The 56,987-nt window shown below is 54.4% G+C and carries 50 protein-coding genes, 1 tRNA gene and 3 rRNA genes (1 of these 54 running past the window's edge); 26 read left to right on the top strand and 28 right to left on the bottom strand.

The features are described from left to right. The first annotated feature begins 496 nt into the window (after positions 1-496). The 9 genes from rpmH (at position 497) to FOY96_RS22175 (ending at position 8,016) form a co-directional block, all read left to right on the top strand. Positions 497-637, top strand: a complete 141-nt coding sequence (rpmH, locus tag FOY96_RS22215) for a 50S ribosomal protein L34 (RefSeq protein WP_000831330.1) — start codon at positions 497-499, stop codon at positions 635-637. A 16-nt stretch (positions 638-653) separates the two neighbouring features. Continuing rightward, a complete protein-coding gene (gene rnpA, locus FOY96_RS22210) occupies positions 654-1,013 on the top strand; it encodes a ribonuclease P protein component (RefSeq protein ID WP_032640303.1) in 360 nt (119 codons plus the stop codon). Then, on the top strand, positions 977-1,234 hold the full coding sequence (gene yidD / locus FOY96_RS22205; RefSeq protein ID WP_001307474.1) for a membrane protein insertion efficiency factor YidD: 258 nt from the start codon (positions 977-979) through the stop codon (positions 1,232-1,234). The genes rnpA and yidD overlap by 37 nt, the downstream gene beginning before the upstream one ends. 2 nt (positions 1,235-1,236) lie before the next feature. Then, positions 1,237-2,880: a membrane protein insertase YidC gene (gene yidC, locus FOY96_RS22200; RefSeq protein ID WP_033144356.1), complete on the top strand. Its 1,644-nt coding sequence runs from the start codon at positions 1,237-1,239 to the stop codon at positions 2,878-2,880. Positions 2,881-2,952: 72 nt separating this feature from the next. Further along, positions 2,953-4,317 carry a tRNA uridine-5-carboxymethylaminomethyl(34) synthesis GTPase MnmE gene (gene mnmE, locus FOY96_RS22195; RefSeq protein WP_023333930.1) on the top strand — a complete coding sequence of 455 codons (1,365 nt, stop codon included), beginning with the start codon at positions 2,953-2,955 and terminating at the stop codon, positions 4,315-4,317. A 111-nt stretch (positions 4,318-4,428) separates the two neighbouring features. Continuing rightward, the gene (locus FOY96_RS22190) at positions 4,429-5,604 is read left to right on the top strand and encodes an MFS transporter (protein WP_143347738.1); all 1,176 of its coding nucleotides are present in this window, start codon (positions 4,429-4,431) and stop codon (positions 5,602-5,604) included. Beyond that, positions 5,573-6,544 carry an HTH-type transcriptional regulator YidZ gene (yidZ, locus tag FOY96_RS22185; protein WP_143347737.1) on the top strand — a complete coding sequence of 324 codons (972 nt, stop codon included), beginning with the start codon at positions 5,573-5,575 and terminating at the stop codon, positions 6,542-6,544. The genes FOY96_RS22190 and yidZ overlap by 32 nt, the downstream gene beginning before the upstream one ends. A 122-nt stretch (positions 6,545-6,666) precedes the next feature. Next, positions 6,667-7,413 carry a 4'-phosphopantetheinyl transferase family protein gene (locus FOY96_RS22180; RefSeq protein WP_143347736.1) on the top strand — a complete coding sequence of 249 codons (747 nt, stop codon included), beginning with the start codon at positions 6,667-6,669 and terminating at the stop codon, positions 7,411-7,413. Positions 7,414-7,449: 36 nt separating this feature from the next. After that, the gene (locus FOY96_RS22175) at positions 7,450-8,016 is read left to right on the top strand and encodes an NADPH-dependent FMN reductase (RefSeq protein WP_143347735.1); all 567 of its coding nucleotides are present in this window, start codon (positions 7,450-7,452) and stop codon (positions 8,014-8,016) included. 92 nt (positions 8,017-8,108) lie between these two features. On the opposite strand, the gene adeP is transcribed toward FOY96_RS22175, so the two are convergent. Further along, the gene (gene adeP / locus FOY96_RS22170; protein WP_023309797.1) at positions 8,109-9,446 is read right to left on the bottom strand and encodes an adenine permease AdeP; all 1,338 of its coding nucleotides are present in this window, start codon (positions 9,444-9,446) and stop codon (positions 8,109-8,111) included. A gap of 164 nt (positions 9,447-9,610) precedes the next feature. Here adeP and yieH point away from each other — a divergent pair, with 164 nt between their 5' ends. Continuing rightward, positions 9,611-10,276, top strand: coding sequence for a 6-phosphogluconate phosphatase (gene yieH, locus FOY96_RS22165; protein ID WP_045888256.1), 666 nt, complete (start codon positions 9,611-9,613; stop codon positions 10,274-10,276). A 93-nt stretch (positions 10,277-10,369) separates the two neighbouring features. On the opposite strand, the gene phoU is transcribed toward yieH, so the two are convergent. The 20 genes from phoU to asnC form a co-directional block, all read right to left on the bottom strand. Next, complete coding sequence (phoU, locus tag FOY96_RS22160) at positions 10,370-11,095, bottom strand: phosphate signaling complex protein PhoU (RefSeq protein ID WP_008500182.1); 726 nt, start codon at positions 11,093-11,095, stop codon at positions 10,370-10,372. A gap of 26 nt (positions 11,096-11,121) precedes the next feature. Then, positions 11,122-11,895 carry a phosphate ABC transporter ATP-binding protein PstB gene (gene pstB, locus FOY96_RS22155; protein WP_010426574.1) on the bottom strand — a complete coding sequence of 258 codons (774 nt, stop codon included), beginning with the start codon at positions 11,893-11,895 and terminating at the stop codon, positions 11,122-11,124. A 47-nt stretch (positions 11,896-11,942) separates the two neighbouring features. Next, a complete protein-coding gene (gene pstA / locus FOY96_RS22150; protein WP_023309794.1) occupies positions 11,943-12,833 on the bottom strand; it encodes a phosphate ABC transporter permease PstA in 891 nt (296 codons plus the stop codon). Beyond that, positions 12,833-13,792 (bottom strand): phosphate ABC transporter permease PstC, encoded by a 960-nt coding sequence (gene pstC, locus FOY96_RS22145; protein WP_023309793.1) that lies wholly within the window; start codon positions 13,790-13,792, stop codon positions 12,833-12,835. Before pstC ends, pstA begins: the two co-directional genes overlap by 1 nt. A 128-nt stretch (positions 13,793-13,920) precedes the next feature. Beyond that, entirely contained in the window at positions 13,921-14,961 is a 1,041-nt protein-coding gene (gene pstS, locus FOY96_RS22140) for a phosphate ABC transporter substrate-binding protein PstS (protein ID WP_008500186.1), read from the bottom strand. A gap of 321 nt (positions 14,962-15,282) precedes the next feature. Continuing rightward, the gene (gene glmS, locus FOY96_RS22135; RefSeq protein ID WP_023309792.1) at positions 15,283-17,112 is read right to left on the bottom strand and encodes a glutamine--fructose-6-phosphate transaminase (isomerizing); all 1,830 of its coding nucleotides are present in this window, start codon (positions 17,110-17,112) and stop codon (positions 15,283-15,285) included. Positions 17,113-17,474: 362 nt separating this feature from the next. Continuing rightward, complete coding sequence (glmU, locus tag FOY96_RS22130; protein ID WP_143347734.1) at positions 17,475-18,845, bottom strand: bifunctional UDP-N-acetylglucosamine diphosphorylase/glucosamine-1-phosphate N-acetyltransferase GlmU; 1,371 nt, start codon at positions 18,843-18,845, stop codon at positions 17,475-17,477. A gap of 138 nt (positions 18,846-18,983) precedes the next feature. Continuing rightward, positions 18,984-19,403 carry a F0F1 ATP synthase subunit epsilon gene (locus FOY96_RS22125; RefSeq protein ID WP_006177560.1) on the bottom strand — a complete coding sequence of 140 codons (420 nt, stop codon included), beginning with the start codon at positions 19,401-19,403 and terminating at the stop codon, positions 18,984-18,986. A 20-nt stretch (positions 19,404-19,423) separates the two neighbouring features. Continuing rightward, on the bottom strand, positions 19,424-20,806 hold the full coding sequence (atpD, locus tag FOY96_RS22120; RefSeq protein WP_006177559.1) for a F0F1 ATP synthase subunit beta: 1,383 nt from the start codon (positions 20,804-20,806) through the stop codon (positions 19,424-19,426). A gap of 31 nt (positions 20,807-20,837) precedes the next feature. After that, positions 20,838-21,701 (bottom strand): F0F1 ATP synthase subunit gamma, encoded by an 864-nt coding sequence (gene atpG / locus FOY96_RS22115; protein WP_008500191.1) that lies wholly within the window; start codon positions 21,699-21,701, stop codon positions 20,838-20,840. A 51-nt stretch (positions 21,702-21,752) separates the two neighbouring features. Beyond that, positions 21,753-23,294 carry a F0F1 ATP synthase subunit alpha gene (atpA, locus tag FOY96_RS22110; protein WP_006808751.1) on the bottom strand — a complete coding sequence of 514 codons (1,542 nt, stop codon included), beginning with the start codon at positions 23,292-23,294 and terminating at the stop codon, positions 21,753-21,755. A gap of 12 nt (positions 23,295-23,306) precedes the next feature. Next, entirely contained in the window at positions 23,307-23,840 is a 534-nt protein-coding gene (gene atpH / locus FOY96_RS22105; protein WP_023309790.1) for a F0F1 ATP synthase subunit delta, read from the bottom strand. A 14-nt stretch (positions 23,841-23,854) separates the two neighbouring features. Further along, a complete protein-coding gene (gene atpF, locus FOY96_RS22100) occupies positions 23,855-24,325 on the bottom strand; it encodes a F0F1 ATP synthase subunit B (RefSeq protein ID WP_014072436.1) in 471 nt (156 codons plus the stop codon). Positions 24,326-24,373: 48 nt separating this feature from the next. After that, positions 24,374-24,613, bottom strand: a complete 240-nt coding sequence (gene atpE, locus FOY96_RS22095; RefSeq protein ID WP_000429386.1) for a F0F1 ATP synthase subunit C — start codon at positions 24,611-24,613, stop codon at positions 24,374-24,376. 49 nt (positions 24,614-24,662) lie between these two features. Further along, positions 24,663-25,478, bottom strand: coding sequence for a F0F1 ATP synthase subunit A (gene atpB, locus FOY96_RS22090; protein ID WP_023309789.1), 816 nt, complete (start codon positions 25,476-25,478; stop codon positions 24,663-24,665). An 8-nt stretch (positions 25,479-25,486) separates the two neighbouring features. Then, positions 25,487-25,867, bottom strand: coding sequence for a F0F1 ATP synthase subunit I (gene atpI, locus FOY96_RS22085; protein ID WP_023333920.1), 381 nt, complete (start codon positions 25,865-25,867; stop codon positions 25,487-25,489). Between the two features lie 616 nt (positions 25,868-26,483). Next, a complete protein-coding gene (gene rsmG / locus FOY96_RS22080; RefSeq protein ID WP_143347733.1) occupies positions 26,484-27,107 on the bottom strand; it encodes a 16S rRNA (guanine(527)-N(7))-methyltransferase RsmG in 624 nt (207 codons plus the stop codon). Between the two features lie 106 nt (positions 27,108-27,213). Next, positions 27,214-29,103: a tRNA uridine-5-carboxymethylaminomethyl(34) synthesis enzyme MnmG gene (gene mnmG, locus FOY96_RS22075; RefSeq protein WP_143347732.1), complete on the bottom strand. Its 1,890-nt coding sequence runs from the start codon at positions 29,101-29,103 to the stop codon at positions 27,214-27,216. A gap of 374 nt (positions 29,104-29,477) precedes the next feature. Then, positions 29,478-29,927, bottom strand: a complete 450-nt coding sequence (gene mioC / locus FOY96_RS22070) for an FMN-binding protein MioC (RefSeq protein WP_023309786.1) — start codon at positions 29,925-29,927, stop codon at positions 29,478-29,480. Between the two features lie 90 nt (positions 29,928-30,017). Continuing rightward, on the bottom strand, positions 30,018-30,476 hold the full coding sequence (gene asnC / locus FOY96_RS22065) for a transcriptional regulator AsnC (protein WP_023333916.1): 459 nt from the start codon (positions 30,474-30,476) through the stop codon (positions 30,018-30,020). Between the two features lie 151 nt (positions 30,477-30,627). On the opposite strand from asnC, the gene asnA reads away from it, so the two are divergent. Next, positions 30,628-31,620: an aspartate--ammonia ligase gene (gene asnA / locus FOY96_RS22060; RefSeq protein WP_047646767.1), complete on the top strand. Its 993-nt coding sequence runs from the start codon at positions 30,628-30,630 to the stop codon at positions 31,618-31,620. On the opposite strand, the gene viaA is transcribed toward asnA, so the two are convergent. Then, entirely contained in the window at positions 31,621-33,072 is a 1,452-nt protein-coding gene (viaA, locus tag FOY96_RS22055; RefSeq protein WP_143347731.1) for an ATPase RavA stimulator ViaA, read from the bottom strand. After that, positions 33,066-34,562, bottom strand: a complete 1,497-nt coding sequence (ravA, locus tag FOY96_RS22050) for an ATPase RavA (RefSeq protein ID WP_023309782.1) — start codon at positions 34,560-34,562, stop codon at positions 33,066-33,068. Before ravA ends, viaA begins: the two co-directional genes overlap by 7 nt. 222 nt (positions 34,563-34,784) lie before the next feature. Between ravA and kup the strand changes: the two genes are divergently transcribed. From kup to rbsR, 7 genes are all read left to right on the top strand, one after another. Continuing rightward, complete coding sequence (gene kup, locus FOY96_RS22045; RefSeq protein WP_023309781.1) at positions 34,785-36,653, top strand: low affinity potassium transporter Kup; 1,869 nt, start codon at positions 34,785-34,787, stop codon at positions 36,651-36,653. A gap of 197 nt (positions 36,654-36,850) precedes the next feature. Then, complete coding sequence (rbsD, locus tag FOY96_RS22040) at positions 36,851-37,270, top strand: D-ribose pyranase (RefSeq protein WP_032662094.1); 420 nt, start codon at positions 36,851-36,853, stop codon at positions 37,268-37,270. A gap of 7 nt (positions 37,271-37,277) precedes the next feature. Further along, complete coding sequence (rbsA, locus tag FOY96_RS22035; RefSeq protein WP_023309779.1) at positions 37,278-38,783, top strand: ribose ABC transporter ATP-binding protein RbsA; 1,506 nt, start codon at positions 37,278-37,280, stop codon at positions 38,781-38,783. A 4-nt stretch (positions 38,784-38,787) separates the two neighbouring features. Beyond that, positions 38,788-39,753, top strand: coding sequence for a ribose ABC transporter permease (gene rbsC / locus FOY96_RS22030; protein ID WP_006808742.1), 966 nt, complete (start codon positions 38,788-38,790; stop codon positions 39,751-39,753). A gap of 27 nt (positions 39,754-39,780) precedes the next feature. Next, the gene (gene rbsB / locus FOY96_RS22025; RefSeq protein WP_010426610.1) at positions 39,781-40,671 is read left to right on the top strand and encodes a ribose ABC transporter substrate-binding protein RbsB; all 891 of its coding nucleotides are present in this window, start codon (positions 39,781-39,783) and stop codon (positions 40,669-40,671) included. A gap of 106 nt (positions 40,672-40,777) precedes the next feature. Beyond that, positions 40,778-41,707, top strand: a complete 930-nt coding sequence (gene rbsK / locus FOY96_RS22020; protein ID WP_033146468.1) for a ribokinase — start codon at positions 40,778-40,780, stop codon at positions 41,705-41,707. Positions 41,708-41,710: 3 nt separating this feature from the next. Then, positions 41,711-42,703 carry a ribose operon transcriptional repressor RbsR gene (gene rbsR, locus FOY96_RS22015; RefSeq protein WP_073001901.1) on the top strand — a complete coding sequence of 331 codons (993 nt, stop codon included), beginning with the start codon at positions 41,711-41,713 and terminating at the stop codon, positions 42,701-42,703. On the opposite strand, the gene mdtD is transcribed toward rbsR, so the two are convergent. Further along, positions 42,669-44,102, bottom strand: a complete 1,434-nt coding sequence (gene mdtD / locus FOY96_RS22010; RefSeq protein WP_143347730.1) for a multidrug transporter subunit MdtD — start codon at positions 44,100-44,102, stop codon at positions 42,669-42,671. The genes rbsR and mdtD overlap by 35 nt on opposite strands. After that, positions 44,099-44,806: a FadR/GntR family transcriptional regulator gene (locus FOY96_RS22005; protein WP_143347729.1), complete on the bottom strand. Its 708-nt coding sequence runs from the start codon at positions 44,804-44,806 to the stop codon at positions 44,099-44,101. Before FOY96_RS22005 ends, mdtD begins: the two co-directional genes overlap by 4 nt. A 454-nt stretch (positions 44,807-45,260) precedes the next feature. Between FOY96_RS22005 and FOY96_RS22000 the strand changes: the two genes are divergently transcribed. The 4 genes from FOY96_RS22000 to rrf all read left to right on the top strand — a co-directional run bounded on the left by FOY96_RS22000 (position 45,261) and on the right by rrf (position 50,237). Further along, positions 45,261-46,802: ribosomal RNA gene (locus FOY96_RS22000) — 16S ribosomal RNA — on the top strand. 85 nt (positions 46,803-46,887) lie between these two features. Then, positions 46,888-46,963: transfer RNA gene (locus FOY96_RS21995), tRNA-Glu, on the top strand. A gap of 182 nt (positions 46,964-47,145) precedes the next feature. Further along, positions 47,146-50,051 (top strand): 23S ribosomal RNA (locus FOY96_RS21990). A 70-nt stretch (positions 50,052-50,121) separates the two neighbouring features. After that, a 5S ribosomal RNA gene (gene rrf, locus FOY96_RS21985) occupies positions 50,122-50,237 on the top strand. Together the 16S, 23S and 5S rRNA genes with 1 tRNA gene alongside form the textbook arrangement of a ribosomal RNA operon. A 111-nt stretch (positions 50,238-50,348) precedes the next feature. On the opposite strand, the gene mobB is transcribed toward rrf, so the two are convergent. Continuing rightward, positions 50,349-50,852, bottom strand: coding sequence for a molybdopterin-guanine dinucleotide biosynthesis protein MobB (mobB, locus tag FOY96_RS21980; RefSeq protein ID WP_143347728.1), 504 nt, complete (start codon positions 50,850-50,852; stop codon positions 50,349-50,351). After that, complete coding sequence (gene mobA / locus FOY96_RS21975; protein WP_143347727.1) at positions 50,849-51,433, bottom strand: molybdenum cofactor guanylyltransferase MobA; 585 nt, start codon at positions 51,431-51,433, stop codon at positions 50,849-50,851. Before mobA ends, mobB begins: the two co-directional genes overlap by 4 nt. A 68-nt stretch (positions 51,434-51,501) precedes the next feature. Here mobA and FOY96_RS21970 point away from each other — a divergent pair, with 68 nt between their 5' ends. The 3 genes from FOY96_RS21970 to dsbA all read left to right on the top strand — a co-directional run bounded on the left by FOY96_RS21970 (position 51,502) and on the right by dsbA (position 53,484). Beyond that, positions 51,502-51,771 carry a YihD family protein gene (locus FOY96_RS21970; protein WP_008501866.1) on the top strand — a complete coding sequence of 90 codons (270 nt, stop codon included), beginning with the start codon at positions 51,502-51,504 and terminating at the stop codon, positions 51,769-51,771. Between the two features lie 75 nt (positions 51,772-51,846). Further along, positions 51,847-52,833 (top strand): serine/threonine protein kinase, encoded by a 987-nt coding sequence (locus tag FOY96_RS21965; RefSeq protein WP_039264179.1) that lies wholly within the window; start codon positions 51,847-51,849, stop codon positions 52,831-52,833. 27 nt (positions 52,834-52,860) lie between these two features. Further along, entirely contained in the window at positions 52,861-53,484 is a 624-nt protein-coding gene (gene dsbA / locus FOY96_RS21960) for a thiol:disulfide interchange protein DsbA (protein WP_033146975.1), read from the top strand. 23 nt (positions 53,485-53,507) lie between these two features. On the opposite strand, the gene yihG is transcribed toward dsbA, so the two are convergent. Continuing rightward, positions 53,508-54,416, bottom strand: coding sequence for a 1-acylglycerol-3-phosphate O-acyltransferase, YihG family (yihG, locus tag FOY96_RS21955; protein WP_143347726.1), 909 nt, complete (start codon positions 54,414-54,416; stop codon positions 53,508-53,510). Between the two features lie 440 nt (positions 54,417-54,856). On the opposite strand from yihG, the gene polA reads away from it, so the two are divergent. Then, on the top strand, positions 54,857-56,987 hold the 5' portion of the coding sequence (gene polA, locus FOY96_RS21950; protein ID WP_143347725.1) for a DNA polymerase I. 662 nt of this gene lie beyond the right edge of the window; 2,131 of the gene's 2,793 nt are visible here — the first part of the coding sequence; it begins with the start codon at positions 54,857-54,859; its stop codon lies beyond the right edge, outside the window.

Raw genomic sequence — 56,987 nt, 5'->3', positions numbered from 1 at the left:
GCGGTTATACCCGGCCAGGATCGCTGGATCCCGATCGGGACCGCGGATCATAGCCTAAACTGAGCCAGAGATCTTCTGTTTCTCACAGATTCTTCCCGATTTATCCACAGGAAGATCCGGAACCGGATAAGTGTAAACGATCCTGGCGCCAGTGCCCCACGATTTAGTCCGCATATTGGAAAAATTAATGAGCACAGACAATTTATTGCTTAAATGATCTAACGAAGATCCGGGACGATCCTTGCGCTTTGTTGGCGAGGCCGTATAATCCTCGACCCGGCGCGTGATGCTCATCTTCCTGCGTCGTCCGTTGCTCATTTTCCACGCGAAAACGTGCGGAAATACGCGGGAAATAAGGAAAGAGAATTGACTCCGGAGTGTACAATTATTACAATCCGGCCTCTTTAATCACCCACGCTGAGGCGTTAGTCGTTCGAAACTCGTTCGGGTATACGCAAAAGTCAGTGAATTTATTCAAGTTTAGGTAGAAATCGCCATGAAACGCACTTTTCAACCGTCTGTACTGAAGCGCAACCGTTCTCACGGCTTCCGTGCTCGTATGGCTACTAAAAATGGTCGTCAGGTTCTGGCACGTCGTCGTGCTAAAGGCCGCGCTCGTCTGACCGTTTCCAAGTAATAAAGCTAACCCCTGAGTGGTTAAGCTAGCATTTCCCAGGGAGTTACGTTTGTTAACTCCCGCTCATTTCACTTTCGTCTTCCAGCAGCCACTACGGGCTGGCACGCCGCAAATCACCATCCTCGGCCGCCAAAATTCGCTGGGGCATCCCCGCATCGGTCTCACAGTCGCCAAGAAAAATGTTAAGCGTGCGCATGAACGCAATCGGATTAAACGTCTGACGCGTGAAAGCTTCCGTTTACGTCAGCACGAACTGCCTTCAATGGATTTCGTGGTGGTGGCGAAGAAAGGGGTTGCCGACCTCGATAACCGTGCTCTCTCGGAAGCGTTGGAAAAATTATGGCGCCGCCACTGTCGCCTGGCTCACGGGTCCTGATAGCCCTCATTCGGGTCTATCAACGCCTGATTAGTCCGCTACTCGGGCCGCACTGCCGTTTCACACCAACATGCTCAAGCTACGGAATTGAGGCATTGCGCAGGTTTGGAGTGATAAAAGGCAGTTGGTTGACGGTGAAACGCGTATTAAAATGCCACCCTTTACACCCCGGTGGAGACGACCCCGTCCCCCCAGGACCCTTTGATACCAGAGAACACTAACGATGGATTCGCAACGCAATCTTCTTATCATCGCTTTGTTGTTCGTGTCTTTCATGATCTGGCAGGCATGGGAGCAGGATAAAAATCCTCAACCCCAGCAGCAGACCACGCAGACTACGACCACCGCAGCGGGTAGCGCCGCCGACCAGGGCGTACCGGCCAGTGGCCAGGGGAAACAGATTACGGTTAAGACCGATGTGCTTGAGCTGACAATCAACACCCGTGGTGGTGATGTTGAGCAGGCGCTGCTGTTGACCTACCCGAAAGAGCTGAAGTCTAACGAACCGTTCCAGTTACTGGAAACCACGCCTGAGTTTATCTACCAGGCGCAGAGCGGCCTGACCGGTCGTGATGGCCCGGATAACCCGGCTAACGGTGCGCGTCCACTGTATAACGTCGAGAGCGACACCTTTGTACTGGCTGATGGTCAGAACGAACTCGCGATCCCGATGACGTACACCGACGCCGCAGGCAACACCTTCACTAAAACCTTCACCCTGAAACGCGGTGAATATGCGGTGAACGTGGGCTACAGCGTACAGAACGCCAGTGCGAAACCGCTGGAACTGTCGACCTTTGGCCAGCTGAAGCAGTCCATCAATCTGCCGTCTCACCGTGACACCGGAAGCAGCAACTTTGCGCTGCATACCTTCCGTGGCGCGGCGTACTCCACGCCAGACGCGAAGTATGAGAAATACAAATTTGACACCATTGCCGATAACGAAAACCTGAACGTTAGTTCCAAAGGCGGTTGGGTTGCGATGCTGCAACAGTATTTCGCAACGGCCTGGATCCCAAACAACGACGGTACGAATAACTTCTATACCGCGAATCTGGGTAACGGTCTTGCAGCCATCGGCTACAAATCTCAGCCGGTTCTGGTTCAGCCGGGTCAAACCGGTAAGATGGCAAGCACCCTGTGGGTCGGCCCGGAAATTCAGGACAAAATGGCCGCTGTTGCGCCGCACCTGGATCTGACCGTTGATTACGGTTGGTTGTGGTTCATCTCTCAGCCGCTGTTTAAGCTGCTGAAGTTCATCCACAGCTTCCTGGGTAACTGGGGCTTCTCCATCATCGTTATCACCTTCATCGTTCGTGGCATCATGTACCCGCTGACTAAAGCGCAGTACACCTCCATGGCGAAGATGCGTATGCTGCAGCCGAAGATTGCGGCGATGCGTGAGCGTCTGGGCGATGACAAACAGCGTCAGAGCCAGGAAATGATGGCCCTGTATAAAGCAGAGAAAGTCAACCCACTGGGTGGTTGCTTCCCGCTGCTGATTCAGATGCCAATCTTCCTTGCGCTGTACTACATGCTGATGGGTTCCGTTGAGCTGCGCCATGCGCCGTTCGCACTGTGGATCCATGACCTGTCCGCACAGGACCCGTACTACATCCTGCCGATCCTGATGGGCGTGACGATGTTCTTCATCCAGAAGATGTCGCCGACCACCGTGACCGACCCGATGCAGCAGAAGATCATGACCTTTATGCCGGTCATCTTCACCGTGTTCTTCCTGTGGTTCCCGTCAGGTCTGGTGCTGTACTATATCGTCAGCAACCTGGTGACCATCATCCAGCAGCAGCTGATTTATCGTGGTCTGGAAAAACGTGGCCTGCATAGCCGCGAAAAGAAAAAGTCCTGATTCGGTAAGTTAACGCTAAAATAAGGGCGGTCGATTGACCGCCTTTTTTATTTGTATTGAACGAGACCAACCATGAGCCATAACGACACTATCGTCGCCCAGGCAACCCCACCGGGACGCGGTGGTGTAGGCATTCTGCGCATCTCCGGCCTGAAGGCGCGCGAGGTGGCCGAAGCGGTGCTGGGTAAACTGCCAAAGCCGCGCTACGCTGATTACCTGCCGTTTAAAGATACCGACGGCACGCCGCTGGACCAAGGCATTGCGCTGTGGTTCCCCGGCCCGAACTCCTTCACCGGCGAAGACGTGCTGGAGCTGCAGGGCCACGGCGGCCCGGTTATCCTCGACCTGCTGTTAAAACGTATCCTGACCCTGCCTGGCCTGCGCATTGCGAAACCGGGCGAGTTCTCCGAGCGTGCCTTCCTCAACGACAAGCTCGACCTGGCGCAGGCAGAAGCGATTGCAGACCTGATCGACGCCAGTTCTGAACAGGCGGCCCGCTCCGCTCTGAACTCGCTGCAGGGGGCATTCTCCGCCCGCGTAAATCACCTTGTGGAAGCACTTACTCACCTGCGGATCTACGTGGAAGCGGCTATCGACTTCCCGGATGAGGAGATCGACTTCCTCTCTGACGGTAAAATCGAAGCGCAGCTCAACCAGGTAATGAACGATCTCGACGCCGTGCGCGCCGAAGCGCGCCAGGGAAGCCTGCTGCGTGAAGGGATGAAGGTCGTTATCGCCGGACGTCCTAACGCCGGGAAATCGAGCCTGCTGAACGCCCTGGCGGGCCGTGAAGCGGCGATCGTCACCGACATTGCCGGCACCACCCGCGACGTGCTGCGCGAGCATATCCACATCGACGGGATGCCGCTGCATATTATCGACACAGCGGGCCTGCGCGATGCCAGCGACGAAGTTGAACGCATCGGTATCGAACGCGCCTGGCAGGAGATCGAACAGGCTGACCGCGTGCTGTTTATGGTGGACGGCACCACGACCGACGCCGTTGACCCGGCAGAGATCTGGCCGGACTTTATCGCCCGTCTGCCGGCGAAACTGCCGATCACCGTGGTGCGTAACAAAGCGGACGTGACCGGCGAAACGCTGGGCATCAGCGATGTGAATGGTCACTCACTGATTCGCCTGTCGGCGCGTACCGGTGAAGGCGTTGACGACCTGCGCAACCATCTCAAGCAGAGCATGGGCTTTGACACCAGCATGGAAGGCGGTTTCCTCGCGCGTCGTCGTCACCTGCAGGCGCTGGAAGAGGCGGCAAACCACCTTGTTCAGGGTAAAGCGCAGCTGATCGGCGCGTGGGCGGGCGAACTGCTGGCGGAAGAGCTGCGTCTGGCGCAGCAGAATCTGAGTGAGATCACCGGGGAGTTTACGTCGGACGATCTGCTGGGACGAATTTTCTCGAGCTTCTGTATCGGTAAGTAAGGCCCGATCACTGATGGTGATTTCCTCTTGGGAAATCACCATTGTCCAAATGGCAACTCGCCTAATCTCTTTTCACCCCCTATCCTGCATGCCTGCATCTATGGGGGGGTTATGGCGCGTTTTCTGTTTTGTAGTTTCGCATTAGTTCTGCTTTATCCGTCCGGCATTGATATGTATCTGGTGGGATTGCCGCACATCGCCCGCGATCTGGGCGCCAGCGAAGCGCAGCTGCATATCGCGTTTTCGGCCTACCTCGCGGGGATGGCATCGTCGATGGTCTTTGCCGGGAAGATTGCGGATAAGGCAGGCCGTCAGCCCGTCGCCATAACCGGCGCCATCATTTTTGCCCTGGCCTCTCTTCTCTGCTCACAGGCGCAAAACAGCACCTTGTTCCTGGCCGGACGGTTTATTCAGGGCATTGGAGCCGGTGGCTGCTACGTCGTCGCTTTTGCCATTTTGCGCGACACCTTAAGCGCCCAGCGTCGCGCTAAGGTGCTGTCGATGCTGAACGGCATTACCTGCATCATCCCGGTGCTGGCCCCGGTCGTGGGATATCTGATCATGCTGAAATTCCCGTGGCAGAGCCTGTTCTGGACCATGGCGGCGATGGGCGCGCTGGTGTTTGTCCTGTCCATCGCCGTGCTGAAAGAGACCCACCCGGGCTCGCAGAATACCAGTCATACCGCAGCCATTCACCCAGCCGAGAAGCTGCTTAACCGCTTTTTTCTCAGTCGTCTGGCCGTGACCACGTTAAGCGTGGCGGTGATCCTGACCTATGTAAACGTTTCCCCGGTTTTACTGATGGAAACCATGGGCTTCGATCGGGGTGAGTATTCAACGGTGATGGCATTAACCGCCATGGTCAGTATGGCAGTGTCGTTTTCTACCCCGTTTGCGCTAAATGTTTTTAGCCAGCGTACGTTGATGCTGACCTCACAGGTTTTATTCCTCACGGCAGGCGCGATCCTGGCAACCGCCAGCTCGCATGCGGTAATGCTGGCCGGCATTACCCTCATTTGCGCCGGGTTCTCGGTTGGCTTTGGCGTGGCGATGAGTCAGGCGCTTGGTCCCTTCTCGCTGCGGGCAGGCGTGGCAAGCTCGGTGCTGGGAATTGCGCAGGTCTGCGGCTCGTCGCTGTGGATTTGGCTGGCGGCGGTCATCGGGCTTAACGCGCTGAATATGCTGATCGGGGTTCTGATTGGCTGTAGCATACTGTGCATCACCTTACTTATGGTCATCCAGCCCGCGGCGCATTATGAAGAAGCCCATCAGCAGTCTCGATCTTAACCTGTTGCTGTGCCTGCAGCTTTTGCTGCAGGAGCGCAGCGTCACCAAAGCGGCGAAACGGATGAACGTGACGCCGTCTGCGGTGAGTAAATCGCTGGCCAAGCTGCGTGACTGGTTTGACGACCCGCTGTTTGTCAAAACGCCGTTGGGGCTGCTGCCGACCCCGCTGACGGTAAGCCTGGAGCAGGATCTGGCTGACTGGATGCAAATCGGCAACCAGATCCTCGATAAATTCCACCATGATTCCCCGGGCGGGCTAACGTTCGTGCTGGCCGCCGAAACGCCGTTGATGCTGATCCGCTTTAACGCCCTGCTGGAGCAGGTGAACCAGCGCTATCCGCAGGCTACGGTGAAGATGCGTCACTGGGATTACGACTCGCTGGACGCCATTACGCGTGGAGAGGTGGATCTGGGATTCACCGGACGCGAAACGCACCCGCGCTCGCGTGAATTGCTGAAGCTAATGCCGTGGTTCATCGACTATGAGATCCTGTTCAGCGACTGTCCGTGCGTGTATCTGCGTGAGGATCACCCCGCGCTACAGGATGAATGGAACCTCGAGACCTTCCTGCGCTACCCGCACATCAGCATCTTCTGGGAACGCAGCGACACCTGGGCACTGGACGAAGTGCTAAAGGAGATGGGTCGGGAGAGAAACATTGCCATGAGCGTGCCGGGCTTTGAGCAGTCGATGTTTATGGCGGCCCAGCCCGGCCATAACTATATCGCCACCGCTCCGCACTACTGCCATCACTACAATCAACTCCACCAGCGGAAGCTGATCGCGCTGCCCATTCCCATTGACGAAGCGCAGGCTGAAAAGCTTACCGTTCCCTTCACGCTGATCTGGCATAAACGGAACAGCCATAATCCGAAAATCCTCTGGCTGCGGGAAACCATCAAGGCGCTGTACGGTGCCAGCGATCCAATTTTTGCCTAAGAAAATGTAAAGTTCGGTCCTGAGGCTTCTCTTACTCCCATTTACTGATTAAAACAGGAGTCAAGTTAAGCGATAATCATGTAACCGTTTAACCGATTACGACCATTATCAAGGAGCGAAAAATGGCTACGCACTTTGCAAGAGGGATACTTACGGAAGGACGTCTCGTATCGGCAAGAATTTCTTCAGCCTGTCACAGTGAAGCACTCACTCTCCCGGAACACCGCAGAACGCGGTTTTTAGCTTCCCGGGCGCTTCTCGCAGAACTGCTGTTTATGCTGTACGGCACCAGCGAGCTGCCGGACATCATTACCCAACCCGAAGGTCGCCCGGTCTTTGCCGACCCGGATCTCCCTCGTTTTTCGATTGCCTACGCGGGCAATATCATTGGCGTCGCGCTGACCACCGAAGGGGATTGTGGGCTGGATATGGAACTTCAGCGCGCGACACGTAGCTTGCATGGCGGTAATGCGCATGAAGACTATCCGCTCTCCAGCAATGAGAGGCTGTGGGTACGCAACCAGAACGATCCTGTCGAAGCCCGAGCCCAGCTCATTACCCTGCGCCAGAGCATCCGCAAGCTCTGTGGATGCGCCTCAGACGACGCCAGCCTGCTGCAGCTGCTGCCAGGCTCCGGACGTCTGCGTGCCGCCCAGGCCACGCTGGTAGAGGCGCTCAGTGACGCAGAGGATGTGCTCATTTGGTCCATTGCGGTTACCCCCGCCATCGAACGCATGAAAATCTGGGAATTTGACAGCCAACAGGGATGGCGTAGCCTTCCTGATGTGCCCGAGCGCGCCAACGAGCCCGCCGCACGCCTGATGCGTTTAACCAGTTTACCGGCAGAAAAAGCATTCACCCTTAGCTGATCCAATCAGGGTCATCATGATGAAACAGGAGTAATCATGTCTGATACGTTGAAAGTAGTTACGTTACTGGGAAGCCTGCGCAAAGGTTCATTTAACGGGATGGTTGCCCGCACGCTGCCACAGCTGGCACCGGCAGGAATGGAAATTAGCGCCCTGCCGTCTATTGGCGATATTCCGCTGTATGACGCTGACCTACAGCAGGAAGAGGGTTTTCCGCAGAGCGTTGAGGCGCTGGCAGAGCAGATCCGCCAGGCCGACGGCGTGGTCATCGTCACGCCGGAGTATAACTATTCGGTTCCGGGTGGCCTGAAGAATGCCATCGACTGGCTGTCCCGCTTACCTGAGCAGCCGCTGGCAGGCAAACCGGTGCTGATCCAGACCAGCTCAATGGGCGCCATTGGCGGCGCGCGCTGCCAGTATCATCTGCGCCAGATCCTGGTGTTCCTGGATGCGATGGTCATGAACAAGCCGGAATTTATGGGTGGTGTGATTCAGAACAAAGTCGACCCGCAAACGGGTGAAGTGGTGGATCAGAGCACGCGCGATCATCTGTCTGGCCAGCTGACGGCGTTTGGGGATTATATTAAGCGGGTGAAGGCGTAAGCTTATTGCAGCCTGATGCCCTCACCCCGGCCCTCTCCCACGGGGAGAGGGAACAAACATTAAAGCCCTTTTCGAAGAAAAGGGCTTGCTGTTTATTTGGCGTCAATAAACACAATCTTCAGCACAAACAGCAGCGCCACAACGATGACGCACGGGCTGAGGTCGCGGAAGCGGCCGGTACCGATCTTCATTACGCAGTAAGAGATAAAGCCCAGCGCGATACCTTCGGTAATCGAGAAGCTGAACGGCATCATCACGGCGGTAATAAACGCCGGCACCGCTTCGGTTAAATCATCCCACTTCACGCGTGACAGGCTGGAGGTCATCAGCACACCCACATAGATCAGCGCGCCGGCTGCCGCATACGGAGGAACCATACCCGCCAGCGGAGAGAGGAAGATCACCAGCAGGAACAGAATACCCACAACCACCGCCGTCAGGCCGGTACGGCCGCCCACGGACACGCCGGAAGACGATTCAATGTACGCGGTAACGGACGAGGTTCCGATAAAAGCGCCGGTCACAGAGGAGACGCTGTCCACAAACAGCGCCTGCTTCATGCGCGGGAATTTCCCTTTCTCATCCGCCAGGCCCGCTTTGTCGGTCACGCCAATCAGCGTGCCGGAGGAGTCAAACAGGTTGACCAGCATGAAGGAGAAAATCACGCCCGCCAGGCCCAGGTTCAGGGAACCCGCCAGATCGACGTGACCAATCACGGTAGAAACGCTCGGTGGCGCGGAGACGATACCGTTATAGTGAACATCGCCCAGCATCCAGCCCAGCAGGGTGGTGACAACGATAGACACCAGCACCGCCGCGTGAATATTACGGGAAGCCAGGATCGCGATGATAAAGAAGCCCAGCACGCCCAGCAGCACGTTATGAGAGGTCAGGTGACCGATGCTCACCAGCGTATCCGGGTTCGCCACGATAACGCCGGCGTTTTTCAGCCCCATCATACCGATGAACAGACCGATACCGCTGGTGATGCCCACGCGCAGGCTCACGGGAATGTTCGCAATCATCCAGTAACGTACGCGGAAAATGGTCAGCAGCAGCAGGCCAACCGCGCCCCAGAAGATGGCGCCCATGCCAACCTGCCACGGCAGCCCCATCGCCTGAACAACCACGAACGCGAAGAACGCATTCAGGCCCATCGCCGGTGCCAGCGCAACCGGCAGGTTAGCGAATACACCCATCAGGATGCTGCCAAGGGCCGCGATCAGACAGGTTGTCACGAAGACGGCGCTGGTATCCATGCCAGCAACGCCCAGAATTTGAGGGTTCACAAAAACGATATAGACCATCGTCAGGAAGGTGGTGAAACCAGCGATCACTTCGGTGCGTGCCGTTGTGCCGTGCTCGCGCAGTTTAAAAACGCGCTCAAGCAGACCCTGACCAGATGTCTGGGTAGTGTGTTGTTGACTCATCATCAATTCCGAACAAGGAGGGAAAATTCGTCGCTATCCTATACCAAAATGCGACAATAGTGGCGGTTACGTGATACTTTTTTCATTGATTTTGCTTATACGGCAACGATTGCGTGCCGGCGAACTGCCGTACGTAAACGTTTAACTTGTTAAAAGGGAAAGGCATGTCCGGAATTGAAGCGGTATTTTTCGACTGCGACGGTACGCTGGTCGACAGTGAGGTCATTTGTTCCCGCGCGTATGTCACCATGTTCCAGGAATTTGGCATTACGCTGGAACTCGAAGAGGTGTTTAAACGCTTTAAGGGCGTAAAGCTCTACGAGATCATCGACATCATTAACGAAGAACACGGTGTTGATCTGGCGAAAGCCGATCTGGAACCGGTGTACCGCGCCGAGGTCGCACGCCTGTTCGACTCCGAACTGGAGGTTATCTCCGGAGCTAACGCGTTGCTGGATGCGATGACGGTGCCGGTCTGCGTCGTCTCTAACGGCCCGGTCAGCAAAATGCAGCACTCGCTGGGCAAGCTTGAGATGTTGCACCATTTCCCGGAAAAACTGTTCAGCGGCTACGATATCCAGCGCTGGAAGCCAGACCCGGCGCTGATGTTCCATGCGGCAAAAGCGATGAACGTCAACGTAGAGAACTGTATTCTGGTGGATGACTCGTCTGCGGGCGCGCAGTCGGGGATTGATGCGGGGATGGAGGTGTTTTACTTCTGCGCCGACCCGCACAACAAGCCGATCGATCATCCCAATGTCACGACCTTTACCGATCTGGCGCAGCTGCCAGCGCTGTGGAAGGCGCGCGGGTGGGATATTACTCGCTGAGTTTTCCCCTCACCCCGACCCTCTCCCCTGGGGAGAGGGAGAAAACCGAATTGTCCCCTCTCCCTGTGGGAGAGGGTTAGGGTGAGGGTAAAATCACTCTTTCGGATCTTTACCCGCCAGCAGCTTGTCCAGCTCGTCGCCGCCCACGTGACGGAAGTCCTGACCTTTCACGAAGTAGAAGATGTATTCGCAAATGTTCTGGCAGCGGTCGCCGATACGCTCAATAGAGCGCGCGCAGAACAGGGCGGTCAGTACGCTTGGGATCGTACGTGAATCTTCCATCATGTAGGTCATCAGCTGACGCACGATGCCTTCATACTCCTGGTCGACCTTCTTGTCTTCACGGTAGATACGCACCGCTTCGTCCAGGTCCATACGCGCAAAGGCATCCAGCACATCGTGCAGCATCTGCACGGTGTGGCGGCCCAGCGACTCCAGGCTCACCAGCAGCGGCTGGTGCTGTTGAGAGAACTTCTCCAGCGCGGTGCGGCAGATTTTATCCGCAACGTCACCAATACGCTCCAGCTCGGCGATGGTTTTGATGATCGCCATTACCAGACGCAGATCGCTCGCCGTCGGCTGGCGTTTCGCGATAATGCGCACGCAGGCCTCGTCGATAGCGACTTCCATCATGTTGACGTTTTTGTCGCCTTCAATAACGCGCTTCGCCAGCTCGCTGTCCTGGTTGTGCATTGCCGTAATCGCATCAGAAAGCTGCTGCTCGACCATGCCGCCCATGGTCATTACCTGGGTGCGAATGCTTTCCAGCTCTGCGTTGAACTGGCCGGAAATGTGTTTATTAAGATTGAGGTTGTCCATGGTTTCTCCACATGCACTAAGGCAAATCAACCGTAGCGGCCAGTAATATAATCTTCGGTTTGTTTCTTCGCGGGCCTGGTGAACAGCGCGTCCGTATCGCTGAACTCAATCAACTCGCCCAGGTACATAAACGCCGTGTGATCGGAACAACGTGCAGCCTGCTGCATGTTATGGGTCACGATAACCACGGTGTAATCCTGCTTCAGCTCGGTGATCAGCTCTTCAATACGGCCGGTTGAGATCGGGTCCAGCGCTGAACACGGCTCATCCAGCAGCAACACTTCCGGGCGAATAGCAATACCGCGCGCAATGCACAGACGCTGCTGCTGACCACCGGAGAGAGAGTAACCGCTCTGGTGCAACTTATCTTTGGTTTCGTTCCATAATGCGGCCTTGGTCAAAGCCCACTGCACGCGCTCGTCCATATCGGCACGGGAGAGTTTTTCAAACAGACGCACGCCAAACGCGATGTTGTCATAAATCGACATCGGGAAAGGCGTTGGTTTCTGGAACACCATCCCCACTTTGGCGCGCAGCAGGGCGATATCCTGCGCCTGGGTCAGAATGTTTTCACCGTCCAGGATGATTTCACCCTCAGCGCGCTGCTCCGGATAGAGCGAATACATTTTGTTAAAGGTGCGCAGCAGCGTGGATTTCCCACAGCCGGACGGACCGATAAATGCCGTGACCTGGTTCTTCGCGATATCCAGGTTGATGTTCTTCAGGGCATGGAATTTGCCGTAGTAGAAGTTCAAATCACGAACCTGAATCTTACCCGGGGCAGTATCAACCATACTCATTGACTCATTTCCTCATTCGGCGCCGCGAGCTGCCGCGCCGTAAAAAATTAACCGTGTTTCTTCTTCGCGAAAATGACGCGCGCCAGAATGTTCAGCAACAGTACGCAAAGGGTAATGATCAGCACCCCGGCCCAGGCCAGCTGCTGCCATTCCGCGAATGGGCTCATCGCAAATTTAAAGATCGTCACCGGCAGGTTGGCGATCGGCTGCATCATGTCCGTGCTCCAGAACTGATTGGAGAGAGACGTAAACAGCAGCGGCGCCGTTTCACCCGCGATACGCGCAACCGCCAGCAGGATACCGGTCATGATCCCGGAGACGGACGCCTTCAGCGTAATTGCAGAGATCATCTTCCATTTCGGCGTACCCAGCGCATAAGCCGCTTCACGCAGGCTGTCCGGCACCAGTTTCAGCATGTTCTCGGTGGTACGAATAACAATCGGCACCTGTAGCAGCGCCAGGGCAATCACGCCCGCCCAGCCGGAGAAGTGTTCCATCTGCGCCACCACCACGGTGTAAACAAACAGACCCACGACGATAGAAGGTGCAGACAGCAGAATGTCGTTGATGAAGCGAATGACTTCGGCCAGCCAGGATTTACGACCGTATTCAGCCAGGTAGATACCCGCCATGATGCCCAGCGGCGTGCCGAAGACCGTCGCCCAGAGGATCAGCAAGCCGCTGCCCGCCAGGGCATTAGCCAGGCCACCACCCGCCGTGTTCGGCGGTGGCGTCATTTCGGTGAAAAGCGACAGTGACATCCCGTCAATCCCGCGAACGACCGTCGAGAAGAGGATCCAGACCAGCCAGAACAGGCCGAACGCCATTGTCGCCATAGAGAGCGACAGGGCAATACGGTTTTTCATGCGGCGTCTGGCCTGCATTTTGCGGCGGGATTCCGCCAGTTCAGCGGTAGCTTGCATTTCGAGAGTGGCCATTAGCGTGCCCCCTCATTTTTAGCGAGGCGCATAATCATCAGCTTGGAAATCGCCAGAACAATGAAGGTGATAACGAACAGAATCAGACCCAGCTCCATCAGCGCCGCCACGTGCAGCCCGGATTCCGCTTCCGCAAATTCATTCGCCAGCGCCGAGGTAATACTGTTACCCGGCATGTAGAGCGACGCGCTGTCGAGCTGGTAGGTGTTACCGATGATAAAGGTGACCGCCATGGTTTCACCCAGCGCACGACCTAAGCCCAGCATCACGCCCCCGATCACCCCATTTTTGGTGAACGGAAGGACAATGCGCCAGATAACTTCCCAGGTGGTGCAGCCGATGCCGTAGGCCGACTCTTTCATCATCACCGGCGTTTGTTCGAAGACATCGCGCATAACCGCCGCAATGTACGGAATAATCATGATGGCGAGGATCACACCTGCCGCCAGAATGCCGATACCGAAAGCCGGGCCAGAGAACAGGGCACCCACAAACGGAATGGCGGAAAGCACGTTACCGACTGGTTCCTGGAAATACGTGGCGAACAGCGGAGCAAAGATGAACAGGCCCCACATGCCGTAAACGATACTTGGAATGGCCGCCAGCAGTTCGATGGCAATACCCAGCGGGCGTCGCAGCCAGCCCGGCGCCAGCTCCGTCAGGAACAGGGCAATACCAAAGCTCACCGGAACCGCAATCAGCAGGGCGATGAACGAGGTCACCAGCGTGCCGTAAATCGGCACCAGGGCACCGTAGATGTCGTTCGGCGCGTCCCACTCTTTGGTCCACAGGAAGGAAAAACCGAATTTCTGGATGCTCGGCCATGAGGAGAAAATCAGAGACACGATAATGCCGCCCAGCAGCAATAGCACAATCAGCGCAGCCAGTTTCACCAGCGCGCTGAAAATCATGTCACCTTTTTTACCCGGAGGGTTAAATGCAGGCTTGGTTGCAGCCATAAATTACTCTTCTGTTTGAGACGTTTTTACGAATATGCCCGGTGGCGCTGACGCTTACCGGGCCTACAGCTTAAACCGTAGGGCGGGTGAGCGCAGCGCCACCCGCCATCTTCGTTAAATATATCCTGTTAGTACAGCGCTTTACCGCTGCTGTCTTTCACGTTGGTTTTCCATGCAGCGCGAATCTGCTCAACTACGTTGTCCGGCAGGGTGGCGTAATCCAGGGCGTTAGCCTGTTTGCCGCCGTTTTTGTACGCCCAGTCGAAGAACTTCAGCACTTCGGCGCCCTGCTCAGGTTTCTTCTGCTCTTTGTGAACCAGGATGAAGGTGGTAGAGGTGATTGGCCATGCACCTTCGCCTTTCTGGTTAGTCAGATCCTGCGCGAAGGATTTGCTCCAGTCAGCGCCTTTCGCCGCGTTAGCAAAGTTCTCTTCGGTCGGGCTAACCGGTTTGCCGTCGGCTGAAACCAGTTTGGTGTAGGACAGGTTGTTCTGCTTAGCGTACGCATACTCTACGTAACCAATTGAGCCAGGCAGACGCTGTACGAATGCGGCGATACCGTCGTTACCTTTACCGCCCAGACCGGTTGGCCAGTTAACGGTAGAGCCGGAGCCGACTTTAGATTTCCACTCTTCGTTCACTTTTGCCAGGTAGCTGGTGAACACGAAAGAGGTACCGGAACCATCCGCGCGGCGAACCACGGCGATGTTCTGAGAAGGCAGCTTCAGGCCTGGGTTGAGTTTAGCGATCGCTTCGTCATCCCATTTTTTGATTTTGCCCAGGTAGATGTCACCCAGCGTCTTGCCGTCCAACACCAGCTCACCCGACTTCACGCCCGGCAGGTTGATGGCCAGAACCACACCGCCGATCACGGTTGGGAACTGGAACAGGCCTTCCTGAGCCAGTTTGTCATCAGACAGCGGAGCGTCTGATGCGCCGAAATCAACAGTGTTCGCGGTAATTTGTTTAACGCCACCGGAGGAGCCGATACCCTGATAGTTAACCTTGTTACCGGTTTCTTTCTGGTAGGTATCCGCCCATTTGGCATACACCGGCGCAGGGAAGGTTGCACCAGCGCCAGTCAGGCTTGCTTCTGCAAATACAGAGAACGCGCTCAGAGATAAGGTCGCGGCGACAACAGTTGCGACAGTGGTACGCATAACTTTCATAATGTCTCCTGCAAGATTTTCGTAAATCGTTGTTTAGTGGCTACGATGAGCAAAATAGGACAAACAGGTGACAGATAAATGTACGAATTATGACAGTTTTATGACAACGTAAATTTCACTTAAAAATCAGCAAAAGAAAGCATATTTTTCATCGCGTTAGCCGCTTTTATGACAAGGCGTTTTCAGAAATATTTTCTTTATGTGACACTGAAAAAAGTAGCTGAAGATGACAAATTGTCATTATTAAAAACGAGAAAGGATTGATTAAAAACAAGCCGGGAAGGATAAAAAAGCTCCACCCGAAGGTGGAGCCTGAAGGGATTATTCTACGGTAACCGATTTCGCCAGGTTACGCGGCTGGTCAACGTCGGTGCCTTTGATCAGAGCAACGTGATAGGCCAGCAGCTGCAGCGGAACGGTGTAGAAGATTGGTGCGATAACCTCTTCCACATGCGGCATTTCGATGATGTGCATGTTGTCGTTGCTGACAAAACCGGCATCTTTGTCGGCGAAGACGTACAGAACACCGCCGCGGGCGCGCACTTCTTCGATGTTAGACTTCAGTTTTTCCAGCAGTTCGTTGTTTGGTGCCACAACGATGACCGGCATATCCGCGTCAATCAGCGCCAGCGGGCCGTGCTTCAGCTCACCAGCCGCATAGGCTTCAGCGTGAATGTAGGAGATCTCTTTCAGCTTCAGCGCGCCTTCCAGCGCAATCGGATACTGATCGCCACGACCCAGGAACAGGGCGTGATGTTTGTCAGAGAAATCTTCCGCCAGCGCTTCAATGCGTTTGTCCTGAGACAGCATCTGCTCAATACGGCTCGGCAGCGCCTGCAGGCCGTGAACGATGTCGTGCTCAACGGACGCATCTTCACCTTTCAGACGCGCCAGCTTCGCCACCAGCATCAGCAGAACGGTCAGCTGAGTGGTAAACGCTTTGGTGGAGGCCACACCGATTTCTGTGCCCGCTTTGGTCATCAGCGCCAGATCGGACTCACGCACCAGCGATGAGCCAGGAACGTTACAGATAGCCAGAGAGCCCAGGTAACCCAGCTCTTTAGACAGACGCAGCGCTGCCAGCGTATCCGCCGTTTCGCCGGACTGGGAAAGGGTGATCATCAGGCTGTTACGACGCACCGCGGATTTGCGATAGCGGAATTCAGACGCGATTTCCACATCGCACGGCACGCCCGCCAGGGATTCAAACCAGTAGCGAGAAACCATACCGGAGTTGTAAGAGGTGCCGCAGGCCACGATCTGAATATGCTCGACCTTGCCAAGCAGTTCGTTCGCGTTTGCGCCCAGCTCGCTCAGATCCACTTCACCGTGGCTGATGCGCCCGGTCAGCGTGTTTTTGATGGCGTTTGGCTGCTCGTAAATCTCTTTCTGCATGTAGTGACGGTAAGCGCCTTTGTCGCCCGCGTCGTACTGCAGATTCGATTCGATCTCCTGACGTTTCACCTGCTCGCCTTTGGTATCGAAGACGGTCACGCTGCGACGGGTCACTTCCGCGATATCACCCTCTTCGAGGAAGATAAAGCGACGGGTGACCGGCAGGAGCGCCAGCTGGTCAGAAGCGATGAAGTTTTCGCCCATACCCAGACCGATAACCATCGGGCTACCGGAACGCGCGGCCAGCAATGTGGACGGATCGCGGGAATCCATGATCACCGTACCGTACGCACCGCGCAGCTGAGGGATAGCACGCAGCACCGCATCACGCAGTGTACCGCCCTGCTCCAGCTCCCAGTGCACCAGGTGAGCAATCACTTCGGTGTCAGTTTCAGAGACGAAGGTGTAGCCGCGCGCTTTCAGTTCTTCGCGCAGCGGTTCGTGGTTTTCGATAATGCCGTTGTGCACGACCACGATGTGTTCAGACACATGCGGGTGCGCGTTACCTTCAGACGGTTCGCCGTGCGTCGCCCAGCGGGTGTGCGCAATACCGGTACCACCGTGCAGCGGATGTTCTTCCGCGGCCTGGGCCAGCATCTGCACTTTACCGAGACGACGCAGACGGGTCATATGACCTTCTGCATCGACGACAGCCAGACCGGCAGAGTCGTAACCACGGTATTCCAGACGACGTAAACCTTCGAGAAGGATTTCAGCAATATCACGCTGCGCAACTGCGCCAACAATTCCACACATAATTTTAGATTCCGAATTTAGGCATTATGCCTGCGTTGTCGCTGACCTGTATTTTCCCTGCGTCTTTCACGCTGCGGCTGCGTTGGCTTCTCGTACTCGCCACGGTCACTTACTTAAGTAAGCTCCCATGGACTCATACGCTTGCCGCCTTGCCACAACGCGAAATCCTTTGGGTAACGCCCTTTCCGGGCACCCCGAGCCTTGTAGAGAGTGGGGTTATTTTTATGGGTACTGCTTGTGGGGGGAGGATTATATTATCCCCTCACCCCGGCCCTCTCCCCAAAGGGGCGAGGGAGAAAAACACCACACCGAACGATCCCCTCTCCCCTTTGAGGAGAGGGTTAGGGTGAGGGGTAAATCCGTTACTTTTTCTTCACCGGGCGTTTCCAGCCCTGCTTGCTGACCTGCGGCACGCGGCTTAACACCAGCTCGTTCTCGGCCACATCGCGCGTAACGGTTGTTCCGGCGGCGATAGTCACTCCGTTACCCACGGTAACAGGCGCCACCAGCTGCGTATCGGAGCCAACGAACACGTCGTCACCGATGATGGTTTTAAACTTATTCGCACCGTCATAGTTACAGGTAATAGTCCCTGCACCAATATTCACGTTATTGCCAATTTCCGCGTCGCCCAGATAGGTCAGATGACCGGCTTTCGAGCCTTTACCCAGACGCGCTTTTTTCATCTCCACGAAGTTACCCACGTGAGCGCCTTCCAGCAGCTCAGCGCCCGGGCGCAGACGCGCAAACGGGCCGATGGTACAGGCCGCATCCAGACGGGCATCTTCCACCACGCTATACGGGCTGATTTCGCAGTCGTCGCCGATGACGCTGTTTTTAATCACGCAGCCGGCGCCAATTTTGACGCGATTGCCCAGCGTGACGTGACCTTCGAGGATAACGTTCGTATCAATTTCAACGTCACGACCGTGAGAAAACGAACCACGCAGATCGAAACGCGCCGGATCGCGCAGCATCACGCCCGCCAGCAGCAGTTTTTCGGCCTGCTCGGACTGATAAACGCGCTCCAGGCGGGAAAGCTGAAGACGGTTATTCACCCCTTCGGTTTCGCTGATGCGCGCCGGATGAACCGCCGCAATCTCACGTCCTTCCTGGTACGCCATCGCAATGATGTCGGTGATGTAGAATTCACCCTGTGCGTTGTTGTTGTTGAGCTGAGACAGCCAGCGCTTCATGTCCGCGCCACTGGCAATCAGAATACCGGTGTTGATCTCCTGAATCTGGCGCTGTTCGTCGCTGGCATCTTTATGCTCAACAATACCCGTGACGTTGCCGTTTTCACGGGTGATGCGGCCATAACCGCTTGGATCGTCCAGCACGACGGTCAACAAACCGATACCGCCCTGCGGTTTGGCTTCACGCAGGCGAGTCAGGGTTTCAACGGAGATCAGCGGGACATCGCCGTAGAGCATCAAAATGTCTTCGTCATCCTCAAAGAAAGGCGCAGCCTGCTGCATCGCATGGCCTGTGCCCAGCTGTTCGGCCTGAAGCACCCAGTTGAGCTTGTCATCGCTCAGCGTCTTTTTAAGCAGATCGCCGCCGTGGCCGTAGACCAGGTGGACCTGACCGGCACCCAGTTCGTTCGCTGCATCAATGACATGCTGCACCATTGGCTTTCCTGCAAGCGTGTGGAGCACCTTAGGCAGATCGGAATACATGCGGGTCCCTTTGCCAGCGGCAAGGATCACCACGCTCATCGCACTGTTTGACATACGCATCCTGACGGTAGTTTGAGTGTGAAGTAAAAACGTTTGATGCTTAAAATTCTACATCTTTTTCATCATGAATTAAGGCCGAAAAAAAAAGCCAGCCTGGTATCCAGACTGGCTTTTGTGCTTTTCAAGCCGGTGTTACATCGCTTTTTTGGTCAACTCGATAACGCGCAGTTTCGCGATCGCTTTGGCCAGCTCCGCAGACGCCTGAGCGTAATCCACGTCACCATGAGAGCTGCTAATGTGCTCTTCAGCCTTACGCTTCGATTCCAGGGCTCGCGCTTCGTCGAGATCCTGTCCACGGATAGCGGTATCGGCCAGAACGGTCACACTGCCAGGCTGCACTTCAAGAATGCCGCCGGAGAGATAGATAAACTCTTCGTGACCGAACTGTTTAACGATGCGGATCATACCAGGCTTAATGGCGGTGAGCAGCGGTGCGTGACCCGGGAAAATACCCAGTTCACCTTCACTACCCGTTACCTGGATTTTCTCGACCAGACCAGAGAACATTTGTTGCTCTGCGCTGACGACGTCCAGGTGGTAAGTCATTGCCATATCACCCTCCGATTAAGGCGTTAAAGTTTTTTGGCTTTTTCCACGGCTTCGTCGATGGAACCAACCATGTAGAACGCCTGCTCCGGCAGGTGATCGTATTCGCCTTCCATTATGCCTTTAAAGCCACGGATGGTGTCTTTCAGGGAAACGTATTTACCCGGAGAACCGGTGAATACTTCCGCAACGAAGAACGGCTGGGACAGGAAGCGCTGGATCTTACGCGCACGTGCTACCACCAGTTTGTCTTCTTCAGACAGTTCATCCATACCCAGGATGGCGATGATGTCTTTCAGTTCCTGGTAACGCTGCAGCAGGGACTGTACGCCACGCGCGGTGTCGTAGTGTTCCTGACCAACAACCAGTGGATCCAGCTGACGGCTGGTGGAGTCCAGCGGGTCAACGGCCGGGTAGATACCCAGAGACGCGATCTGACGGCTCAGTACCACGGTTGCATCTAAGTGCGCAAAGGTGGTTGCTGGAGATGGGTCAGTCAAGTCATCCGCAGGTACGTATACCGCCTGAACGGAGGTGATAGAACCGGTTTTGGTAGAGGTGATACGTTCCTGAAGAACACCCATCTCTTCCGCCAGCGTAGGCTGATAACCTACCGCTGAAGGCATACGACCCAGCAGTGCAGATACTTCCGTACCGGCCAGGGTGTAACGATAGATGTTATCAACGAACAGCAGAACGTCACGGCCTTCGTCACGGAATTTCTCAGCCATCGTCAGACCGGTCAGCGCAACGCGCAGACGGTTTCCAGGTGGCTCGTTCATCTGGCCGTAAACCAGGGATACTTTGTCCAGAACGTTGGAGTCGGTCATTTCGTGGTAGAAGTCGTTACCCTCACGAGTACGTTCACCTACGCCCGCAAACACGGAGTAACCGGAGTGCTCGATCGCGATGTTACGGATCAGCTCCATCATGTTTACGGTTTTACCAACACCCGCACCACCGAACAGACCGACTTTACCGCCCTTCGCGAACGGACACATCAGGTCGATAACTTTGATACCGGTTTCCAGCAGTTCCTGAGAGCTTGACAGCTCTTCGTAGGAAGGTGCTGCGCGGTGGATAGCCCAACGCTCTTCTTCACCGATGTCGCCTTTCATGTCGATTGGCTGACCCAATACGTTCATGATACGACCCAGTGTTGCTTTACCTACCGGGACTTCGATCGGGTGCTCAAGGTCTTTTACTTCCAGACCACGACGCAGACCGTCGGAAGAACCCATAGCGATGGTACGCACGATACCGCCGCCGAGCTGCTGCTGAACTTCCAGCACCAGGCTCTCGTTACCATTCTGTACCTCAAGCGCGTCGTACACGCGTGGTACGGCGTCCTGAGGGAACTCGACGTCCACCACGGCGCCGATTACCTGGACAATCTTTCCAGTAGCCATCTTGAATCCTCTACGTAATTCGTAAACCTGGTTAAACCGCGGCGGCCCCCGAGACGATCTCGGTGAGTTCCTGAGTAATGCTGGCCTGACGAGCTTTGTTGTAAACCAACTGCAGCTCTTTAATCAGGCTGCCGCCATTATCGGTCGCGGCTTTCATCGCCACCATTCGTGCGGCCTGCTCGCTGGCCAGGTTTTCTACAACGCCCTGATAAACCTGAGATTCAACGTAACGACGCAGCAGGGTATCCAGCAGCGGTTTCGGATCGGGTTCATACAGGTAATCCCAGGCTTTTTGCTTCAGCTCGTCATCTTCTGATGCCGGTAATGGCAGCATCTGAGTGAGCGTTGGAACCTGAGACATGGTGTTAATGAATTTGTTGCTGACAACGTACAGTCTGTCCAGACGGCCTTCATCATAGGCCTGCAACATCACTTTAACCGGGCCGATCAGTTCGGACAGGGACGGGTTATCACCCATACCTGTCACCTGAGCGACAATATTGCCACCAACGGAGTTAAAGAAAGAGACGCCTTTAGAGCCGATCATTGCGATATCGCACTGAACGCCTTTTTCAGACCATGCTTTCATATCCGCCAGCAGTTTTTTGAACAGGTTAATGTTCAAGCCGCCACACAGACCACGGTCGGTCGACACCACCAGGTAGCCCACGCGCTTAACGTCGCGTTCTTCCAGGTAAGGGTGCTTATATTCCAGATTACCGTTCGCAAGGTGACCAATCACTTTGCGCATGGTTTCTGCATAAGGACGGCTGGCCGCCATGCGATCCTGCGATTTACGCATTTTGGAAGCGGCGACCATCTCCATCGCTTTAGTGATCTTTTGCGTGTTCTGGACGCTTGCGATCTTACTACGTATCTCTTTTGCGCCGGCCATGAGCTTCTCCTCAATGCCAGGCGGCTTGTCCTGAGACAAGCCGCCGGACGATTACCAGGATTGGGTTGCTTTGAAGGAATCGAGGATAGCTTTCAGCTTGCCTTCGATTTCGTCGTTATAGCCACCGGTCTGGTTGATCTCTTGCATCAGCGGAGCGTGATCACGGTCAACGTAAGCCAGCAGAGCGGCTTCGAAGCTACCGATTTTCGCCAGTTCCACATCTTCGAGGTAACCGCGTTCAGCCGCGAACAGTACCAGGCCCTGCTGAGCAACAGACATTGGTGCGTACTGTTTCTGCTTCAGCAGCTCGGTCACTTTCTGACCGTGGCTCAGCTGTTTACGGGTTGCTTCGTCCAGATCGGATGCGAACTGAGAGAACGCAGCCAGTTCACGATACTGTGCCAGCGCGGTACGGATACCACCGGACAGTTTCTTGATGATCTTGGTCTGAGCAGCACCACCAACACGGGATACGGAGATACCCGGGTTAACCGCCGGACGGATACCGGAGTTAAACAGGTTGGTTTCCAGGAAGATCTGACCATCGGTAATGGAGATTACGTTAGTCGGAACGAACGCAGAAACGTCACCCGCCTGGGTTTCAATGATCGGCAGAGCGGTCAGAGAGCCCGTTTTACCCTTCACTTCACCTTTGGTGAAGTTCTCGACGTATTCCGCGTTAACGCGGGAAGCACGCTCCAGCAGACGAGAGTGGAGGTAAAATACGTCGCCAGGGAACGCTTCACGTCCAGGTGGACGACGGAGCAGCAGGGAAACCTGACGATAAGCAACAGCCTGTTTAGACAGGTCATCGTATACGATCAGTGCATCTTCACCGCGGTCACGGAAGTATTCGCCCATTGCGCAACCGGCATATGGCGCCAGGTATTGCAGTGCAGCAGATTCAGAAGCAGTTGCTACCACAACGATGGTGTTAGACAGTGCGCCGTGCTCTTCCAGTTTACGAACCACGTTAGAAATGGTGGACGCTTTCTGGCCGATAGCCACGTACACACATTTGATGCCGGAGTCACGCTGGTTGATGATGGCGTCGATAGCCATCGCGGTTTTACCGGTCTGACGGTCACCGATGATCAGTTCACGCTGACCACGACCGATTGGGATCATGGCATCAACGGACTTATAACCTGTCTGAACAGGCTGATCTACGGACTGACGGTCGATAACGCCTGGTGCGATAACTTCGATTGGGGAGAAGCCATCGTGCTCAACCGGACCTTTACCGTCGATTGGCGCACCCAGGGTGTTAACAACGCGACCCAGCAGGCCACGGCCAACCGGCACTTCCAGAATACGGCCAGTACACTTAACCTTCATGCCTTCGGCGAGGTCAGCGTATGGACCCATCACAACTGCACCTACGGAGTCGCGCTCCAGGTTCAGTGCGATAGCGTAACGGTTACCCGGCAGGGAAATCATCTCACCCTGCATACAATCGGCCAGGCCGTGGATGCGGATAACACCGTCACTTACAGAAACAATAGTACCTTCGTTGTGAGCTTCACTCACAACACTGAACTGAGCAATGCGCTGCTTGATCAGTTCGCTGATTTCGGTGGAATTCAGTTGCATGCTCCAGTCCCCTTAAGACTGCAAGACGTCTGCAAGGCGTTCAAGACGGCCGCGTACGCTGCCATCAATGACCATATCACCCGAACGGATGATTACGCCTGCCATTACAGACTTATCGATTTTGCAATTCAGCTTAACTTTGCGTGACAGACGTTTTTCCATCGCGGCGGTGATTTTCGCAAGCTGTTCATTACTCAGTTCAGTCGCAGAAGTCACTTCGACTTCAGCGGTTGCTTCACTAAGGGCACGTAAGTGCTCAAACTGCTCGAGAACATCCGGGAGCACACGGAGACGACCATTTTCTGCCATCACCTTAATCAGGTTCTGGCCGTTGGCATCCAGTTGCTCTCCGCACACGGCGATAAACGACGCGGCGAGAGTTTCAGGTGCTAACGCACCGGAAAGCAACTCAGCCATTTGTTCGTTTTTCGTCACCTCAGCGGCAAACGCCAGCATATCCTGCCAGCGATCGACATTTTGGTGTTCGACAGCAAAGTCAAAAGCTGCTTTGGCGTAGGGGCGAGCTACCGTAACAAATTCAGACATCAGCCCCTCCCTCCTTACAGTTCAGCGACAAGTTTGTCCACGATGTCGCTGTTAGCAGCTTCATCCACGGAACGTTCGATGATCTTCTCGGCGCCAGCAACAGCCAGAATCGCAACCTGCTTACGCAGTTCTTCACGAGCACGTTTACGCTCAGCATCAATTTCTGCCTGAGCCTGTGTCACGATCTTAGTACGTTCCTGTTCTGCTTCAGCTTTGGCTTCGTCCAGGATCTGAGAACGGCGTTTGTTAGCCTGTTCAATGATTACCTGAGCTTCAGCTTTCGCTTTTTTCAGCTGGTCTGTCGCGTTGGCCTGTGCAAGGTCCAAATCTTTCTTAGCGCGTTCTGCGGAAGCCAGACCGTCAGCAATTTCTTTCTGACGTTTTTCGATGGCAGCCATTAAAGGCGGCCATACATACTTCATGCAGAACCAGACAAAGAGAATAAACGCGATGGCCTGGCCGAGGATTGTTGCGTTCATGTTCACAGCACAATACCTCTTTAATTTCTGTGGCTTAGGGTTTTAAAACTACTACTACGCGACAGCAAACATCACGTACAGACCCAGACCTACAGCGATCATTGGGATAGCATCCACCAGACCCATAACGATAAAGAACTGAGTACGCAGCAGAGGAATCAGATCAGGTTGACGCGCTGCGCCTTCCAGGAATTTGCCCCCGAGGATGCCGATACCGATCGCAGCACCGATAGCCGCCAGACCCATCATCACAGCGGCAGCCATGTACAGCAGATCCATATTCAGGTTTTCCATGACAGTCTCCAGTTTGTTTCAATTAAAACGTAGTAGTGTTGGTAAAAAATCAGTGCTCTTCAGACGCCATCGACAGATAGACGATCGTCAGAACCATGAAGATAAAGGCTTGCAGCGTAATGATCAGGATGTGGAAAATGGCCCATGGCACATTCAGAATCCACTGTGACCACCACGGCAGAAGACCCGCGATCAGAATGAAAATCAGCTCACCCGCATACATGTTGCCGAACAGTCGCAGACCCAGTGAAACAGGTTTGGACAGCAGGCTAACGCCTTCCAGGATCAGGTTGACCGGAATAAACGCCCAGTGGTTGAACGGCTGCAAGGTAAGCTCTTTCACAAAGCCGCTTACGCCTTTCATTTTGATGCTGTAGAAAAGAATCAGGATAAATACGCCCAGCGCCATCGACAGGGTGATGTTCACGTCCGCAGACGGTACAACACGCAGCGCAGGCAGGCCGAAGATGTGCTCGCCGATAAACGGCAGCAGATCGATTGGCAGCAGGTCCATCAGGTTCATCAGGAAGACCCAAACGAACACGGTCAGGGCCAGCGGAGCAATCAGCTTGCTCTTACCATGGTACATGTCTTTGACGCTGCCATGGACGAAGCCGATGATCATTTCGATGAAAGTCTGGAATTTCCCTGGTACACCGCTGGTCGCTCGTTTAGCAACACCGCGGAACATGGCCAGGAACAGAAGACCCAAAACCACCGAGAAGAACATGGAGTCGATGTTGATCGTCCAGAAGGTGGCCGGGGGGTTATGTGGATCCACCAGCGAGAATGTACGCAGGTCCAGCTGAAGGTTATTCAGATGGTGACCTATGTAATCCTGCGGCGTCATATTTTCTGAAGCCATGATGCCTTTTACCCTTTGTTATTGATTACAGCTGGAGCCAGAACTTGTACCACCAGCACCAAAACCCACGTTGCTATCAGCGGCATGAAGACCACTTTCAAAACCGCCAGCGCCATCACCAGTAGAGCAAAGGTTAGCAACACCTTACACACTTCGCCGAGGGCGAAGGACCAGGCCACGCGGCCTTTGGCAGGTGTATGCGCCTGATGACGCCAGGCAAAAATCATAAACAACACGTTTGGCAGCACAACCGCCAAACCCCCGCACACGGCGGAGATGCCCCAGAAGGGGTCTTTGAGGCTAAACAGCAGTCCACTTGCTATCACAGCCAGAAACTGAACGAACAGAAGCTTACGAGCAACGTTTCTACTCAAGAGCGACACAGACATCACGTTTTTACTCCTGCTCCCTTCGAGGTATGCCGCGTGTCGTATAAAACGTCCTTTAAGGCTCAGAGTCAAGCATCAAAAAGCGGTCAAATTATACGGTGCGCACCCGTGATTTCAAACATTAAGTAGCGAAAAGGTGAATAAATGTTTAAATATTTTTCCCCACCGCTATTTTTTAACTTTCGCTGAAAGCGTCAACCTTCGACCAAAACTGCAAACAGCGCGAAAACGTTGGCGATAAAGCGTGCACGAGATCACAAAACACACATTTGCGATAAGGTTGTATTTATCAAAGGCGCAAATCGCGAAAATTTATCTTTATGAAATTAAAAGCAAAATGCCTTAACTATTTTCAAAACAGCCCAGTACACAATAAAAACGTTTTATTGACATTCTTAATAAATAATTAACATTGCGTTCTGGTTACTGCCTTCCACTTTTAGCAGACTTATATTTTCACAGATGACTATCTTCGCGGTGAATAAAAGTCGCCAGGTTAACCATAAGAAAAACCTTAGTGAAAAAGAGGTTAAAAGCCCGACGGTAAATCCTCTGTATTTGTGCTGTTTTTTAACATGCGAAGAACAGCACAAATTCCACATTTTTTATTAATTTTTTAAAAATTGTTTGGCTTAATTATCACCAGATGACGCTCCCCATCGAGCTGAGGAATGTGTAATTTCTCGATGGATTCAACAGCAAAACCGTCCGGGAGCTGTTCAATCTCATCGCCTGGCAACTGCCCTTTCAGCGCATAAAAGCGGCCGTTCTCCGCAGGTAAGTGTTTGCACCAGCTCACCATATCGTTGAGCGAAGCAAATGCACGGCTGATAACCCCGTCAAACGGCGGCTCTGCCGGGAACTCCTCTACCCTGCTCTGCACGGGCGTGATGTTTTCAAGCTTCAGCTCATGCTGTACCTGACGTAAAAAGCGCACGCGCTTGCCGAGGCTGTCCAGTAGCGTGAAGTGGCTCTCAGGGCGAACAATCGACAGCGGAACGCCCGGTAAACCTGGTCCCGTCCCCACGTCGATAAAACGCTCACCTTTCAGCCAGGGGGCAACCACGATGCTATCGAGAATATGGCGTACCAGCATCTCGTTGGGGTCACGTACTGAGGTCAGGTTGTACGCTTTGTTCCATTTGTTCAGCATATCGACATAGGCCACCAGCTGATTTTTCTGGTGATCGGTGAGCGAAATACCTGCCTGATCCAGCAGACGAGAGAGTTTTTTGAGCACGGTGAATACCTGTTGGAAAACTTAGATGGCGGGTGGCGCTTCGCTTACCCGCCCTACGGGTTCATCAGGCCCGGTAAGCGCAGCGCCACCGGGCAATGTTCTGGCATTATGCGCTGCGGCGCAGCATGCCCTGCTTTTTCAGCCAGACCAGCAGAATGGAAATCGCCGCAGGCGTGACGCCGGAGATACGGGATGCCTGGCCGATCGATACCGGTTTGTGATCGTTCAGCTTGGCGATCACTTCGTTGGAAAGGCCCGTCACCTGGCGGTAGTCCAGCATTTCCGGCAGCAGCGTGTTTTCGTTACGCTGCTGTTTTTCGATCTCATCCTGCTGACGCGCGATGTAACCTTCGTACTTCACCTGGATCTCAACCTGCTCTGCCGCTTCAGCGTCTTCCAGGCCAGGCGCGAACGCGGTCAGTTTGACCAGGTTCTCGTAGGTGACTTCAGGACGGCGCAGCAGATCTTCCCCGCTGGCTTCGCGCGACAGCGGCGCGGTTAAGTGAGCGTTTACTTCGGCAGCGGTTTCCGCCTGCGGATTCACCCAGGTGGTTTTCAGGCGCTGACGTTCCTGTTCAATGCGCTCCAGCTTTTCGTTGAAGCGCGCCCAGCGTTCGTCATCGACCAGACCCAGCTCGCGGCCCATTTCGGTCAGGCGCAGGTCGGCGTTATCTTCGCGCAGCATCAGGCGATATTCCGCGCGAGAGGTAAACATACGGTACGGCTCTTTGGTACCCAGCGTGCAGAGATCGTCAACCAGCACGCCCAGATACGCCTGAGAACGGCCTGGTGCCCAGCCCTCTTTCTCAGAAGAGAAGCGTGCGGCGTTCAGACCGGCAAGCAGGCCCTGTGCAGCCGCTTCTTCGTAGCCGGTAGTGCCGTTAATCTGCCCCGCGAAGAACAGACCGTGGATGAATTTGCTTTCCAGGGTTGGCTTCAGGTCGCGTGGATCGAAGAAATCGTACTCAATAGCGTAGCCGGGACGAACGATTTTCGCATTCTCCATCCCCTGCATTGAGCGAACAATTTGCATCTGTACATCGAACGGCAGGCTGGTGGAGATGCCGTTCGGGTAAATTTCGTTCGAGGTCAGCCCTTCCGGCTCCAGGAAGATCTGGTGCTGGTTACGATCGGCAAAGCGCATCACTTTGTCTTCGATCGACGGGCAGTAGCGTGGGCCGATCCCTTCGATCACGCCGGCATACATGGGGCTGCGATCGAGGTTATTGCGGATCACGTCATGGGTTTTCTCGTTGGTATGCGTGATATAGCACGGTACCTGCTGAGGATGCTGTGCCGCATTGCCCATGAACGAGAAAACCGGCATGGGGTTATCACCGTGCTGTTGCGCCAGCACGCTGAAATCAATGGTCCGCGCATCAATACGCGGCGGCGTGCCGGTTTTCAGGCGGCTGACGCGCAGCGGCAGTTCACGCAGACGGCGAGACAGTGGAATAGACGGCGGATCGCCAGCACGGCCACCGCTGTAGTTATCCAGACCGATATGAATTTTACCGTCCAGGAAGGTGCCCACGGTCAGCACCACGGCTTTCGCGCGGAATTTGAGGCCCATCTGAGTCACCGCACCCACGACGCGATCGTTCTCAACGATAAGATCTTCAACCGCCTGCTGGAAGATCATCAGGTTCGGCTGGTTCTCCAGGGCGGTACGCACAGCCTGACGGTAAAGCACGCGGTCTGCCTGGGCACGGGTCGCACGCACAGCGGGACCTTTACTCGCGTTTAGTATCCTAAACTGGATACCAGCATGATCGATCGCTTTCGCCATCAGGCCGCCAAGTGCATCCACTTCTTTTACCAGGTGTCCTTTCCCAATGCCGCCAATCGCCGGATTACAGGACATTTGTCCCAGCGTGTCGATATTGTGTGTCAAAAGCAGGGTCTGCTGACCCATACGCGCTGCGGCCATTGCGGCCTCAGTGCCTGCATGACCCCCGCCAATGATGATGACGTCAAAAGGATCCTGATAAAACATGGTGGTCTGCCTCGCGTAAAGCGGTATGAAAATGGATTGAAGCCCGGGCCGTGGATTCTACTCAACTTTAGTCTTTCGAGAAAGCATTGGGATCCTGGGCTATTAAAAAGAAGATCTTTTTATTTAGAGATCTGTTCTATTGTGATCTCTTATTAGGATCGCGAACCTGTGTGGATAAGTCCGATCTCACAAAGAAGATCATGCAGTTATAAAGGATCGTTTGCTGTGAATGATCGGTGATCCTGGACAGTATAAGCTGGGATCAGATCGCGACTTTATGCACAGGGCAAAAACAACACAACAGTTGTTCTTTGGATAACTACGGGTTAATACGAGCTTTTAACCAGAGTTATCCACATCTGTTCGCGCGATCTTTAATCGTTTTTGAGTAAATTTTTCCATTCCGCGAGCCAGATCTCGGCTGGATCCTCCGGAATGTCATGATCGAGGATGTTGATCTTGAGCGTTTCACCCAGCTGTTTTGCTCCACAAGAGGTAACAGCGGCTTCAACTTTCTCTATTGCCCCGCAAAAGGTGTCATATTCACGACTGCCGATCCCCACCGCGCCAAAACGGACGTTTGACAGGTCGGGCTGCTGTTCCAGCAGTTCGTCATATAAAGGTTGCAGGTTATCCGGCAGATCGCCCGCGCCGTGCGTGGAGGTGATCAGCAGCCAGACCCCGTCAGTCGGGAGATCTTCAAGCAACGGACCGTGCAGGGTTTCAGTAGAAAAGCCCGCATCTTCCAGCTTTTCAGCCAGGTGTTCCGCTACGTATTCCGCACCACCAAGGGTGCTGCCGCTGATAAGGGTAATGTCCGCCATTGATCGCTCGCCCAGATAAAGAGACGGCCATTGTACGCTGTGAACGAGCTGGGATCTACCTGTGGAAAATGTGGGAATGAATTTGCCCGATCACGGGCGGATGGTACGCATGATCGGGTTTTGCAGGGAGATCAGCGTCTCGGTGGACTGAATTTCATCGATTGTTTGGATCTTGTTGATAAGTACCTGCTGGAGGGCGTCGATGGATCGGCACATGACTTTAATAAAGATGCTGTAATGCCCGGTGGTGTAATACGCCTCGGTGACTTCATCCAGCGCGTTCAGCTTCGCCAGGGCTGAAGGGTAGTCTTTGGCGCTTTTAAGAATGATGCCGATGAAGCAGCAGACGTCGTAACCCAGATGTTTAGGACTGACGTCGATGCGTGCGCCGGTAATGATCCCCGCCTGTTTCATTTTCTCTACGCGAACGTGAATGGTCCCCGGGCTGACGCCAAACTGTTTCGCCAGCTCGGCGTAGGCGGTACGGGCATTGGCCATTAACGCCTCCAGGATGCCGCGGTCGAGATTGTCGATCTGATAATTTTCCATAGCTTTTTCTTATGAGGATTAATGAATCACTCTATTCTAGCGTTTAATTTTATCGAATAAAAAGTTAAGGTGGCTTTTTGTTGATGAGTTATTGAATATGGTGCCGTTTCTGTTGCTTAATCAATATCAACAGGACGCAGGAGTATAAATAATGAAAACCGCTTACATCGCCAAACAACGCCAGATCAGTTTCGTAAAATCCCATTTTTCCCGCCAGCTGGAAGAGAAGCTTGGCCTTATTGAAGTTCAGGCGCCGATTCTGAGCCGCGTGGGTGACGGGACGCAGGATAACCTCTCTGGATGCGAAAAAGCGGTACAGGTGAAAGTGAAAACACTGCCAGACGCTCAGTTTGAAGTGGTTCATTCCCTGGCGAAGTGGAAGCGTCAAACCCTGGGACAACACGACTTCAGCGCGGGGGAAGGGCTTTACACGCACATGAAAGCCCTTCGTCCCGATGAAGATCGCCTTTCACCGATTCATTCCGTTTACGTTGACCAGTGGGACTGGGAGCGCGTAATGGGTGATGGTGAACGTCACGTCGGCACGCTGAAATCCACCGTTGAGGCGATCTACGCCGGGATCAAAGCGACCGAAGCGGCCGTAAGCAAAGAGTTTGGTCTGGCACCGTTCCTGCCGGATACGATCCACTTTGTTCACAGTCAGGAATTGCTGAGCCGCTTTCCGGATCTCGATGCTAAAGGCCGAGAGCGTGCGATTGCTAAAGAATTAGGTGCAGTATTCCTGATCGGTATCGGCGGCAAGCTGTCTGATGGCAAACGCCACGACGTTCGCGCGCCGGATTATGATGACTGGAGCACTGCGGGTGAGGGCGAATTTGCCGGGCTGAACGGCGATATTCTGGTGTGGAACCCGGTACTGGAAGACGCATTCGAGCTCTCTTCTATGGGGATCCGTGTGGATGCTGACGCGCTGAAGCGCCAGCTGGCGGTCACCGGCGATGAAGATCGTCTCAAACTCGAGTGGCACCAGGCGCTGCTGCGCGGTGAAATGCCTCAGACTATCGGCGGTGGTATCGGCCAGTCCCGTCTGACCATGCTGCTGCTGCAATTACCCCATATCGGTCAGGTTCAGTGTGGCGTCTGGCCGCAGCAGGTACGTGAAAGCGTCGGTTCTCTTCTGTAATTAACGCTGCCAGCGTCTGAGCAGGCGGCTACGCAGCCCGGTATCAAAGCGCCAGATATGATCGAAGATGCGCATGATGCCGGGTTTTCCATGGGCTGACATCGCCACCGCATGAAATCGGTGCTGGTGCACCCGCTGTAACTCCTTCACCTTATTCACCACGTCATCCGGCAGCCGCTGGGCAATAAAATCGGAAATCACCACCGCGTCAGCGTCATACCAGTCGCCTCCCTGCATACGCTCCACAATGCTGCGAAAGCAGCTGGCCAGATCCGTGCCGCCGCGAAAACGCTGGCTCAGGAAGCGGATTGCCTGCTCGATACCCTGCTGATTCGTCAGCTCATAGCCCACCACCTCGCTGGAGAAGAGCATGATGAAGCAGCGACGACGATCGGCCAGCGCCACGCGCATCAGTGCCAGACAGAACGCCTTCGCGCACTGCTCGTTAAACCCGCCCATCGAACCGGACGTATCCACGCAAACAATGAATGGCCCGCGCGGCTGTTCATCAAAATCCTGATGGACGACCGGCCGTTGGCTGACTTTCTCGCGCCAGGCTTCGCCGTGCAGTCGGTAGGTGAGAAGCTGTTTTTCCACCAGCCGACGATAGAACTCATACTCCAGCTCGGTCATCCCCAGCGTGCTCAGTTCCGTGGGCAGCAGGCGTAAAATGTCATCGCTCTGCTGGAGCCCGTCGACCTGCTCCGGCACGGTAGCCGGTTCGCGCACCAGGGTGCGGAAGGTTTCCATCGGGGCATCTTTCTTTGGGACCGACTTTGCCTCCCTTGAGCGACCCAGCTGTTCTGCAAGCTTCATCAGCTCGGGCTGCTGCGCCAGAAAATCGCCGTATTTGACGATCAGCTGATAATCCCCGCGCCGGAGCTGGCCGGCGCTCATATCCCACAGACGCCCTGCGGCGTTTTCATTCTCCACCAGCACCTGTTCTAGCTGGCCGCTCAGCGTCATCCGTTCCTGAACTTCACTGAGCAGTTGTTCACGCTCTTCATCCAGCAGCTGCTGGTTCAGCGTTGTGGCCTGAACCATCAGGCTGAGGCGCCAGCGCTGTAAGAAAAGGGTATGTAGTGCGGGGGTAAAGGTGGCGTTATCCGTGACCAGCGCCCGGGCCTGGCTGGCAAACGGAGAGTGGACGTTATCGAGCAACGTCAGGGTTTGCGGGAGCTGGACGATAAACTGCGACGTGGAGAGCCGCTGGCACTGCTGATAGCAGGCCACCTCTTCCGTTAACTCAGGCGGAACTTCGGTCTCCCTGAACCGCTGACGCAAATTTTCCCGCCAGCGGGGCAGATCGTCCGTCATCGCCTTTTTAAGCTTTGGAAATTTTTCAAAAAACGCCGCCAGCTGCGGCGACGCCAGAAGGGTAATGACCACTTCTTCGATCAATCCCTCCTCGCTGACGGCCAGCATGACGTTAAGCGTATCCAGCGTTAGCATTGACGCGCCTGTTTGATCTGCGCGCTGACGTCCTGCAGGCTGGCTTCGATGCGACCTAGCCAGTCGCTATGAATAAAGAGGCATTTTTGCTGCTCGCTAAAGCGGGTGTGCTGCTGATGCCATTCGGTATCCAGCGCTTCCAGCTGCTGCTTAATCTCTTCGGGGACGCTGTCAGAGGCGGTGCCCGGAAGCGCAAGACGCGAGCCCTGGAGGCTGACGTCGCGGATCACCAGGTGCTGGCTGCTGTCCACTTCCATATTCAGCGGCTGCGCGAAACCAATGCCGTTGAGTTTTCCTCGGATCTCTCCGCCCTTATCCAGCCACTGCGCCAGCGCCTCGCGCTCAATCGTAATGTGCACCACCTGCATATCATGCAGTTTAAGCGGCTGCTGGAGCAGCAGCGTTAGCGTTGCGCCAGTCAGATCCGCGGGAAGCTCGTAGTGCGGTTTGCGGGCGAACATGCCCCCAAGGCGATTCACTTTCAGCGCGGTTTTATCACTTTGCTGCTGCTGGAGCTGGATGCGCCGCTGGGCAATCGCCCCCAGCTGGTTGAGCATTGCCTGCTGCCCCCAGGCGTGCCCGGTCATCAAAACGTCAAGCTGCTGCTGCATCAGGTTCATGCCTTCTGCATCATGCCAGAGGCAGTCTTTGAGCAGGATCAGGTCAATTGGCGCAACGGCGTCACGCCCGCTGAACAGGGCGCTGGCCTGCAGCAGGCGGATCGCTTTTTTCCACCGGCGATCGGAGACATAGGGCGCTGAAGGGATGAGATCAAGCTGCTGGCGCAGGAGATAGATCAGCTCGAAGACGGCGTCTGGCAGTTTGATTTTGCCGATGTCCTGCTGCCACTGGTGATACTCCTCATCCGTCACCTGCAGCGAAGCGGATACCGGATTTTCGCTCTCATCCTGCTGGCTGACCAGCATGGAGCGGAAGTTGGATTTATCCTGCACTTTGTCCAGCCACAGGCGGATAAGCATACGGTCATATAGCGCTTCCAGACTGCTGTCGGCTTCAGGCAGTTCGTTAGAGGCGGCCACCAGCAGACGCATCGGGATTTTCTCTTCACTGGCGCCGTTACGGAACCGACGTTCGTTTATCGCCGTGAGCAGGGTGTTCAGAATAGCCGGCCCCGCTTTCCAGATCTCATCGAGAAAAACAATCTCAGCCTCCGGAAGATACCCTTCTGTCAGACGCTGATAGCGCCCCTCATCTTTCAATGCCTGAATGGAGAGAGGACCAAAAACTTCTTCTGGGGTGGAAAACCGGGTCATGAGATATTCGAAGGCGCGGGCGTTCTGAAAAGCAAATTTCAGCCTGCGGGCAATCAGGCTTTTGGCAATGCCCGGCGGTCCCAGCAAAAACACGCTCTCACCGCTCAACGCCGCCAGTAAGCAGAGGCGGATGGCGTGGCTACGCTCGAAAAGGCCTTTCTCCAGCGCGCTGCTGAGGCGGGAAATTCTTTCTGCTAATAAATGTGAGTGAGCCATAATAGTTTTGCATCCTTTCGCCGTCGTGGCGGCCGATTGAAGCGAGTATAGACGTTTCAGTCAGGGCTGGTAATAGACTGAAGTGCGGCGCAATTTTCTTTGCGCTACATTAATGCGGTTGCATTTAGGGGTACGATTTTGCAATGAATCGTGCATACTGTGCGCTTTTTGTGGGCCAAGGGACCGGGAACACATTTGTTATTTAAACGAAAAGACTAGTCTATGAGCACTGATAATAAGCAATCATTACCCGCAATAACGCTTGCGGCGATCGGGGTTGTCTACGGTGATATCGGCACCAGCCCGCTTTATACGCTTCGTGAATGTCTGTCCGGCCAGTTTGGTTTTGGTGTTGAACGCGATGCCGTGTTTGGCTTCCTGTCCCTCATTTTCTGGCTGCTGATCCTGGTGGTTTCCGTTAAATATCTCTCCTTCGTTATGCGTGCTGATAACGCAGGTGAAGGTGGGATCCTGACCCTGATGTCTCTTGCCGGGCGTAATACCTCGGCCAGGATGACCTCTGTGTTGGTCATTATCGGCCTGATTGGCGGCAGTTTCTTCTACGGGGAAGTGGTGATAACGCCGGCTATCTCGGTGCTGTCGGCGATTGAGGGGCTGGAGATTATCGCTCCGCAGCTCGATTCATGGGTGGTTCCGCTGGCCATTATTGTCCTGACGCTGCTGTTCATGATCCAGAAGCACGGTACAGGGCTGGTGGGCAAACTGTTCGCGCCGATTATGCTGGCCTGGTTCCTGATCCTGGCGGCGCTTGGCTTGCGCAGCATTATTGCGAACCCTGAAGTGCTGCATGCGCTGAACCCTTACTGGGCGGTGCATTTCTTCCTCGAATACAAAGTGGTTTCCTTCGTGGCGCTGGGGGCCGTCGTGCTCTCCATCACCGGTGTGGAAGCGCTGTATGCTGACATGGGCCACTTCGGGAAACTACCTATCCGCGTGGCATGGTTTATTGTGGTGCTGCCGTCGCTGGTGCTGAACTATTTCGGTCAGGGCGCGCTGTTGCTTAAAAACCCGGAAGCGATCAAGAACCCGTTCTTCCTGCTGGCGCCCGACTGGGCGCTGGTGCCGATGCTGATCCTGGCGACGCTGGCGACCGTCATTGCCTCCCAGGCGGTGATTTCCGGCGTGTTTTCTCTGACGCGCCAGGCCGTGCGTCTGGGGTATCTCTCGCCAATGCGCATCATTCATACTTCAGAGATGGAGTCGGGCCAGATCTACATCCCGTTCGTTAACTGGCTCCTCTATTTCGCTGTTGTTATTGTTATCGTCAGCTTCGAGCACTCCAGTAACCTGGCGGCGGCGTACGGTATTGCGGTAACCGGTACGATGGTGCTGACATCGCTTCTCTCCACCACGGTGGCGTACCGAAACTGGCACTGGAATAAATTCCTCGTGGCGATGATTCTGGTGGGCTTCCTGTGTATCGACGTACCGCTGTTCTCAGCGAACCTCGATAAAATTGTCTCCGGTGGCTGGCTGCCGCTGACGCTGGGTCTGGTGATGTTCATCGTCATGACCACATGGAAAAGCGAGCGTTTCCGCCTGCTGCGCCGCATGCACGAGCACGGCAATTCTCTGGAGGCGATGATCGCTTCTCTGGAGAAATCCCCGCCGGTCCGCGTGCCGGGTACTGCGGTATATATGTCACGCGCGCTGAACGTCATTCCGTTCGCGCTGATGCATAACCTCAAGCACAACAAGGTGCTGCACGAGCGGGTGATCCTGCTGACGCTGCGCACGGAAGATGCGCCGTATGTTCATAACGTCCGTCGCGTGCAGATTGAGCAGCTGTCGCCGACCTTCTGGCGCGTGGTGGCAAGCTACGGCTGGCGCGAAACGCCAAACGTGGAAGAGGTGTTCCACCGCTGCGGCCTGGAAGGACTGAGCTGCCGGATGATGGAGACGTCGTTCTTTATGTCGCACGAGTCGCTGATCATCGGCAAGCGCCCGTGGTATCTGCGCCTGCGCGGCAAGCTGTACCTCATCCTGCAGCGTAACGCCCTGCGCGCGCCTGACCAGTTTGAGATCCCGCCTAACCGCGTCATTGAGCTGGGGACGCAGGTCGAGATCTAATCCCTTCTGAAAATGCCGGGTGGCGCTTCGCTTACCCGGCCTACCAAACCCCTCGCCAACCCACAATAATTGTCTCTGCATTTCACTTAGCGAAACGTTTCGACGTCGATCACAAATCTGTTACGTCATGATGGTTTTCTGAACATTCTTGAGATTAAACTGATGTCAGCGAAACGTTTCGCTAGTGGAGCAAGAAAATGAAGAAAGGCACGGTACTCAACTCAGAAATCTCATCGGTTATTTCCCGTCTTGGGCATACCGATACGCTGGTGGTTTGCGATGCAGGCTTACCGGTTCCGCGCAGCACAACCCGTATCGATATGGCGTTAACGCAGGGTGTACCCTCGTTTATGCAGGTACTGGATGTGGTGACCGCGGAGATGCAGGTTGAGGCGGCCATTCTCGCGGCGGAAATCAAACAACATAATCCGCAACTCCACGAAACGTTGCTCAGCCATATTGAGCAACTGCAACAACACCAGGGAAACACCATAGAAATTCGTTACACGACGCACGAACAGTTCAAACAACAAACCGCAGACAGTCAGGCGGTGATTCGCAGCGGGGAGTGTTCCCCGTATGCGAATATCATTCTCTGTGCTGGCGTCACATTCTGAGGCCATCATGGACGCATTACTGCAACTCAAAGGGATCGATAAGTCGTTCCCGGGCGTAAAAGCCCTCTCCGGCGCGGCGCTGAACGTCTACCCCGGGCGCGTGATGGCGCTGGTGGGCGAAAACGGTGCCGGCAAATCCACCATGATGAAAGTGCTGACCGGTATCTATCAACGCGATGCCGGTTCACTCGTCTGGCTGGGGAAAGAGACCACCTTCAACGGTCCGAAATCCTCTCAGGAAGCCGGGATCGGTATTATTCACCAGGAGCTGAACCTGATACCGCAGCTCACCATTGCGGAAAACATCTTCCTCGGCCGCGAGTTTGTTAACCGGTTCGGCAAAATCGACTGGAAAACGATGTACGCCGAAGCGGACAAGCTGCTGGCGAAGCTGAACCTGCGCTTTAAGAGCGACCGCCTGGTCGGCGATCTGTCCATTGGCGATCAGCAGATGGTGGAAATCGCGAAGGTGCTGAGCTTTGAGTCGAAGGTCATCATTATGGATGAACCTACCGACGCCCTGACCGATACCGAAACCGAATCCCTGTTCCGCGTGATCCGCGAGCTGAAATCGCAGGGGCGCGGGATTGTCTATATCTCTCACCGCATGAAAGAGATCTTCGAAATCTGCGATGACGTTACCGTCTTCCGCGACGGGCAGTTTATTGCCGAGCGCGAAGTCGCCACGCTGACCGAAGATACGCTCATCGAAATGATGGTGGGACGCAAGCTCGAAGATCAGTATCCGCATCTGGAGAAAGCGCCGGGTGAGATCCGCCTGAAGGTGGACAACCTCTGCGGTCCGGGTGTGAACGACGTGACCTTTACCCTGCGCCAGGGCGAGATCCTGGGCGTGGCGGGACTGATGGGTGCTGGACGTACCGAGCTGATGAAAGTGTTGTACGGCGCACTGCCGCGCACCAGCGGTTATGTCACCCTCGACGGTCATGAAGTGGTCACCCGTTCTCCGCAGGATGGTCTGGCGAACGGCATCGTTTATATATCCGAAGACCGCAAACGCGACGGCCTGGTGCTGGGGATGTCGGTTAAAGAGAACATGTCCCTGACTGCGCTGCGCTATTTCAGCCATAGCGGCGGTAGCCTGAAGCATAAAGATGAGCAGCAGGCGGTCAGCGATTTTATCCGTCTCTTTAACGTCAAAACCCCGTCGATGGAGCAGGCGATTGGCCTGTTGTCCGGCGGTAATCAGCAGAAAGTGGCGATTGCGCGCGGGCTGATGACGCGCCCGAAAGTGCTGATCCTCGACGAGCCAACCCGCGGCGTGGACGTGGGCGCGAAGAAAGAGATCTATCAGCTGATTAACCAGTTCAAGGCCGACGGTCTGAGCATCATTCTGGTCTCTTCCGAGATGCCAGAAGTATTAGGCATGAGCGATCGCATTATCGTCATGCATGAAGGGCATCTCGGCGGTGAATTCACTCGCGAGCAGGCCACCCAGGAAGTTCTGATGGCTGCCGCTGTGGGCAAGCTTAATCGCGTGAATCAGGAGTAAGAAGATGACTACCCAGGCTGTTTCTGGTCGCCGCTATTTCACAAAGGCATGGCTGATGGAACAAAAATCGCTGATTGCCCTGCTGGTGCTGATCGCGATTGTATCGACCATGAGCCCGAACTTTTTCACCGTTAATAACCTGTTCAACATTCTGCAGCAAACATCGGTGAACGCCATTATGGCGGTCGGCATGACGCTGGTGATTTTGACCTCAGGTATCGATCTGTCCGTCGGTTCCCTACTGGCGCTCACCGGCGCGATCGCCGCTTCGATTGTCGGCATTGAAGTCAACGCGCTGGTGGCCGTGGCCGCTGCCCTGGCGGCAGGCGCGGCGATTGGCGCCGTAACAGGCGTGATTGTGGCAAAAGGCCGCGTTCAGGCGTTCATCGCCACGCTGGTGATGATGCTGCTGCTGCGCGGTGTCACCATGGTGTACACCAACGGTAGCCCGGTTAACACCGGCTTTACCGATAACGCGGATCTGTTTGGCTGGTTCGGTATCGGTCGCCCGCTGGGTGTTCCGACTCCGGTCTGGATCATGGCTATCGTCTTCCTGGCGGCGTGGTACATGCTGCACCACACCCGTCTGGGCCGTTATATTTACGCGCTGGGCGGTAACGAAGCGGCAACGCGCCTGTCCGGGATCAGCGTTAATAAAGTCAAAATTATCGTTTACTCCCTGTGCGGTCTGCTGGCATCGCTGGCAGGTATCATCGAAGTGGCGCGCCTCTCTTCTGCGCAGCCGACGGCGGGTACGGGGTATGAGCTGGATGCTATCGCAGCAGTGGTTCTGGGCGGTACGAGTCTTGCGGGCGGTAAAGGTCGCATTGTTGGGACATTGATCGGCGCACTGATTCTCGGTTTCCTGAATAATGGTTTGAATTTGTTAGGTGTTTCCTCCTATTACCAGATGATCGTTAAGGCAGTGGTAATTTTGCTGGCGGTACTGGTAGACAACAAAAAACAGTAACTGACGACACTACAGGACATCTTAGATATGAACATGAAAAAACTGGCTACCCTGGTTTCTGCTGTCGCGCTGAGCGCAACCGTAAGTGCTAACGCCATGGCGAAAGATACCATCGCGCTGGTTGTCTCTACTCTGAACAACCCGTTCTTCGTCTCCCTGAAGGACGGTGCGCAGAAAGAAGCGGACAAACTGGGCTACAACCTGGTGGTGCTGGATTCACAGAACAACCCGGCGAAAGAGCTGGCTAACGTTCAGGACTTAACCGTTCGTGGTACCAAAATTCTGCTGATCAACCCAACCGATTCTGACGCCGTCGGTAACGCCGTTAAAATGGCAAACCAGGCGAAAATTCCGGTGATCACTCTGGACCGCCAGGCAACGAAAGGCGAAGTTGTTAGCCACATTGCGTCTGATAACGTGCTGGGCGGCAAAATCGCGGGTGATTACATCGCGAAGAAAGCCGGCGAAGGCGCGAAAGTTATCGAACTGCAGGGGATTGCCGGTACGTCCGCAGCCCGCGAGCGTGGTGAAGGCTTCCAGCAGGCTGTGGCTGCGCACAAATTCAACGTGCTGGCCAGCCAGCCGGCAGACTTCGACCGTACTAAAGGTCTGAACGTTATGCAGAACCTGCTGACCGCGCACCCTGACGTGCAGGCGGTATTCGCGCAGAACGACGAAATGGCGCTCGGCGCGCTGCGTGCCCTGCAGACCGCAGGTAAATCTGATGTGATGGTTGTCGGATTTGACGGTACGCCGGATGGTGAAAAAGCAGTAAACGATGGCAAACTGGCTGCGACCATCGCTCAGCTGCCTGAGCAGATTGGCGCCACTGGCGTTGAAACTGCCGACAAAGTGCTGAAGGGCGAAAAAGTTCAGGCTAAATACCCAGTTGACCTGAAGCTGGTCATCAAGCAGTAAAAGGCGAATCAGGCAGTCGCTGGCTGCCTGAGGGACACCAATAAAGAAAAGTGTGGCATACGCCACCGGGTAACACCGGTGGCGCTCTCAGATGGACAACCCAACCATGAAAACCGCAGGCAACCTCGTCGTCCTTGGCAGTATCAATGCCGATCACATTCTTAACCTTGAATCGTTCCCTGCACCGGGCGAAACCGTCACGGGTAACCAGTATCAGGTGGCATTTGGCGGTAAAGGTGCCAACCAGGCCGTCGCCGCCGGTCGCAGCGGGGCGAATATTGCGTTTATCGCCTGCACGGGTGATGACGATACCGGTGAGCGCGTACGCAAACAGCTGGCGAGCGACAACATTGATGTCGCACCGGTCAGCGTGGTTGCAGGGGAATCGACCGGCGTGGCGCTGATTTTCGTCAACGCTGAAGGTGAGAATGTCATCGGTATTCATGCGGGTGCTAACGCTGCGCTGACGACGGAGCGCGTAGAAGCGCAACGTGCCATCATCGCCGGAGCGGAAGCCCTGCTCATGCAACTGGAGTCACCGGTTGAAAGCGTGCTGGCCGCCGCGAAAATTGCGCATGAAAATCATACCACTGTCGTACTTAACCCGGCCCCGGCCCGTGTATTATCAGACGAGCTGCTGGCGCTGGTGGACATCATTACGCCGAACGAAACCGAAGCCGAAAAACTGACGGGCATTCGCGTAGAAAATGATGACGATGCCGCGCGAGCCGCGCGTGCGCTGCATGATAAGGGCATCGGTACCGTGATTATCACCCTTGGTAGCCGTGGGGTGTGGGCAAGCGTCAATGGCGAAGGCCGTCGCGTGCCGGGCTTTAAGGTCAAAGCGATTGATACCATCGCAGCGGGAGATACCTTCAACGGTGCACTGGTCACCGCGCTGCTGGAAGGCAAGAGAATGGATGACGCTATTCGCTTCGCACACGCTGCTGCCGCGATTGCGGTGACGCGCAAAGGCGCCCAGCCTTCCGTTCCGTGGCGTAAAGAGATCGATGAATTCTTAAGTCAGCAGGGGTAACGCTTGGCCACAATGAAAGATGTCGCCCGCATGGCGGGCGTTTCTACCTCGACGGTCTCCCACGTTATAAACAACGATCGCTTCGTCAGCGAGGCGATTCGGGAGAAAGTCGAAGCTGCGGTAAAAGAACTCAACTATGCGCCGTCTGCGCTGGCGCGCAGTCTTAAGCTCAACCAGACGCGCACCATCGGTATGCTGATCACCGCCAGTACCAACCCCTTTTATTCAGAACTGGTTCGCGGCGTGGAGCGCAGCTGCTTCGAGCGTGGCTACAGCCTGGTGCTGTGCAATACCGAGGGAGACGAGCAGCGCATGAATCGTAACCTGGAAACGCTGATGCAAAAACGCGTCGACGGGCTACTGCTGCTCTGCACCGAAACGCACCAGCCCTCGAAAGAGATCATCCAGCGTTATCCTTCGATTCCCACCGTGATGATGGACTGGGCGCCGTTCGACGGAACCAGCGATCTCATTCAGGATAACTCCCTGCTGGGCGGCGATATGGCGACTCAGTACCTGATTGATAAAGGACACACTCGCATTGCCTGTATTACGGGGCCGCTGGATAAAACTCCGGCGCGTTTGCGTCTGGAAGGGTATCTCTCCGCCATGGAGCGAGCGGGGCTTGCCATTCCTGATGGTTACCGGATCACCGGCGACTTTGAGTTTAACGGCGGCTTCGAGGCAATGCAGAAACTGCTAACGCAAAAGCCGCGTCCGCAGGCGGTCTTTATTGGTAACGACGCGATGGCGTTTGGTGCCTATCAGGCGTTGTATCAGGCGGGGCTACGCGTGCCGGATGATATGGCGGTGATTGGCTATGACGATATCGAACTGGCCAGCTACATGACGCCGCCGCTGACCACGATCCATCAGCCAAAAGATGAACTGGGCGAGCTGGCCATCGATGTGTTGATCCACCGTATGGCGCAGCCCACGCTGCAACAGCAACGGCTGCAGCTTACTCCTGTTCTGATGGAACGCGGTTCGGTTTAGCTTTCTCTTTGTGACGCTCTTTAATCAGGTTTCGGCCGTCTTTTGGTTTTAACAGCATAAAGACCAGCGCCGATACCACGGTAAGTGCGCCCATGGTGATAAAGGTATAGTGGAACTGCTCAACGGTATTCGCGCTGTCAAAACCCTCATAAAACCTCAGCACCGCTGCACTCACGGCAACCCCTAAACTGATCGACAGCTGTTGCGTTACCGCCAGCACGCTGTTGCCGCTGCTTGCGTTCTCGTCAGTCAGGTCGGCGAGGGTGATGGTGTTCATCGACGTGAACTGCGTCGACATCGCCATGCCCAACACAAACAGCGGCAGGATCAGCATCCAGACGGGTAACGCGGCGGATTGCAGCGAGAACTGCGCAATCATCAGACCGATAAAGACCGTCACGCCGACCAGCGTCTTACGATAGCCAAACCAGCGCAGCACCTGTGTCACGGTTGATTTTGCCAGAATCGAGCCCATTGCCGTGGGCGCCATCATGCAGCCAGCAATCAGGGCCGGGTAGCCAAAACCCACCTGCAGCATCAATGGCATCAGGAACGGCACACAGCCCGTCCCCAAACGAGACGCAATGTTCCCTGCAATCCCAACGGAAAACGTTCGGGTATTAAAGAGCCCCAGGGAGATTAACGGCGTCGGGTGACGACGCGCGTGACGTATATAAAGAAGGAATAACAGAATACCGCCGAGGATAACGGAGAGCGCTAACCACGTCGCGACGATCTTCTCGCCAAACAGCTCCATCCCGCTGGAGAATAACACCAGGCTCAGGCCAAACAGGAAAAAGCCGCCCATATCGAAGCTGCGCCTTGGCGTGGTGAAGTTCGGCATATATTTGCGGGCATACAGCAGCCCCGCAACGCCAATTGGAATATTAATCAGGAAGATCCAGTGCCAGCTTGCCCAGGTGACAAACACGCCACCGAGTACCGGGCCAAGAATCGGGCCAACCAGGCCCGGCATGGTGACGAAGTTGAGTACGGGAAGCAGTTCGCTCCTGGGGTAGGCCCGCAGCAAAGCAAGGCGCGCCACCGGCATCATCATCGCGCCGCCAATGCCCTGTAATATGCGGAAGATAACCAGCTCCGTTAAGGATGATGAGAGCGCACAGGCCAGCGAACCGAGCGTAAAGAGCGTTACGGCCAGCATGAAAACTCTGCGGGTGCCAAAGCGGTCGGCCAGCCAGCCGCTGACCGGAATTAACATTGCGACCGTCAAGGTGTAGCTGATGATGGCGGACTGCATCGCCAGCGGGGAGCGGTTAAGGCTTTGCGCTATAGCGGGAAGCGCTGTGTTGAGGATGGTGGCGTCCAGTGCCTGCATAAAAAACGCCATGGCTGCAATCCACGGCAATCCGGCCATGCTGCGCGCTTTTTTCGTTGTCATTTATTTACCTGCTGGTGGGTTGGCGCGGCCAGCAATGCCTGGCACGCACTCAGGGCTCGCTGCCCGTCGCTTTCCTGGATGGCATCAACTATCGCCTGGTGCAAATCCAGTTTTACCACTTCGTTTTGTGTAATAGAGGTAAAGTAGGTGTGATACACCGAATGAAATAAAGAGGCAAAAGAGGTGAGGAACGGATTGGCGCTCATCATATAGATGTGTTCATGCCAGGCCATATCGACCTCAACCCAGCGTTCGCGGTTGAAGTTTTTTTTCAGGAACACCATCTCTTCCATCAGCGCGTTAAGCTGCGCTTTCTGCTCTGCTGTTCCCAGCGTGGCGGCAAGCAGACATGCCTGAGGTTCAAGGCTGCTGCGCATCACCAGAAAGTGATCGACGACCTGATGAAAGTTATCTTCCGTCATCCACCAGGAGAGCAGCTCCTGATCGAGAAAATTCCAGTTACTCTGTGGCATCACGCGTGTGCCAATGCGAGGCCGTGGAAGCACCATACCTTTTGCCGTTAGGGTTTTCACCGCTTCGCGCACGGCGGTACGGCTCACCCCAAACTGCTCACCCAGCTCCATCTCACCCGGCAGGATGCTACCTGGGGCATATTTACCCGCTAGAATCCGCTGAGCCAGCTTTTCTGCCAGCACGTACGACAGGTTTTTTTGGGCGGCCAGCTGTTGTGCGCTTAATGGCATCGCTTTTATTCCTTAAAGATTCATGCTGATAATTATGCCACCTCGAATGTGATTGTGGTTGCAGATACATCAAATAGAACAATTTGTAGCTTGATTTCACCTCTTTTGGTGAAAAAAAACGCGGATGGAAACTTTTTTTAAATTTCCTCTTGTCACGTCGGAATAACTCCCTATAATGCGCCTCCACTGACACGGAACAACGGCACACACGCCGCCGGGTCAGCAGAGAAAAGCGAAATTAATCACTTGACTCTGAAGCGGGAAAGCGTAATATGCACACCCCGCGCCGCTGCGAAAAGCGAAGCGGCACTGCTCTTTAACAATTTATCAGACAATCTGTGTGGGCACTCAAAGTGACATGGATTCTTAACGTCCTCGGACGAAAAATGAATACCAAGTCTCTGAGTGAACATACGTAATTCATTACGAAGTTTAATTCACGAGCATCAAACTTAAATTGAAGAGTTTGATCATGGCTCAGATTGAACGCTGGCGGCAGGCCTAACACATGCAAGTCGAGCGGCAGCGGAAAGTAGCTTGCTACTTTGCCGGCGAGCGGCGGACGGGTGAGTAATGTCTGGGAAACTGCCTGATGGAGGGGGATAACTACTGGAAACGGTAGCTAATACCGCATAACGTCGCAAGACCAAAGAGGGGGACCTTCGGGCCTCTTGCCATCAGATGTGCCCAGATGGGATTAGCTAGTAGGTGGGGTAACGGCTCACCTAGGCGACGATCCCTAGCTGGTCTGAGAGGATGACCAGCCACACTGGAACTGAGACACGGTCCAGACTCCTACGGGAGGCAGCAGTGGGGAATATTGCACAATGGGCGCAAGCCTGATGCAGCCATGCCGCGTGTATGAAGAAGGCCTTCGGGTTGTAAAGTACTTTCAGCGGGGAGGAAGGCGATAAGGTTAATAACCTTGTCGATTGACGTTACCCGCAGAAGAAGCACCGGCTAACTCCGTGCCAGCAGCCGCGGTAATACGGAGGGTGCAAGCGTTAATCGGAATTACTGGGCGTAAAGCGCACGCAGGCGGTCTGTCAAGTCGGATGTGAAATCCCCGGGCTCAACCTGGGAACTGCATTCGAAACTGGCAGGCTAGAGTCTTGTAGAGGGGGGTAGAATTCCAGGTGTAGCGGTGAAATGCGTAGAGATCTGGAGGAATACCGGTGGCGAAGGCGGCCCCCTGGACAAAGACTGACGCTCAGGTGCGAAAGCGTGGGGAGCAAACAGGATTAGATACCCTGGTAGTCCACGCCGTAAACGATGTCGACTTGGAGGTTGTGCCCTTGAGGCGTGGCTTCCGGAGCTAACGCGTTAAGTCGACCGCCTGGGGAGTACGGCCGCAAGGTTAAAACTCAAATGAATTGACGGGGGCCCGCACAAGCGGTGGAGCATGTGGTTTAATTCGATGCAACGCGAAGAACCTTACCTACTCTTGACATCCAGAGAACTTTCCAGAGATGGATTGGTGCCTTCGGGAACTCTGAGACAGGTGCTGCATGGCTGTCGTCAGCTCGTGTTGTGAAATGTTGGGTTAAGTCCCGCAACGAGCGCAACCCTTATCCTTTGTTGCCAGCGGTCCGGCCGGGAACTCAAAGGAGACTGCCAGTGATAAACTGGAGGAAGGTGGGGATGACGTCAAGTCATCATGGCCCTTACGAGTAGGGCTACACACGTGCTACAATGGCGCATACAAAGAGAAGCGACCTCGCGAGAGCAAGCGGACCTCATAAAGTGCGTCGTAGTCCGGATTGGAGTCTGCAACTCGACTCCATGAAGTCGGAATCGCTAGTAATCGTAGATCAGAATGCTACGGTGAATACGTTCCCGGGCCTTGTACACACCGCCCGTCACACCATGGGAGTGGGTTGCAAAAGAAGTAGGTAGCTTAACCTTCGGGAGGGCGCTTACCACTTTGTGATTCATGACTGGGGTGAAGTCGTAACAAGGTAACCGTAGGGGAACCTGCGGTTGGATCACCTCCTTACCTTAAAGAACCTGCCTTTGTAGTGCTCACACAGATTGTCTGATGAAAAGTAAATAGCAAGGCGTCTTGCGATTGAGACTTACACGTCCCCTTCGTCTAGAGGCCCAGGACACCGCCCTTTCACGGCGGTAACAGGGGTTCGAATCCCCTAGGGGACGCCACTTGCTGGTTCGTGAGTGAAAGTCGCCGACCCCTATATCTCAAAACTCATCTTCGGGTGACGTTTGAGATATTTGCTCTTTAAAAATCTGGATCAAGCTGAAAATTGAAACGACACACATGTTATGTGTGTTCGAGTCTCTCAAATTTTCGCAATCAGAAGTGAAACATCTTCGGGTTGTGAGGTTAAGCGACTAAGCGTACACGGTGGATGCCCTGGCAGTCAGAGGCGATGAAGGACGTGCTAATCTGCGAAAAGCGCCGGCGAGGTGATATGAACCTTTGACCCGGCGATGTCCGAATGGGGAAACCCAGTGCAATTCGTTGCACTATCGTTAACTGAATACATAGGTTAACGAGGCGAACCGGGGGAACTGAAACATCTAAGTACCCCGAGGAAAAGAAATCAACCGAGATTCCCCCAGTAGCGGCGAGCGAACGGGGAGCAGCCCAGAGTCTGAATCAGCTTGTGTGTTAGTGGAAGCGTCTGGAAAGTCGCACGGTACAGGGTGACAGTCCCGTACACGAAAGCACACAGGTTGTGAACTCGAAGAGTAGGGCGGGACACGTGGTATCCTGTCTGAATATGGGGGGACCATCCTCCAAGGCTAAATACTCCTGACTGACCGATAGTGAACCAGTACCGTGAGGGAAAGGCGAAAAGAACCCCGGCGAGGGGAGTGAAAAAGAACCTGAAACCGTGTACGTACAAGCAGTGGGAGCACCCTTGTGGTGTGACTGCGTACCTTTTGTATAATGGGTCAGCGACTTATATTCTGTAGCAAGGTTAACCGTATAGGGGAGCCGAAGGGAAACCGAGTCTTAACTGGGCGTTAAGTTGCAGGGTATAGACCCGAAACCCGGTGATCTAGCCATGGGCAGGTTGAAGGTTGGGTAACACTAACTGGAGGACCGAACCGACTAATGTTGAAAAATTAGCGGATGACTTGTGGCTGGGGGTGAAAGGCCAATCAAACCGGGAGATAGCTGGTTCTCCCCGAAAGCTATTTAGGTAGCGCCTCGTGAACTCATCTTCGGGGGTAGAGCACTGTTTCGGCTAGGGGGCCATCCCGGCTTACCAACCCGATGCAAACTACGAATACCGAAGAATGTTATCACGGGAGACACACGGCGGGTGCTAACGTCCGTCGTGAAGAGGGAAACAACCCAGACCGCCAGCTAAGGTCCCAAAGTCATGGTTAAGTGGGAAACGATGTGGGAAGGCACAGACAGCCAGGATGTTGGCTTAGAAGCAGCCATCATTTAAAGAAAGCGTAATAGCTCACTGGTCGAGTCGGCCTGCGCGGAAGATGTAACGGGGCTAAACCATGCACCGAAGCTGCGGCAGCGACGCTTAGGCGTTGTTGGGTAGGGGAGCGTTCTGTAAGCCGTTGAAGGTGTGCTGTGAGGCATGCTGGAGGTATCAGAAGTGCGAATGCTGACATAAGTAACGATAAAGCGGGTGAAAAGCCCGCTCGCCGGAAGACCAAGGGTTCCTGTCCAACGTTAATCGGGGCAGGGTGAGTCGACCCCTAAGGCGAGGCCGAAAGGCGTAGTCGATGGGAAACAGGTTAATATTCCTGTACTTGGTGTTACTGCGAAGGGGGGACGGAGAAGGCTATGTTAGCCGGGCGACGGTTGTCCCGGTTTAAGCATGTAGGCGGAGGTTCCAGGTAAATCCGGTACCTTTTTAACGCTGAGGTGTGATGACGAGGCACTACGGTGCTGAAGTAACAAATGCCCTGCTTCCAGGAAAAGCCTCTAAGCATCAGGTAACATCAAATCGTACCCCAAACCGACACAGGTGGTCAGGTAGAGAATACCAAGGCGCTTGAGAGAACTCGGGTGAAGGAACTAGGCAAAATGGTGCCGTAACTTCGGGAGAAGGCACGCTGATATGTAGGTGAAGCCCCTGCGGGTGGAGCTGAAATCAGTCGAAGATACCAGCTGGCTGCAACTGTTTATTAAAAACACAGCACTGTGCAAACACGAAAGTGGACGTATACGGTGTGACGCCTGCCCGGTGCCGGAAGGTTAATTGATGGGGTTAGCGGTAACGCGAAGCTCTTGATCGAAGCCCCGGTAAACGGCGGCCGTAACTATAACGGTCCTAAGGTAGCGAAATTCCTTGTCGGGTAAGTTCCGACCTGCACGAATGGCGTAATGATGGCCAGGCTGTCTCCACCCGAGACTCAGTGAAATTGAACTCGCTGTGAAGATGCAGTGTACCCGCGGCAAGACGGAAAGACCCCGTGAACCTTTACTATAGCTTGACACTGAACACTGGTCCTTGATGTGTAGGATAGGTGGGAGGCTTTGAAGCGTGGACGCCAGTCTGCGTGGAGCCGACCTTGAAATACCACCCTTTAATGGCTGGTGTTCTAACGTAGACCCGTAATCCGGGTTGCGGACAGTGTCTGGTGGGTAGTTTGACTGGGGCGGTCTCCTCCCAAAGAGTAACGGAGGAGCACGAAGGTTAGCTAATCCTGGTCGGACATCAGGAGGTTAGTGCAATGGCATAAGCTAGCTTGACTGCGAGAGTGACGGCTCGAGCAGGTGCGAAAGCAGGTCATAGTGATCCGGTGGTTCTGAATGGAAGGGCCATCGCTCAACGGATAAAAGGTACTCCGGGGATAACAGGCTGATACCGCCCAAGAGTTCATATCGACGGCGGTGTTTGGCACCTCGATGTCGGCTCATCACATCCTGGGGCTGAAGTAGGTCCCAAGGGTATGGCTGTTCGCCATTTAAAGTGGTACGCGAGCTGGGTTTAGAACGTCGTGAGACAGTTCGGTCCCTATCTGCCGTGGGCGCTGGAGAATTGAGGGGGGCTGCTCCTAGTACGAGAGGACCGGAGTGGACGCATCACTGGTGTTCGGGTTGTCATGCCAATGGCACTGCCCGGTAGCTAAATGCGGAAAAGATAAGTGCTGAAAGCATCTAAGCACGAAACTTGCCCCGAGATGAGTTCTCCCTGACCCTTTAAGGGTCCTGAAGGAACGTTGAAGACTACGACGTTGATAGGTCGGGTGTGTAAGCGCAGCGATGCGTTGAGCTAACCGATACTAATGAACCGTGAGGCTTAACCTTACAACGCCGAAGCTGTTTCGGCGGATGAGAGAGACACGATTTTCAGCCTGATACAGATTAACAGAATTTGCCTGGCGGCTTTAGCGCGGTGGTCCCACCTGACCCCATGCCGAACTCAGAAGTGAAACGCCGTAGCGCCGATGGTAGTGTGGGGTCTCCCCATGTGAGAGTAGGGAACTGCCAGGCATCAATTAGAAGAACCCCGTACCGTAAGGTGCGGGGTTTTTTGCTTTGTGCGCGCAGAAAAGCCCGATGGCGCTTAGTAGGCCGGATAAGGCAAAGCCGCCATCCGGCAAGTCAGATCGCACTCCACTCCACAATAAACTCCGCAATCCCACCCACATCATTTAAATCCAGCATCGGAGCTTCAAGCGGCAATACAACATCACTGGCCACCGCAATCACATGCTCATCCAGCGTTAACTCGCTGAAATCATGCCCGGCATCGCTTCTGAACAGCAGGATCTTAGGCACGGCCTCATGCTTAAATCCCTCGACCAGCACCAGATCCAGCGTGGCGTGATCCATCCGGCTGACCAGATAAGCGAGATCCAGCGGTGCCTCATCCGGCGTTTCTGTCATCAGCGCCCAGCGTTGAGTACTTGCCACCATCGTTTGCGCTGCACCCGCTTTACGCAATGCATAGCTATCTTTGCCCGGTCTATCGATATCCGTATTATGGTGGGTGTGCTTAATCAATCCTGGACGGATACCTCTGGCACAAAGCGCAGGAATGAGCTTTTTCAGCAGCGTGGTTTTTCCGGTCCCACTCCAGGCGGAAATGGCGACAACAGGTATCATTTTTTCTCCTGCATCATCTGCAAATCTTCAGGCGTATTCACATTCACAAAAGCTGATTTTAAATCGCTAAAATCAACGGGATGACCGCCAGACTCGCGCATAAAAGCCATCACCCTGCGCTCTCCCGCAGCCAGATAGGACTGCAGGGCTGGCGCCAGGGATCGGTGCATCAATGCGATAGCAGGATGATCACGCTCGTCGTCATGTACCCAAACCACAGGAGCCGTACCCCGAAGCAGCAACAAACGTTCGACAAGACAGGACGGAATAAACGGGGTATCGCAGGGACAGAAGATGAACCACTCTCCGTGAGACTGTTGCATGACCGAAAGCATGCCGGCCAGCGGTCCCGGGTAATCCTCAAGGATATCCTGGTAAACGGCATACCCGCTGAGCTGGTAAGTGTCGATATGCCGGTTAGCACTGATGACCATTGTCGACACCTGGCCTGCGAGCGTATCAGCGACACATTGCCACAAGGGTTTGCCGTTCAGGCGTTGAAGCCCCTTATCTTTTCCCCCCATTCGCGTCGCCCTGCCACCTGCCAGAACGACCCCAATGATTTCCTGGCTAAGATTCATGAATATCGCCTCTTTTATTGTGGGATTGACCCTGCTAACGTGTCACTCTAAATGAAAGGAGCACCACCATGAAATGTAAACGTCTGAATGAAGTTATTGAACTCCTCCAGCCCGCCTGGCAAAAAGAGCCAGAGCTAAATCTGATGCAATTTTTACAGAAACTGGCGAAAGAGTCAGGTTTTGACGGCGATCTGGCAGACCTTTCTGACGACATCCTGATCTATCACCTTAAAATGCGTGACTCTGCCAAAGATGCTGTTATTCCTGGTATTCAGAAAGATTATGAGGAAGATTTTAAGACCGCATTACTGCGCGCCCGAGGCGTAATTAAAGAGTAAAAGCTTGTAAGCGGCGGCACCGAAATCGCCACAAGATGATATCCTGAATCATTCGTATAATTTCCGGATGATCGGATGAACGACCAGGCTTTTACTTTCCAGACATTACACCCGGACACCATTATGGATGCCCTGTTTGAACAGGGTATTCGGGTGGATTCCGGGCTAACACCGTTAAACAGCTACGAAAACCGCGTCTATCAGTTTCAGGATGAGGATCGTCAGCGCTTCGTCGTAAAATTCTATCGTCCTGAACGCTGGTCCGCAGAACAAATTCAGGAAGAGCATCAGTTTGCTCACGATCTGCTGGATGACGATGTTCCCGTTGCCGCACCGCTAAAATTCAATAACCAAACGCTCCTCACGCACGAAGGGTTTTACTACGCTGTATTCCCGAGCCTGGGTGGCCGCCAATTTGAAGCGGATAATATTGATCAGATGGAGTGGGTTGCCCGCTATCTTGGGCGCATACACCAGACGGGACGCAAAAAAGCCTTTATTGCCCGCCCGACTATCGGGATTCAGGAATACCTTCTTGAGCCGCGCGGAATATTCGAAACGTCTGCCATGATTCCCACTGCGTTAAAGGATGATTTCCTCAACGCCACCGATAAGCTCATTGCTGCTGTTAAAACCTGCTGGCGCGACGATATTTCTGTCCTGCGCCTGCATGGCGATTGTCATGCCGGAAATATCCTCTGGCGTGATGGCCCGCTTTTTGTCGATCTCGATGATGCGCGTATGGGGCCAGCGGTTCAGGACCTGTGGATGTTGCTCAATGGCGACAAAGCCGAGCAACGCATGCAGCTTGAAACCATTATTGAAGCTTATGAAGAATTTAGCCCGTTTAATTCAGACGAAATTGCCCTGATTGAGCCTTTACGTGCGATGCGTTTTGTTTATTATCTCGCATGGTTAATCAGGCGTTGGGACGATCCCGCATTTCCCCGGAATTTCCCGTGGCTTACCGGAGAGGATTACTGGCGTAGCCAGATATCTACATTTACTGAGCAGGTCAAGGTTCTTCAGGAACCCCCTCTGCAATTAACGCCGATGTATTAATTGGACACACCCAGGAGAGAGTTAATCATGAAAAAAATTTGGCTGGCGCTGGCAGGTATGATTCTGGCATTTAGCGCTTCTGCTGCGCAGTTTACCGACGGCAAACAGTTCATCACGCTGGACAAACCGGTCGCTGGCGAGCCACAGGTTCTGGAGTTCTTCTCGTTCTATTGCCCACACTGCTATCAGTTCGAGCAGGTTCTGCATGTTTCTGACAACGTGAAGAAAAAGCTGCCAGAAGGCACCAAAATGACCAAGTACCACGTCGAGTTCCTGGGCCCATTGGGTAAAGACCTGACCCAGGCGTGGGCGGTTGCGATGGCACTGGGCGTGGAAGATAAGATCACTGCGCCAATGTTTGAAGCCGTACAGAAAACCCAGACCGTTCAGACCACTGCGGATATCCGTAAAGTGTTCGTTGATGCCGGCGTGAAAGGGGAAGAGTATGACGCAGCATGGAACAGCTTTGTGGTGAAATCTCTGGTTGCTCAGCAGGAAAAAGCGGCTGCTGACCTCCAGCTTCAGGGCGTTCCGGCGATGTTTGTTAACGGCAAATACCAGCTGAACATGCAGGGCATGGACACCAGCAGCATGGATATCTTCGTACAGCAGTATGCTGATACCGTGAAATACCTGGTTGAGAAGAAGTAATTTCGCGGATGTAAAAACGCCGGTCACTGACCGGCGTTTTTGTATGAAGATTTGATATTGTCTATCTGTTCGTCTTTCTCTTTCCAGAGCGTATTAAGCCACTGCTGGAAACGACGCTTGAAATTCTTATCGTTAACGTAATCACCGTGCAGCCCGGCATCTATCGGAACCAGATCGACACGCACAACAATGCGCGTCAGTTTGCCGCTGAGCATATCGTAGAACGGCGTCTTATCGTTTTCCGGATAGCAGAGTGTGACGTTCAGGAGCTTATCGAACTGTGATCCCAGCACGTTAAGCGCCATCGCAATACCCGCAGCCTTTGGCGGCAGCAAGTGCTGGTAAGGGGAGCGAGTTTGTTGATGCTTCTCTTCCGTAAACCGGGAGCCTTCAACAAAGTTCACGATGGTCGTAGGATGCGCGCGAAACTTTTCGCAGGAACGGCGCGTGGTATCCACATCTTTGCCGCGACGCTCGGGATGACGAATCAAATAGCTGCGCGAATAGCGTTTCATAAACGGCATATCAAGTGCCCAACAGGCCAGCCCGATAAAAGGCACCCAGGCGAGCTGCTGTTTCAGAAAGTATTTGTTCATCGGGATGTGTTTGCGAAAAAGTACGCATAACACCACGATGTCCGCCCAGCTGTGGTGATTGCAGATCAGCAGATACCAGTTCTTCTTGTTAAGACTCTCCAGCCCTTTGATATCCCACTTCAGATGCGGGTTCAGGCACAGCAGGATCGCCAGTCCTTCGCACCAGCAGTACATCATGAAGTTACAAAATGCGGACACGGCTCGCCACACCATGGGAACAGGCAGCAGCAGTTTAACGATCCCGGCGATAATGATCGGCACAGAGCAGGCGACAGTCACTAGGATAGTTAAAATGATGCTTAACAGTAATGTTATTGCTGCGAGCAATCTCGGCATGATGAGCTTTTTCAGGTAGTTAGCTGTAAGTGAGCGGTCGGCTATGAGACGCCGGGCGCTGATTTTACCAGAAAACAGACAAATTAATGGCGCTTTGACGTGATGATTTGGCCGCTTTTACTCTGTCGCAGACGATTTCTCTGTGATTGCGCGCTTAACAAGGCTTATATCCACATAGACTAAATTGCCATCAGTTGACCATATAGATAAGATCTAATGCTATAACAGCATGATAATTAAGATCTAAAAATTAACGCATATGTATTTTTTACGTCTGTTATTCATATGAAGTGAAAATATGCACAAACTTATCCACAGTTTGATTTTTGCGAGCGATCCTCACGATCGCAAAATCTTTTCCTGTATCTGGCGCTAATACCTGATGTTTTCATCCTTCTGTGGCATCCTTTACCCATAAATTGATTAAAGGCACGGACATTATGGTTCAGATCCCAGAAAACCCTCTTATTCTCGTCGATGGCTCTTCTTACCTGTATCGGGCATATCATGCGTTTCCTCCTCTGACCAATAGCGCAGGGGAACCCACCGGCGCAATGTACGGCGTGCTGAACATGCTGCGCAGCCTGATCCTTCAGTATCAGCCGACCCATGCGGCTGTGGTCTTTGATGCGAAAGGTAAAACGTTCCGCGACGAGCTGTTTGAGCATTACAAATCTCACCGTCCGCCAATGCCTGACGATCTGCGCGCGCAGATTGAGCCGCTGCATACCATGGTAAAAGCGATGGGGCTACCGCTGCTGGCCGTCTCAGGCGTTGAAGCCGATGACGTCATCGGCACGCTGGCGCGTGAAGCAGAAAAGATGGGTCGTCCTGTGCTGATCAGCACCGGTGATAAAGATATGGCGCAGCTGGTGACGCCAGGTATTACCCTGATTAACACCATGACTAACACCATTCTCGGGCCTGAAGAAGTTGTCGCAAAGTACGGCGTGCCGCCTGAGTTGATTATCGACTTCCTCGCGTTAATGGGCGACTCCTCGGATAACATCCCGGGTGTCCCTGGCGTCGGTGAAAAAACCGCGCAGGCGCTGCTCCAGGGGCTGGGTGGTCTGGATACGCTCTACGCGGAGCCAGACAAAATCGCCGGGCTCTCCTTCCGTGGCGCAAAAACCATGGCCGGAAAACTGGAAGAGAACAAAGAGGTGGCTTATCTCTCCTATAAGCTGGCCACAATCAAAACCGATGTCGAACTGGAGCTGGGCTGTGAGCAGCTTGAAGTGCAACAGCCTTCCGCTGACGATCTGCTGAGCCTGTTTAAGAAATACGAATTCAAGCGCTGGACCGCTGACGTGGAAGCCGGTAAATGGCTGCAGGCGAAAGGGGCCAAACCTGCTGCAAAGCCGAAGGAGACGATCGTCGTTGACGCAGAAGAGCAGGTGGAAGAAGAAGCCGTGGCGCTTTCCTTCGACAACTACGAAACCATTCTTGAAGAGTCACGGCTGATCGCCTGGATCGATAAGCTGAAAAAGGCGCCGGTCTTCGCCTTTGATACCGAAACCGACAGCCTCGATAACATCTCTGCCAATATGGTTGGCCTGTCATTTGCGACAGAGCCGGGTATTGCCGCCTACGTCCCTGTGGCGCACGATTACCTGGATGCGCCGGAGCAGATCTCCCGTGAACGCGTGCTTGAGCTGCTGAAGCCGATCCTGGAAGACGAAAAGGCGCTCAAGGTTGGACAAAACCTCAAGTACGACCGCGGTATTTTGCAAAACTACGGCATTGAACTGCGCGGTATTGCCTTCGACACCATGCTTGAATCCTACATTCTGGACAGCGTCGCGGGCCGCCATGATATGGATTCCTTATCTGACCGCTGGCTCAAGCACAAAACGATCACCTTTGAAGAGATTGCCGGTAAAGGGAAAAATCAGCTCACCTTTAACCAGATTGCTCTGGAAGAAGCGGGGCGCTACGCGGCGGAAGACGCAGATGTCACGCTACAGCTGCACCTGAAGATGTGGCCAAAACTGCAGAAGCATGAAGGTCCGCTGAACGTGTTCCAGCATATCGAGATGCCGCTGGTACCCGTTCTGTCCCGCATTGAACGCAACGGCGTGAAGATTGACCCAACGGTGCTGCATAACCACTCCGGGGAGCTGGCGCAGCGTCTGACCGAGCTCGAGCAAAAAGCGCATGAGCTTGCAGGCGAGCCGTTTAACCTCTCTTCGCCGAAGCAGCTGCAAACCATTCTGTTTGAAAAGCAGGGCATCAAGCCGCTAAAGAAAACTCCTGGCGGCGCGCCGTCAACCTCTGAAGAGGTGCTGGAAGAGCTGGCGCTGGATTACCCGCTGCCAAAAGTGATTCTTCAGTACCGTGGCCTCGCGAAGCTGAAGTCTACCTACACCGACAAGCTCCCGCTGATGATCAACCCGAAAACGGGTCGTGTGCACACGTCGTACCACCAGGCTGTCGCGGCGACCGGTCGTCTCTCATCAACCGATCCCAACCTGCAGAACATCCCGGTACGTAACGAAGAAGGCCGCCGTATTCGACAGGCTTTCATCGCACCAGAGGATTATCTGATTGTCTCTGCTGACTACTCGCAAA

It is taken from the genome of Enterobacter asburiae (genome assembly GCF_007035645.1).
Lineage (GTDB): Bacteria > Pseudomonadota > Gammaproteobacteria > Enterobacterales > Enterobacteriaceae > Enterobacter > Enterobacter asburiae_B.
This window is presented reverse-complemented; position numbering and strand designations above follow the sequence as displayed.

Bases quoted from the DNA above. Each gene is read 5' to 3' on its own strand.
- rpmH (WP_000831330.1), top strand. From the start codon at position 497: ATGAAACGCACTTTTCAACCGTCTGTACTGAAGCGCAACCGTTCTCAC.
- yidD (WP_001307474.1), top strand. From the start codon at position 977: ATGGCGCCGCCACTGTCGCCTGGCTCACGGGTCCTGATAGCCCTCATT.
- yidC (WP_033144356.1), top strand. From the start codon at position 1,237: ATGGATTCGCAACGCAATCTTCTTATCATCGCTTTGTTGTTCGTGTCT.
- mnmE (WP_023333930.1), top strand. From the start codon at position 2,953: ATGAGCCATAACGACACTATCGTCGCCCAGGCAACCCCACCGGGACGC.
- FOY96_RS22190 (WP_143347738.1), top strand. From the start codon at position 4,429: ATGGCGCGTTTTCTGTTTTGTAGTTTCGCATTAGTTCTGCTTTATCCG.
- yidZ (WP_143347737.1), top strand. From the start codon at position 5,573: ATGAAGAAGCCCATCAGCAGTCTCGATCTTAACCTGTTGCTGTGCCTG.
- FOY96_RS22180 (WP_143347736.1), top strand. From the start codon at position 6,667: ATGGCTACGCACTTTGCAAGAGGGATACTTACGGAAGGACGTCTCGTA.
- FOY96_RS22175 (WP_143347735.1), top strand. From the start codon at position 7,450: ATGTCTGATACGTTGAAAGTAGTTACGTTACTGGGAAGCCTGCGCAAA.
- adeP (WP_023309797.1), bottom strand. From the start codon at position 9,446: ATGAGTCAACAACACACTACCCAGACATCTGGTCAGGGTCTGCTTGAG.
- yieH (WP_045888256.1), top strand. From the start codon at position 9,611: ATGTCCGGAATTGAAGCGGTATTTTTCGACTGCGACGGTACGCTGGTC.
- phoU (WP_008500182.1), bottom strand. From the start codon at position 11,095: ATGGACAACCTCAATCTTAATAAACACATTTCCGGCCAGTTCAACGCA.
- pstB (WP_010426574.1), bottom strand. From the start codon at position 11,895: ATGAGTATGGTTGATACTGCCCCGGGTAAGATTCAGGTTCGTGATTTG.
- pstA (WP_023309794.1), bottom strand. From the start codon at position 12,833: ATGGCCACTCTCGAAATGCAAGCTACCGCTGAACTGGCGGAATCCCGC.
- pstC (WP_023309793.1), bottom strand. From the start codon at position 13,792: ATGGCTGCAACCAAGCCTGCATTTAACCCTCCGGGTAAAAAAGGTGAC.
- pstS (WP_008500186.1), bottom strand. From the start codon at position 14,961: ATGAAAGTTATGCGTACCACTGTCGCAACTGTTGTCGCCGCGACCTTA.
- glmS (WP_023309792.1), bottom strand. From the start codon at position 17,112: ATGTGTGGAATTGTTGGCGCAGTTGCGCAGCGTGATATTGCTGAAATC.
- glmU (WP_143347734.1), bottom strand. From the start codon at position 18,845: ATGTCAAACAGTGCGATGAGCGTGGTGATCCTTGCCGCTGGCAAAGGG.
- FOY96_RS22125 (WP_006177560.1), bottom strand. From the start codon at position 19,403: ATGGCAATGACTTACCACCTGGACGTCGTCAGCGCAGAGCAACAAATG.
- atpD (WP_006177559.1), bottom strand. From the start codon at position 20,806: ATGGCTACTGGAAAGATTGTCCAGGTAATCGGCGCCGTGGTGGACGTC.
- atpG (WP_008500191.1), bottom strand. From the start codon at position 21,701: ATGGCCGGCGCAAAAGAGATACGTAGTAAGATCGCAAGCGTCCAGAAC.
- atpA (WP_006808751.1), bottom strand. From the start codon at position 23,294: ATGCAACTGAATTCCACCGAAATCAGCGAACTGATCAAGCAGCGCATT.
- atpH (WP_023309790.1), bottom strand. From the start codon at position 23,840: ATGTCTGAATTTGTTACGGTAGCTCGCCCCTACGCCAAAGCAGCTTTT.
- atpE (WP_000429386.1), bottom strand. From the start codon at position 24,613: ATGGAAAACCTGAATATGGATCTGCTGTACATGGCTGCCGCTGTGATG.
- atpB (WP_023309789.1), bottom strand. From the start codon at position 25,478: ATGGCTTCAGAAAATATGACGCCGCAGGATTACATAGGTCACCATCTG.
- atpI (WP_023333920.1), bottom strand. From the start codon at position 25,867: ATGTCTGTGTCGCTCTTGAGTAGAAACGTTGCTCGTAAGCTTCTGTTC.
- mnmG (WP_143347732.1), bottom strand. From the start codon at position 29,103: ATGTTTTATCAGGATCCTTTTGACGTCATCATCATTGGCGGGGGTCAT.
- mioC (WP_023309786.1), bottom strand. From the start codon at position 29,927: ATGGCGGACATTACCCTTATCAGCGGCAGCACCCTTGGTGGTGCGGAA.
- asnC (WP_023333916.1), bottom strand. From the start codon at position 30,476: ATGGAAAATTATCAGATCGACAATCTCGACCGCGGCATCCTGGAGGCG.
- asnA (WP_047646767.1), top strand. From the start codon at position 30,628: ATGAAAACCGCTTACATCGCCAAACAACGCCAGATCAGTTTCGTAAAA.
- viaA (WP_143347731.1), bottom strand. From the start codon at position 33,072: ATGCTAACGCTGGATACGCTTAACGTCATGCTGGCCGTCAGCGAGGAG.
- ravA (WP_023309782.1), bottom strand. From the start codon at position 34,562: ATGGCTCACTCACATTTATTAGCAGAAAGAATTTCCCGCCTCAGCAGC.
- kup (WP_023309781.1), top strand. From the start codon at position 34,785: ATGAGCACTGATAATAAGCAATCATTACCCGCAATAACGCTTGCGGCG.
- rbsD (WP_032662094.1), top strand. From the start codon at position 36,851: ATGAAGAAAGGCACGGTACTCAACTCAGAAATCTCATCGGTTATTTCC.
- rbsA (WP_023309779.1), top strand. From the start codon at position 37,278: ATGGACGCATTACTGCAACTCAAAGGGATCGATAAGTCGTTCCCGGGC.
- rbsC (WP_006808742.1), top strand. From the start codon at position 38,788: ATGACTACCCAGGCTGTTTCTGGTCGCCGCTATTTCACAAAGGCATGG.
- rbsB (WP_010426610.1), top strand. From the start codon at position 39,781: ATGAACATGAAAAAACTGGCTACCCTGGTTTCTGCTGTCGCGCTGAGC.
- rbsK (WP_033146468.1), top strand. From the start codon at position 40,778: ATGAAAACCGCAGGCAACCTCGTCGTCCTTGGCAGTATCAATGCCGAT.
- mdtD (WP_143347730.1), bottom strand. From the start codon at position 44,102: ATGACAACGAAAAAAGCGCGCAGCATGGCCGGATTGCCGTGGATTGCA.
- FOY96_RS22005 (WP_143347729.1), bottom strand. From the start codon at position 44,806: ATGCCATTAAGCGCACAACAGCTGGCCGCCCAAAAAAACCTGTCGTAC.
- mobB (WP_143347728.1), bottom strand. From the start codon at position 50,852: ATGATACCTGTTGTCGCCATTTCCGCCTGGAGTGGGACCGGAAAAACC.
- mobA (WP_143347727.1), bottom strand. From the start codon at position 51,433: ATGAATCTTAGCCAGGAAATCATTGGGGTCGTTCTGGCAGGTGGCAGG.
- FOY96_RS21970 (WP_008501866.1), top strand. From the start codon at position 51,502: ATGAAATGTAAACGTCTGAATGAAGTTATTGAACTCCTCCAGCCCGCC.
- FOY96_RS21965 (WP_039264179.1), top strand. From the start codon at position 51,847: ATGAACGACCAGGCTTTTACTTTCCAGACATTACACCCGGACACCATT.
- dsbA (WP_033146975.1), top strand. From the start codon at position 52,861: ATGAAAAAAATTTGGCTGGCGCTGGCAGGTATGATTCTGGCATTTAGC.
- yihG (WP_143347726.1), bottom strand. From the start codon at position 54,416: ATGCCGAGATTGCTCGCAGCAATAACATTACTGTTAAGCATCATTTTA.